The organism is Allobosea caraganae, assembly GCF_003351345.1.
GTDB lineage: Bacteria > Pseudomonadota > Alphaproteobacteria > Rhizobiales > Beijerinckiaceae > Allobosea > Allobosea caraganae.
Genome location: NZ_QQTO01000041.1, coordinates 1 through 48557 on the forward strand (window position 1 = coordinate 1; position 48557 = coordinate 48557).

The 48557-nt window shown below is 65.3% G+C and carries 43 protein-coding genes; 27 read left to right on the forward strand and 16 right to left on the reverse strand.

Annotated elements, in window-relative coordinates; translation table 11 throughout:
- Positions 1–615: 615 nt before the first annotated feature.
- From DWF00_RS28055 to DWF00_RS28070, 4 genes are all read right to left on the reverse strand, one after another.
- Positions 616–1272 carry a DUF1345 domain-containing protein gene (locus tag DWF00_RS28055; RefSeq protein ID WP_114832710.1) on the reverse strand — a complete coding sequence of 219 codons (657 nt, stop codon included), beginning with the start codon at positions 1270–1272 and terminating at the stop codon, positions 616–618.
- Positions 1273–1537: 265 nt separating this feature from the next.
- Positions 1538–3139 carry a putative bifunctional diguanylate cyclase/phosphodiesterase gene (locus tag DWF00_RS28060; RefSeq protein ID WP_147283845.1) on the reverse strand — a complete coding sequence of 534 codons (1602 nt, stop codon included), beginning with the start codon at positions 3137–3139 and terminating at the stop codon, positions 1538–1540.
- A complete protein-coding gene (locus DWF00_RS28065; protein ID WP_114832706.1) occupies positions 3120–4976 on the reverse strand; it encodes a sensor domain-containing phosphodiesterase in 1857 nt (618 codons plus the stop codon). Before DWF00_RS28065 ends, DWF00_RS28060 begins: the two co-directional genes overlap by 20 nt.
- Positions 4977–5336: 360 nt before the next feature.
- Complete coding sequence (locus DWF00_RS28070; protein WP_114832705.1) at positions 5337–6350, reverse strand: LacI family DNA-binding transcriptional regulator; 1014 nt, start codon at positions 6348–6350, stop codon at positions 5337–5339.
- Between the two features lie 243 nt (positions 6351–6593).
- Here DWF00_RS28070 and DWF00_RS28075 point away from each other — a divergent pair, with 243 nt between their 5' ends.
- Genes DWF00_RS28075 through DWF00_RS28095 form a run of 5 tightly spaced genes read left to right on the forward strand, consistent with a single transcriptional unit; the run spans position 6594 to position 11624 of the window.
- Positions 6594–7544 (forward strand): nucleoside hydrolase, encoded by a 951-nt coding sequence (locus DWF00_RS28075; RefSeq protein ID WP_114832703.1) that lies wholly within the window; start codon positions 6594–6596, stop codon positions 7542–7544.
- A 30-nt stretch (positions 7545–7574) separates the two neighbouring features.
- Entirely contained in the window at positions 7575–8840 is a 1266-nt protein-coding gene (locus tag DWF00_RS28080; protein WP_114832701.1) for an ABC transporter substrate-binding protein, read from the forward strand.
- Between the two features lie 22 nt (positions 8841–8862).
- The gene (locus DWF00_RS28085) at positions 8863–9786 is read left to right on the forward strand and encodes a carbohydrate ABC transporter permease (RefSeq protein ID WP_114832700.1); all 924 of its coding nucleotides are present in this window, start codon (positions 8863–8865) and stop codon (positions 9784–9786) included.
- Complete coding sequence (locus tag DWF00_RS28090) at positions 9783–10637, forward strand: carbohydrate ABC transporter permease (RefSeq protein ID WP_114853098.1); 855 nt, start codon at positions 9783–9785, stop codon at positions 10635–10637. Before DWF00_RS28085 ends, DWF00_RS28090 begins: the two co-directional genes overlap by 4 nt.
- A 48-nt stretch (positions 10638–10685) precedes the next feature.
- A complete protein-coding gene (locus DWF00_RS28095) occupies positions 10686–11624 on the forward strand; it encodes a ribokinase (RefSeq protein ID WP_114832698.1) in 939 nt (312 codons plus the stop codon).
- Positions 11625–11856: 232 nt separating this feature from the next.
- Here the strand turns inward: DWF00_RS28095 and DWF00_RS28100 are convergent, their stop codons facing one another.
- The 7 genes from DWF00_RS28100 to DWF00_RS28130 form a co-directional block, all read right to left on the reverse strand.
- Positions 11857–12888 (reverse strand): ArsR/SmtB family transcription factor, encoded by a 1032-nt coding sequence (locus tag DWF00_RS28100; RefSeq protein WP_114832697.1) that lies wholly within the window; start codon positions 12886–12888, stop codon positions 11857–11859.
- Positions 12889–12907: 19 nt separating this feature from the next.
- On the reverse strand, positions 12908–14443 hold the full coding sequence (gene arfA, locus DWF00_RS28105; RefSeq protein ID WP_114832695.1) for an arabinosylfuranosidase ArfA: 1536 nt from the start codon (positions 14441–14443) through the stop codon (positions 12908–12910).
- Complete coding sequence (locus tag DWF00_RS28110) at positions 14440–15285, reverse strand: ABC transporter ATP-binding protein (RefSeq protein ID WP_114832694.1); 846 nt, start codon at positions 15283–15285, stop codon at positions 14440–14442. The genes arfA and DWF00_RS28110 overlap by 4 nt, the downstream gene beginning before the upstream one ends.
- Positions 15282–16292 (reverse strand): ABC transporter ATP-binding protein, encoded by a 1011-nt coding sequence (locus DWF00_RS28115; protein WP_114832692.1) that lies wholly within the window; start codon positions 16290–16292, stop codon positions 15282–15284. The genes DWF00_RS28110 and DWF00_RS28115 overlap by 4 nt, the downstream gene beginning before the upstream one ends.
- Positions 16289–17152, reverse strand: coding sequence for an ABC transporter permease (locus tag DWF00_RS28120; RefSeq protein ID WP_114832690.1), 864 nt, complete (start codon positions 17150–17152; stop codon positions 16289–16291). Before DWF00_RS28120 ends, DWF00_RS28115 begins: the two co-directional genes overlap by 4 nt.
- Entirely contained in the window at positions 17152–18156 is a 1005-nt protein-coding gene (locus DWF00_RS28125; RefSeq protein WP_114832688.1) for an ABC transporter permease, read from the reverse strand. The genes DWF00_RS28120 and DWF00_RS28125 overlap by 1 nt, the downstream gene beginning before the upstream one ends.
- A 115-nt stretch (positions 18157–18271) precedes the next feature.
- Positions 18272–20122 carry an ABC transporter substrate-binding protein gene (locus tag DWF00_RS28130; RefSeq protein WP_210207958.1) on the reverse strand — a complete coding sequence of 617 codons (1851 nt, stop codon included), beginning with the start codon at positions 20120–20122 and terminating at the stop codon, positions 18272–18274.
- Between the two features lie 475 nt (positions 20123–20597).
- Here DWF00_RS28130 and DWF00_RS28135 point away from each other — a divergent pair, with 475 nt between their 5' ends.
- Genes DWF00_RS28135 through DWF00_RS28150 form a run of 4 tightly spaced genes read left to right on the forward strand, consistent with a single transcriptional unit; the run spans position 20598 to position 24434 of the window.
- Positions 20598–21761, forward strand: coding sequence for a thiolase family protein (locus tag DWF00_RS28135; RefSeq protein WP_114832686.1), 1164 nt, complete (start codon positions 20598–20600; stop codon positions 21759–21761).
- Between the two features lie 9 nt (positions 21762–21770).
- Complete coding sequence (locus tag DWF00_RS28140; RefSeq protein WP_114832684.1) at positions 21771–22202, forward strand: Zn-ribbon domain-containing OB-fold protein; 432 nt, start codon at positions 21771–21773, stop codon at positions 22200–22202.
- On the forward strand, positions 22141–23265 hold the full coding sequence (locus tag DWF00_RS28145) for a CoA transferase (protein WP_114832683.1): 1125 nt from the start codon (positions 22141–22143) through the stop codon (positions 23263–23265). Before DWF00_RS28140 ends, DWF00_RS28145 begins: the two co-directional genes overlap by 62 nt.
- Positions 23262–24434, forward strand: coding sequence for a CaiB/BaiF CoA transferase family protein (locus tag DWF00_RS28150; protein WP_114832681.1), 1173 nt, complete (start codon positions 23262–23264; stop codon positions 24432–24434). The genes DWF00_RS28145 and DWF00_RS28150 overlap by 4 nt, the downstream gene beginning before the upstream one ends.
- On the opposite strand, the gene gcvA is transcribed toward DWF00_RS28150, so the two are convergent.
- Positions 24412–25377, reverse strand: a complete 966-nt coding sequence (gene gcvA / locus DWF00_RS28155) for a transcriptional regulator GcvA (protein ID WP_181832913.1) — start codon at positions 25375–25377, stop codon at positions 24412–24414. The two genes, DWF00_RS28150 and gcvA, sit on opposite strands and share 23 nt — an antisense overlap.
- A 261-nt stretch (positions 25378–25638) precedes the next feature.
- Between gcvA and DWF00_RS28160 the strand changes: the two genes are divergently transcribed.
- From DWF00_RS28160 to DWF00_RS30170, 10 genes are all read left to right on the forward strand, one after another.
- On the forward strand, positions 25639–26808 hold the full coding sequence (locus tag DWF00_RS28160) for a thiolase domain-containing protein (RefSeq protein ID WP_114832679.1): 1170 nt from the start codon (positions 25639–25641) through the stop codon (positions 26806–26808).
- Positions 26808–27197, forward strand: coding sequence for a Zn-ribbon domain-containing OB-fold protein (locus DWF00_RS28165; protein ID WP_114832677.1), 390 nt, complete (start codon positions 26808–26810; stop codon positions 27195–27197). Before DWF00_RS28160 ends, DWF00_RS28165 begins: the two co-directional genes overlap by 1 nt.
- A gap of 202 nt (positions 27198–27399) precedes the next feature.
- On the forward strand, positions 27400–28173 hold the full coding sequence (locus tag DWF00_RS28170) for an enoyl-CoA hydratase/isomerase family protein (protein ID WP_114832675.1): 774 nt from the start codon (positions 27400–27402) through the stop codon (positions 28171–28173).
- 55 nt (positions 28174–28228) lie between these two features.
- The gene (locus tag DWF00_RS28175) at positions 28229–28915 is read left to right on the forward strand and encodes a 3-oxoacid CoA-transferase subunit A (RefSeq protein ID WP_210207957.1); all 687 of its coding nucleotides are present in this window, start codon (positions 28229–28231) and stop codon (positions 28913–28915) included.
- Between the two features lie 8 nt (positions 28916–28923).
- Positions 28924–29610 (forward strand): 3-oxoacid CoA-transferase subunit B, encoded by a 687-nt coding sequence (locus DWF00_RS28180; protein WP_425453191.1) that lies wholly within the window; start codon positions 28924–28926, stop codon positions 29608–29610.
- A gap of 58 nt (positions 29611–29668) precedes the next feature.
- Positions 29669–30652, forward strand: coding sequence for a Bug family tripartite tricarboxylate transporter substrate binding protein (locus tag DWF00_RS28185; RefSeq protein ID WP_114832672.1), 984 nt, complete (start codon positions 29669–29671; stop codon positions 30650–30652).
- Between the two features lie 75 nt (positions 30653–30727).
- Positions 30728–31183 (forward strand): tripartite tricarboxylate transporter TctB family protein, encoded by a 456-nt coding sequence (locus DWF00_RS28190; RefSeq protein WP_114832670.1) that lies wholly within the window; start codon positions 30728–30730, stop codon positions 31181–31183.
- 2 nt (positions 31184–31185) lie between these two features.
- Positions 31186–32691, forward strand: a complete 1506-nt coding sequence (locus DWF00_RS28195; RefSeq protein WP_114832668.1) for a tripartite tricarboxylate transporter permease — start codon at positions 31186–31188, stop codon at positions 32689–32691.
- A 363-nt stretch (positions 32692–33054) separates the two neighbouring features.
- Positions 33055–34083 (forward strand): ABC transporter substrate-binding protein, encoded by a 1029-nt coding sequence (locus DWF00_RS28200; protein WP_181832912.1) that lies wholly within the window; start codon positions 33055–33057, stop codon positions 34081–34083.
- A gap of 423 nt (positions 34084–34506) precedes the next feature.
- Complete coding sequence (locus DWF00_RS30170) at positions 34507–34665, forward strand: AraC family transcriptional regulator (RefSeq protein WP_114832664.1); 159 nt, start codon at positions 34507–34509, stop codon at positions 34663–34665.
- Between the two features lie 121 nt (positions 34666–34786).
- Here DWF00_RS30170 and DWF00_RS28210 read toward each other — a convergent pair whose 3' ends face one another.
- On the reverse strand, positions 34787–35497 hold the full coding sequence (locus tag DWF00_RS28210; protein ID WP_114832662.1) for a L,D-transpeptidase: 711 nt from the start codon (positions 35495–35497) through the stop codon (positions 34787–34789).
- Between the two features lie 1032 nt (positions 35498–36529).
- On the opposite strand from DWF00_RS28210, the gene DWF00_RS28215 reads away from it, so the two are divergent.
- The 4 genes from DWF00_RS28215 to DWF00_RS28230 all read left to right on the forward strand — a co-directional run bounded on the left by DWF00_RS28215 (position 36530) and on the right by DWF00_RS28230 (position 41954).
- Positions 36530–38308, forward strand: coding sequence for a tetratricopeptide repeat protein (locus DWF00_RS28215; RefSeq protein WP_114832660.1), 1779 nt, complete (start codon positions 36530–36532; stop codon positions 38306–38308).
- Between the two features lie 783 nt (positions 38309–39091).
- Complete coding sequence (locus DWF00_RS28220) at positions 39092–39997, forward strand: helix-turn-helix transcriptional regulator (RefSeq protein WP_114832658.1); 906 nt, start codon at positions 39092–39094, stop codon at positions 39995–39997.
- 69 nt (positions 39998–40066) lie between these two features.
- Positions 40067–40552, forward strand: a complete 486-nt coding sequence (locus DWF00_RS30025; RefSeq protein WP_114832657.1) for a MerR family transcriptional regulator — start codon at positions 40067–40069, stop codon at positions 40550–40552.
- 385 nt (positions 40553–40937) lie between these two features.
- Complete coding sequence (locus tag DWF00_RS28230) at positions 40938–41954, forward strand: helix-turn-helix transcriptional regulator (protein WP_181832911.1); 1017 nt, start codon at positions 40938–40940, stop codon at positions 41952–41954.
- A gap of 164 nt (positions 41955–42118) precedes the next feature.
- Here the strand turns inward: DWF00_RS28230 and DWF00_RS28235 are convergent, their stop codons facing one another.
- Together DWF00_RS28235 and DWF00_RS28240 are read right to left on the reverse strand one after the other, a co-directional pair.
- On the reverse strand, positions 42119–42964 hold the full coding sequence (locus DWF00_RS28235; RefSeq protein WP_114832653.1) for a helix-turn-helix domain-containing protein: 846 nt from the start codon (positions 42962–42964) through the stop codon (positions 42119–42121).
- Between the two features lie 405 nt (positions 42965–43369).
- Positions 43370–44296: a LysR family transcriptional regulator gene (locus tag DWF00_RS28240; protein WP_114832651.1), complete on the reverse strand. Its 927-nt coding sequence runs from the start codon at positions 44294–44296 to the stop codon at positions 43370–43372.
- Between the two features lie 156 nt (positions 44297–44452).
- Here DWF00_RS28240 and DWF00_RS28245 point away from each other — a divergent pair, with 156 nt between their 5' ends.
- The 4 genes from DWF00_RS28245 (at position 44453) to DWF00_RS28260 (ending at position 48162) form a co-directional block, all read left to right on the forward strand.
- Positions 44453–45226: an SDR family oxidoreductase gene (locus tag DWF00_RS28245; RefSeq protein WP_114832712.1), complete on the forward strand. Its 774-nt coding sequence runs from the start codon at positions 44453–44455 to the stop codon at positions 45224–45226.
- A gap of 65 nt (positions 45227–45291) precedes the next feature.
- Positions 45292–46668, forward strand: a complete 1377-nt coding sequence (locus DWF00_RS28250) for an aldehyde dehydrogenase family protein (protein WP_114832649.1) — start codon at positions 45292–45294, stop codon at positions 46666–46668.
- A 20-nt stretch (positions 46669–46688) separates the two neighbouring features.
- Positions 46689–46949, forward strand: a complete 261-nt coding sequence (locus DWF00_RS28255) for a hypothetical protein (RefSeq protein WP_245974365.1) — start codon at positions 46689–46691, stop codon at positions 46947–46949.
- Positions 46950–46959: 10 nt separating this feature from the next.
- On the forward strand, positions 46960–48162 hold the full coding sequence (locus DWF00_RS28260) for a low temperature requirement protein A (protein WP_114832645.1): 1203 nt from the start codon (positions 46960–46962) through the stop codon (positions 48160–48162).
- 120 nt (positions 48163–48282) lie between these two features.
- Here DWF00_RS28260 and DWF00_RS29620 read toward each other — a convergent pair.
- The coding region (locus DWF00_RS29620; protein WP_181833314.1) for a hypothetical protein at positions 48283–48557 on the reverse strand (275 nt) is incomplete at its 5' end.

Genomic DNA, 48557 nt, shown 5'->3' on the forward strand with positions numbered 1-48557 from the left:
CGGGGTGGAGCAGCCCGGTAGCTCGTCAGGCTCATAACCTGAAGGTCGTAGGTTCAAATCCTGCCCCCGCAACCAAATCAAAAGCCCCGATGGTCAAAACCACGGGGCTTTTCTCCGTTCAGGGCGAAAGCGATTGAAAGCCCCATCTCGTCTCGAGGTGGGGTTTTTGCGTCCTGCGGGCACAGCACCAGAACCCGCGCCAGTTTCCGTGTAGCTCGGGGCTTACGCCGCCGCCGTCGCGAGGCGTGACAACGATACGGTCGATCATCGAGCGAACCGCTTCATTGCCTCATCCCGCAGCTCAGACGCGTCCAGCAGGCTCTCCAGCTCGCTCACGCGTCTCCGATAGACCTCATCGAGGTTCGGATGGACGCACACTGGCGCATCCGCCGGCCTGGCTTTTGCTACGGCTTCCAAGCGTAACCTGTCCGAGGCAATCGACGCGATAAACGACCCAGCGGTCAATCGCCTGCGAACAGGAACCGTCGTAGCGACCACATAGCCGAAGCGCCTGCTCGACGTGCGCTCGCCGCTCCAACCGGACGGTCACGCAGACCGCGGATATTGAGGGCCGGCCCGAAACCGGACCTTGGTGATTGGCTCCTGCCGGTCCGATCAGGATCCGGAGACCAGCGAAGCGCCGACATTGATGCCGAAGGCCAGGATGCTGGTGTTGAAGAAGAACGAGAGAACGGAATGGGCCAGGACGATGATCCTGACTTGGCGCGTGGTGACGCCGATGTCGGACGTCTGCGACGTGCAACCGATCGTGTAGGAGAAATAGAGAAAATCGACATAATTGGGCTCCGCATCGCCTGGAAAATCCAGGCCGCCCCTGCTGTCGTCGCCGCTGTAGAAGTCGTGGGCGTAGTGCAACGTGAAGAAGGCGTGCACGAGCATCCATGAGCAGAGGATGGTGACCCCACCCAATGCGAGGTGCAGCCCTTTTTGATCGGACGGCACGGCATTCAGGCCAGCGAGCTGAATGCCGATGGCGGCGACGCTCGCGGCGGCGGCCAGGCAGGCGATGATCAGAATGGCGAGCGCGCCTTCATCCTGCTCGGCGGCTCGCGCCTTGATCTGCTCGACGTCCTCGCCAAAGATCATCGTCGTCAGCAATCCGAGATAGACGATCGCGCCCGCATCCCACGCAACGAGAAACCGCGTCGTCCAATGCCACTCGCTCGGCAGCAGGATCGCAAGCAAGGCAATCGCGCCCATTGCGATCAGCAGACGGGGGCGAATGAGCAGGGATTGTGGAAGCAACTTCATCGGATCTCACGCCTTAGAGCATGATGCCGAAAACTGGGCACCGGTTTTCGGACGACATCATGCTCTAACCTTTTGATGAGAGACGGATTCAGATTTCCAGCTCCAGGCAACAACCGACCCAGCCCGGTCAGCGCTAGTCTATCTCTCGCATCGCCGAACGCACCCGACCAGACGAATTCCACCGGGGCGTTCACCGCCGGCCACAGGGTCCGCAGCTCTTGAGAATGGTTCGGCCTTCGCCGGCATGGGCGCGTTGCGGGTGGGTTTAACCTACCAGCTGGGCTTCCCCGGAGAACAGTGCCATGGCCGCGTCGGCATCCAGGCCGTCGCCATGGAGTTCACCTTGACCGTTGAAGCATCCCTGAGCGGCAAGCACAGCCCTCTGGGCCGCGTTTTCGACGCCATCGGCAGCCACGACCAGATCCAACCCCTGCCCTATCCCGATCAACGCCTTGACGATGACGGCAGCCTGCCGGTCATGGGTCATCGCCGCAATGAAGCTGCGGTCGATCTTGATGCCATCGAGCTTAAGCCGGTTGAGGTTTTGCAGGTCGGAATAGCCCGTGCCGAAATTGTCGGCCACGATGGAGACCCCGGCACTGCGGAGTGGGCCCAGAAGCGCCTGGGCGGCCTCCGTATCGCGGATCAGGGCCCCCTCATCGATCTCCAGGTCCAGCCGGTGGGGCGTGACCCCGCTTTCGGCCAGGGTAGCCAGAATGCGAAGGCCAAAAGACGCGTCGCCGAGAAGAGCGCGGGGCAGATTGAACGACAGCCGGACGTCTCGAGGCCAGGTGCTGGCTGCCTTGCAGGCATCCCGCAACAGGCCTTCGCTGAGCTCTGCCAGGACGCCCAGTTCCTCCGCCACAGGCAGGAAGCGTTCCGGTTCGATTTCCCCATGCCGAGGATGGCGCCAGCGCGGCAGGGCCTCGAAGCCGACGATGCGATCATCCGCGGCGCGGCTCGGCTGGAATTTGAGGACGAACTCGCCTCGCTCGAGCCCGCTCAGCAGGGCGCGCTCCAACTCGTCGCGCTCATGCAGGCTGATGTCCATGCGCTCTTCGTAGAAGCGGACGGCGGATTTGCGCTCGGCCTTGGCGCGGTAGAGAGCGACATCGGATTTGCGCATCAGCTCCTCGGCGGTGATCCCGTCCTGCGGTGAGATGGCGACGCCGATCGCAGCCCCGACCTGATGGCGGATGCCGTCGACGACGATCGGCGCCGACAGGCTCTCGATGACGCGCAGCGCGATGCTCGTCGCGCCTTCGGCTCCCGCGATGTTGGAGGCCAGGATCGCGAACTCGTCACCTCCAAGCCGTGCAACCAGATCGCTCGCGCGCGCGGCGCGCAGCAGCCTCGCACCGACATGGATCAGGACCTGATCGCCGATCGGGTGTCCGTGAATGTCGTTGACCTTCTTGAAGCCGTTCAGATCGAGCATGAAGATGGCATGAGCCTCGGGAGCCGTCGGCACGGTGCGCAACGCGGCCCTGAGGGCACCGTCAAATTGTCGGCGGTTCGGCAAGCCGGTCAGCGGATCCTGAAGCGCCAGGTTCATCACTTCGGCCTCGGCGGCGAGGCGTTCGATGTTTTCGCGCTTGTGCTGGCGGGCGCGACGCCATGTGTAAAACAGCATCCCGCACATCACGAGCGTCGACAGGACGAAGACTTCATCCAGCTCGATGGTTTTTTCCTGGGGTGAGACCAGATCGGCGGACTGGAAAATATCGATCTCGAAGGCGAGCAGGCTGGCAACTGAAAGCAGGACGAGCAGAAAGCCGGCGTCGAGGATCTTGACACGGTTTCGCACGATATGAGCCCTCGTCGCGGCCAGAAATGTTCGAATGATTTCAGCGCTGCGACTGGCCAACACCTGCGTCCTCCGATCGCCACGCCTTGCCCGCAGGGCTCGTCATACCGCCTGCCTTGCCCGCCTCCTGCTCACCGGATGGCTGAGCAAATCGAACGAGGAGGCCTGTCGCGACCTGGCGGGGTACGGCTTGGGAGAACAGATAGCCCTGGCCGAGCTTGCAGCCGATCTCCGTCAGGAGGCTCGCCTGGATTTCACTCTCGATACCTTCGGCGATGACGCGGATGTCGAGCTTGCGCGCAATGTCGACCAGGCCTTCGACGATCGCCAGGCTTGGGTCGCCCTGCGCAAGGCGATCGATGAAGGATTTGTCGATCTTGATGATGTCTACAGGCACCGTCAGCAGATGCGTGAGCGACGCGAACCCGGTGCCGAAATCATCAAGCGCGACGCGCAGGCCATGGCCGCGCAGCGCCTTGATCTCCCGCGCGACGACCGGATCGCGCTGGCCGAGATAGACTGACTCCGTCACCTCCAGAATGATGTGCTTCAACGGGACGTTCTCGCGGCCGAAGGCGGCCTCGAGGCGGGAGTACAGCGTTCCGCTGTGGAAATCGGCCGAGGCGATGTTGATGCCGACATGCTGAAGCGGAATGCCCTGCTCCAGCCAGGAGCGCACGTCCGACGCGACGACCGCCATCATGCGTTCCGTCAGATGCGAGGCGACGCTCACATCCGAGGTCGCCTGGTGAAATGCGGCTGCGGAAACGATTTCTCCACTCGGCCTCCGCAGGCGGCAGAGAGCCTCCAGTCCGACGATCGCGCGGGTGTCGAGCCGCACGATCGGCTGATAGAACGCGTCGATCCTGCCCTCCTGCAGGGCTGCGTCGACATCCCGGATCGCCTCGATGCGGGTCTTGATCGCGCTGCCGATCCCCGGCCAGTACAGCACGAAGCCGCCGCGGCCGATCTCCTTGGCGTGGTAGAGCGCGAAATCGGCGTGCTGACGCACACTCTCGGCATCGCTGTCATCCGCCGACAGCACGGCTCCACCGATGGTCGCGCGCGGCAGGATCATATGCCCGCTGCATTCGGCGGGCACGGCCAGGGCTTCAAGAACCCGCTGCGCCGCGCGCTCGACGCTGGCGAGTGCTTCGGCTCCCTGGAGGATCACGGCGAACTCGTCGCCGCCCATGCGAAACACCCGGTCGGGCGCCATGCTTGCCGCGACCCGCGCTGCGACCGCCTGCAACAGGGCATCGCCGATCGCATGACCGAAGGTGTCGTTGATGGTCTTGAGGTTGTCGAGATCGACCACCAGCAGCGCCCAGGCGCCGGGCTCCGCACAGGACAGGCGCTCCAGCGCGACGTCGAAACTCGCCCGGTTCGGCAGATCCGTGAGGGCGTCGACATAAGCCCGGCGCTCGTGCTCGATGACGCGCTGATGGCGTTCCAGCGCAATGGCGCACAAGGCGGTGCAGGACGCGACGATTTCCACCTCGCGCGGGGTGGGACCGCGCTTCTCCTTGAAATAGAACGCGAATGTCCCGAGTATAGCGCCCCCCGCGCCGCGGATCGGCGTGGACCAGCATGCCTTGAGCCCCAGCGCCAGGGCCGGTCCCTTGAAGTCGACCCAGCGCGGATCGGTTGCGATATCGGTCGCCGTGATGGCCGCTCCGAGATAGGCAGCGCTGCCGCAGGAACCAACTTGCGGGCCGATCATCAGCCCTTCGAGCAGAGTGGAATATTCGTCAGGGAAACGAGGTCCGGCGAGCGGATGCAGCAATCCGTTGCGCTCCACCCGCAGTACGGAACACCAAACGCCCGGCAAAAGCGCCTCAATTTCACGGCAGAGGCGATCCGTCGTGGCTTCAAGGGTTTCCCCTTTGGCGATCATCTCGAGGATACTGTTTTGAAGATGCAGCACGGTGGACCGAATATCTCAAATAGTAACCCCCGTGTCTGTCATGCAGCCTTCGCGTAAATTTGGAGTGCTGAGGCATGATGAACGCCAAGCTAAGAAGCGATTGAACTTTTGCTGCATCACAACTGCATGGCCATGACTTTGAGAGAGCGTTCCCGATCCGAGTGGATGTTCTTCGCTACGCCGCCCAACGCGAGCCCGCCGCACGACCGCAAGAGCTGAAGGCGAACGCACGAAATCAACCGCGCAATCGGCTTCGAGACTTCAGCCCGCTATTCCTGACCGGGACGACGGACACTGTCTGCTGCCAAGCGGGATCAGCCAGCGCATTTGCTAGAGGGTGGTGGCGCGCCCGACCAGTCGGCAGGGCAGGCGAAGCCGGCCTGGAGGGTGCGAGGCGTCGAGCGCGCCTTCGAGCATGCCCACGGCCTCGCTCGCCATGCGTTCAAGCCCTTGGTCGACAGTGGTGAGGTTATAGGCCGCGAGCGCGCCCGGCGCGGCATTGTCGAAGCCGGCGACGGACAGGCCTTCCGGAACGCTCAGCCCGAATTCGCCGCGCGCCACGTCGAGCACCGCGAGCGCCATCTCGTCATTGGCGCAGAATATGGCGTCCGGCCGCTCGCGCGCTCCAAGCAGCCGCCGCGCGGCCGCCTGGCCACCGGCATAGTTGTACTGGCCGGCATCGCGTCCGGCGAGGCTCAGGCCATGGCGGGCCAGGCCTGCGACGAAGCCCGCGGCCCGGTCGCGGCTCGTCGAGGTGTTCTCGAGCCCCGCGATGAAGGCCGGCCTGCGGCGGCCCGTCGTCGCGAAGAGCTCGGCGACCATCGCGGCGCCGGCGACGTTGTCGGCGCTGATGTCGCCGCTAACATCCTCGCCATCATCCGCCATCCGGTCCAGCAGCACGATCGGCGTGCGGGCGGCCGTGTAAAGCTGCGTTACGCGCAGTGAAAGCGTCGCGCTCGCGACCAGGACGCCATCGACCTGAAAGGACAACAGTTCCGGCAGCAGCGCATCGGTCGCGCCCGCCTCCTTCGCCACGAAGACCAGCGGCGCGCGGCCGCGCGCCTGAATCTCGATCGCCAGCGCCTCGACCAGGCGCGCGTAGAACGGATTGCCGACATCGGCCACGACCACGCCGATCAGGCCGGAGCGGCGCGTGTTCAGGCTGCGTGCGATGGCGTTCGGGCGGTAGCCGAGCTGCTCCGCCGCCTCCAGCACCCGCCAGCGCGTCTCCTCGGCGATGCTCGCTCCCGGCGTGAAGCTGCGCGACACCGCCGAGCGCGACACTCCCGCGAGCTGCGCGACCTCCAGCGACGTGACCCAGCGGCGCTTGCTTGCATCTGTCATCGTCGCGATCAGTGGCTTGACCGGGCCAACTCGTCAAGGCTAACGTTGCACACGTATGCAAGAGGTGGATTTGAACCGCCCTGCCCCAAGGAGGACGCCCAAATGGTCGACAGCGCCATCGTTGTCGCTCGCGCCGATAGGCGCGCCGCCATGCCGGAATTCCTCGAGATCACGCGGCTGTGCCACGCCCAAGGCCGGCACGTCCGTACTGCCCTATGCCGCACGTGAACGAGGAAAGTGCCCATGACCCGCGTATTGATCGACTGCGACCCCGGCCATGACGATGCGATGGCCATCCTCTATGCGGCGAAGCATCTCGACCTGGTCGCGATCACGACGGTCCACGGCAACGCGCCGCTGGAGGACACCACGCGCAACGCGCTCTCGGTCTGCACGCTCGCCAAGCTGAACGTGCCGGTCTCGGCCGGCGCCGACCGGCCGCTGGTCCAGGCCAAGCTGCAGAAGCAGACCCTGCACGGCAAGAGCGGCATCGACGGCGCCGACCTGCCGGTGCCGGACCGCGACGTCACCGGCGAGCATGCCGCGCTGACCATCATCCGCGAGGCCAAGCGCTCGCCGGGCGAGCTCGTGCTGATCGCGGTCGGGCCCATGACCAACCTCGCGCTGGCGCTGCGCCTGGAACCGAAGCTGCCGGAGCTGCTCAAGGGCCTCAGCATCATGGGCGGCAGCACCACGATCGGCAACGTCACCCCGACGGCCGAGTTCAACCTCTGGGCCGATCCGGAGGCTGCCGCCGCCGTCTTCGCCTGCGGCATTCCGGTGATGATGGCCGGGCTGAACATCACGCGCCAGGCGCTGATCCGCGAGCCGCACGTCGCGCGCATGCGCGCCAGCGGCGGGCCTGTGGGCAAGGCGATGGGCGACCTGCAGGAGTTCTACGCCCGCCGCTCGAATGCGGTCTACGGGCTGGGCGGCGCGCCGATGCACGATTCCTGCGCCGTCGTGCCCTTCGTGCACCCGGAGTTGATCAAGCACCGCGAGTGCCATGTCCACATGGAGCTGGCGAGCCCGGAGGTGCGCGGCACCACGGTCTGCGACCTGCGCACCTTCCTGAGCGAGCCGGCCGGCGCCACCCGCCGGCAGCTGCCGGCCAACGCGCTGGTGGCCCTGGAGATCGACGGCGCGGCGGTGGTCGACAAGGTCGTCGATGCGGTGACCAGCTACGACAACTGAACCAAGAAACCACAAAGGGGAGATGAGACCATGCTGACACGGCGCCATGCCATGAGCCTGCTGGCCGCCAGCGCGGGTGCTTTCGCCGCGCGCGGTGGCTCGGCCTTCGCCCAGGCCAAGGGAGAGTTGAACGTGATCTGGCAGGCCTGGCCGGAAGGCCATGTCACGCCGATCTTCAACAAGTTCAAGGAGCTGAACCCGGGCGTCACGCTGCGCGACGAGCGGCTGCCCTTCGGCGAGCTCTTCCAGGCCATCGAGGTGCGCCTGCAATCACGCGGCCCGACGCCCGACATCTACATCGCCGATGGGCCGCTGACCGCCTCCTATGCGGTACGCCGCCATCTCCAGGAGCTGGACGGCATCGTCGGCGACCTGTCGCGCTACACCAAGGCGGCGCGCGACCAGGGCAGCTTCCGCGGCAAGCTCTACACGCTGCCGCTCTTCTCCAGCAGCCAGCTGCTCTACATCAACGCCAAGATCTTCAAGGAGGCCGGCGTCACGCCGCCGCCCGCCGACGTCAACGGCCGCTGGACCTGGGACCAGGTGCTCGAGGCGGCGAAGAAGCTGACCGACCGCAGCAGCAATCGCTGGGGCCTGGTCGTCGAGCAGGCCGAGCGGCCCTACCAGCTCCTGCCCCTCGCGCAATCGAAGGGCGCCACCGTGATCGGGCCGGACGGCCTGACCGCGGCGGGCTTCGTCGACAGCGCGCCATTCGTCGATGCGATGCGCTGGTATGGCGAGCTCTACACCAAGCACCAGGTCTCGCCGCCGAACGTGTTCGAGCCGAACCTGGCGCAGGAGCTGTTCGCGACCGGCCGCGCCGCGATGTTCCTCGGCACCAACTCGAACCTCAGCATCTTCGGCGGGCGCGACGGGCTGGAGTGGACGGTGGCGGCACACCCCTACTTCGCCGACGGCAAGCCGGTGACGCCGACCGGCAGCTGGCATGTCGGCATGAACCCGCGCACCAAGCAGAAGGAGGCGACGGAGGCCTTCATCCGCTTCCTGGCCGAGCCCGCGACGATCGAGATGCAGGCGCGCCTGCGCTCCAACCCGCCGGTGATCCGCAGCGTCTGGGATTCGATGTCCGACGTGCTGAGCACGCCCGGCTGGAAGATCATGCGCTACGAGCTCGACAACACCGCCGTGCCGCGCCCGGCGACGCCCGGCTGGCGCGAATACGAGGACATCCTGCGCATCGCCATCCGCGAGATCACCGGCGGCGCCGAAGCCGGCGCCCGCCTGCAGCGCGCGGCCAAGGACATCGACCGCGAAATGGCCAAGTACCGTTCGTGACGGAGCATCGTTCGTGACGGACATGACTGCATCGGGCGCGGCGGCAGCCGGGAGAAAGGCCCTGCCGCGTCTGCGCCAGCCCGGCTCCGGCCTCGGGCTGGCCGTGCTCTTCCTGGCGCCGGCGCTGCTCGGCCTGCTCGTCTTCCGGCTCGCGCCGATCGCGGTGGCGGGCGTCGGCGCGCTCTATCGCGAGAGCCTGGAGGGCGACCAAACCTTCGTCGGCGTGGCGAACTTCGCCAGCCTGTTCGAGGATGCCGGCTTCTGGCATTCGCTGCGCACCACGATCCTGTTCAACCTGATCATCAACCCGCTGCAGATCGCGATCGCCTTCGCCATGGCGCTGCTGGTGCTGCAGCCGGGACGCGGCATCACCTTCTTCCGCGCGGCCTTCTTCCTGCCGATGACCTTGTCGATCGGCCTCACCGCGGTGCTGTGGTCGATGCTGCTCGACCAGACGCTCGGGCCGATCAACGCTCTGCTGGAGCAATTGGGCTTCGCGCGCCAGGGCTTCTTCCGCGACGAGGGCCAGGCGCTCGGCACCATGATGGCGATCGCGAGCTGGAAGGGCTGCGGCTACTGGATGGTCTTCCTGCTCGCCGGCCTGTTCGGCATCGACGACCAGCTCTACGAGGCGGCGCGCATCGACGGCGCCAATGGCTGGCAGCGCTTCTGGCACATCACGCTGCCGCAGATGCGCCGGCCGCTGACCTTCGTGCTGATCGCCGACACGGCGGTCAACTTCCTGTTCTTCGCGCCGGTCTACATCATCACCAGCGGCGGCCCGAACGACTCGACCTCGCTGATGATGTTCCGCGCCTACGAGGCCGCCTTCACCTTCATGAACTGGGGCCGCTCGCTGGCCTATTCGTCGGTGATCCTGCTGATCGTCATCGCGGTGGCGATCGTGCAATTGCGCCTGCTGCGCCATGGGGAGGACGAGAGTTGAGCGCGGTCCATGGCACCATGAGCCGGCGCGTCGGCATCACCGGCGCGCGCTACGTCCTGCTGGTCGCGCTGGCCTGTGTCCTGCTGCTGCCGCTGGTCTGGCTGGTGGCCTCGTCCTTCCGCCCGGCCGGCGAGATCTTCGCCAACAGCCACCAGTTCAGCTGGCGCACCTTCGTGCCGGGCAGGCTCACCTTCGAGAACTACCTCTCGCTCACCGAGAGCGGCTTTCCGCGCGCCCTGCTGAACTCGCTCTTCGTCGCGCTGTCGACGATGCTGCTCGGCGTGGTCGTCAACTCCGCCGCCGGCTTCGCCTTCGCGGTGTTCGACTTTCCCGGCCGCAAGTTCCTGCTCATCCTGGTGCTGGCCTCCGCGATGATGCCGTTCGAGGCCATCGTCATCCCGCTCTACCAGATCATCCGCTGGTTCGGCTGGGTCGACAGCTACCGCGCGCTGATCCTGCCGGAGGTGGCGAACGGGCTGGTGATCTTCCTGTTCCGGCAGTTCTTCGTCGGCGTGCCCAAGGAGTTCTACGAGGCGGCGCGAGTCGACGGCGCCTCCTGGCTGCACATCTTCCTGCGCATCGCGCTGCCGCTGTCCTGGCCCGTCGTGGTGACGGGCGCGCTGATGCAGTTCATCACGCAGTGGGAGGCCTTCTTCTGGCCGCTCGTCGCGGCGCCCTCGCCGGACCATACGCTGGTGCAGATCGCCATCACCCGGAACATCTCCTTCGAGGAGACGTCCTGGGGTCGGCTGTTCTCGTCGACGACGATCGCCTGCCTCGTCGCGCTGATCCCGTTCCTGGCCTTCCAGAAACTCTACCTGCGCAACATCGCCTCGTCGGGCCTGAAATAGGCTGCGCGCCATGACGCGCGCGGGCCCGCACGACCTTCGGGAGCCGGAATGATTCTCGTCTTCGGATCGATCAACATGGACCTCTTCGCCGAGGTCGCCGCGATCCCGCGCCCCGGCGAAACCGTGCTCTCGCCGAGCTACGCGCATCTCTTCGGCGGCAAGGGCGCGAACCAGGCGGTGGCGGCAGCCCGCGTCGCCGGGCCGGGCGGCGTCGCGATGGTCGGCTGCGTCGGCGACGATCCGTTCGGGCGGATGTGCACGGCCAATCTGGCGGCGAACGGCGTCGATGTCAGCGCAATAGCCCTGACCGAGCAGCCGACGGGGTGCGCGTTCATCACGGTCGACCGCGCCGGCCAGAACGCCATCACCGTCGCCAGCGGAGCGAATGCCCGGCCTGTCGCCAGCGCCGTTCCCGACGAACTCCTTGGCGCGGACACGACCGGCATCTTCCAGATGGAGGTGCCGTTCCCAGCCTCGCTGGAGGTGGCGAGACGGCTGAAGGCGCGCGGCGGCCGGGTGACCTGGAACTTTGCGCCGGTCCCGGCCGACTTCACGCGCGAGGAACTCGACGCTCTCCTGGCAGCGACCGATGTCTTCGTCGTCAACGAGATCGAGGCCCGCTCCGCAGCCGCGCTCCTGGGCGTGAGCGATCTGGGGCTCGATGCCGATGCGCAGGCCCTCGCGGCGTTTGGCGGCACGACCTGCATCGTCACGGCCGGAGAGCACGGGGCGATCGCCTTCACTCCGGACGGCAAGCGCCACCTCGCCCCTGCCCTCGCGATCCGGCCGATCGATACGACGGGCGCCGGGGATACGTTCGTCGGCGTCCTGGCGGCTGGCCTCGATGCTGGGAAAGGCTTTGGGACTGCGCTGCGGGAGGCTTGTATTGGCGGGTCGCTCGCCTGCCGGGCGAAAGGCGCCCAGGCGGCGATGCCCGACCGGGCGGAGCTTCAGATGGCGATTTCGAGCGCGCGGATAGCCCGGTGAAACCTGCCCGGCAGCAACACTCAATCCGTCTCGGCAGGATCAAGCCGGGCATCGGCAATGGTACGCTCGATCGGCGCCCGCAGGACCAGAGCAGACAGTTCCCCGGCGCGGTCGGACTTCGCCGCCGCTTGAGCCTTGGTGATGTCCTCGGCCGAAAGGAGGGTCGTTTCTCCAGATAGCGCGTCTGCGTAATGCCGAGACGTCCGGGAGCGTCTGCTGCTGGAGAGGCCCCTCAGGTCGCGACATGAGGCAGGGCGTTCATGCCGTGCAGGTGCAGCCGCATCTTGATGTCCTGATTGTGGTTGCCGAAGCCGCGGCCGAAGATGTTGACGCCACCCGGCCGGCCCTCCTTCTCATCGATGCCGATGCGCAACCTGATCGAATGATGGCGATCGAGATCCAGGTCCGTCGTGGCGACGTCGCTAAGCTTGCGCTCGCCGAGGAAGGTGCCTTCGGCGGTGATACGCCATGTCGTCAGGATGCCGTATTGGGAGCCCTCGAGCTTCCACCAGGGCGGCGTGTAGGTGCCGCGGCGGTCGCCATAGTCGCCGGGGCAGGTCCAGGTGCCGACCTTGCGCTCGTTGACCCACAGGCTGATGTCGGAGGGCCAGTCGGCGTTCGTCCCCGGCACCTCCGACGACATCTCCATTTCGAATTCCAGCGCCGTGATCGCCTGGTTCAGCACCTTGGCGTTGTTCGGGAACTTGTATTCGATGTAGCCGCGGCCGAACCAGATCAGCGCGGCCTGGACGCGCCGCGGGTCGAGGAACAGCTCGGGCACGTCGAGCACGCCGAGAATGCGCTCGGTCGAGCAGAACCCGCAGGGGGCCGAGACGTTCGAACTCGTATAGAGCCCGAGCGGCATTTCGACCTCGACGATGTTCCGCTCCCGGCTCGGGTCGTCCGGGTCGAGATTGACGACGATCTCGGCATAGCGGGCAGCGCAGACCTTTTGCTGGCCCTTGGCCGCCTTGCTCAGCGACGTCGAGATCAGTTCGGCCTCTTCCAGCACCTGGACATTGGTGGCGATCGTCGATTGCGGCAGGCCGAGCGCCTCGGCGATCTGATTGATGTTCTTCGGTCCCTGCCGGTTGAGCAGTTTCAGGATGCGAAGCCTGACCGGGGAGGCCAGGCCGCGCAGCACTTGATATTGCTTGTCGGCATTGACGACGAGGTAGCCCTTGTCCTGCCGGCGACCGGCATTCGACGTCCCGCCGCCATTGCTGCGGCGTCCGCGATGCGGCGGTGGCGGGCTCTTGTCCATGGTTCCGGGCGCCGTCCTATCAGCCTTCTAGCCGGATCACATTCCACGATGCCGGCTGCAATTCCAGGGTGATCCTGTCCGACTTCGTCGAGACGCCCTTCAATGTCGCCGGCTTGACCTTGAGCGGTTCCTTCTTGCTGTTGACTGCCTTCAGGTCGCTATGGCGCAGCTCCGTTGCTTCCGTGACCTTGAGCTTGCCGAAGCCGCGCGCGTCGACCGCAACGTTGATGGCCCCTTCAAGGTCGCGATTGAGCAGGAAGAGCGAGACGCCCTTGTCGTCGCTGACCACCGACGCCTTCAGATAGGGCGCGTCGATCGGGTAGAAGAGGTCGTGCTTGCCGCGCGGGTCATAGTAGGAGGCCTGGTAGCTCTCGGATTTCACGATCGCCTTGAGGACGCTGCCGCGCCCGAGCCGGCTCATTTGCGCGAAGGGCCAGAAGATCGTCTGCCGCCAGGCCGGGCCGCCGGTCTCGGTCATGATCGGCGCGATGACGTTGACGAGCTGCGCGAGGCAGGCGGCCTTGACGCGGTCGGCATGGTTGAGGAGCGAGATGCAGGCGCCGCCGAAGACCAGCGCGTCCTCCATCGAATAGATCTCCTCGAGGATCGGCGGCGCCACCGGCCAGCCTTCCTTGACACGGTCCGCCCGCACGCGCCGCGTCCGGTACCAGACGTTCCACTCGTCGAAACTCAGCATGATGCGCTTGTCGGAGCGTCGCCGCGCCGCGACCGCGTCGGAGATCGCGACCACCTCCTCGATGAACTGGTCCATGAGGTCCGGGCTGGCCAGGAAAGCCTTGGTGTCGCTGGCATAATTGTTGAAATAGGTGTGCAGCGAGATGAACTCGACCTGGTCGAAGGTGTGCTCCAGCACGTCGTCTTCCCAGCGGCCATAGGTCGGCATGTTGCGCCCCGACGAGCCGCAGGCGGCGAGCTCGATCGAGGGGTCGATCCAGCGCATCATCTTCGCCGCCTCATGCGCGACGCGGCCATATTCGGTCGCCGTCTTGTGCTCCATCTGCCAGGGGCCGTCCATCTCGTTGCCGAGGCACCAGAACTTGACGTCGTGCGGCTTCTTCCAGCCGTGCTTGATGCGCAGATCCGACCAGGCCGTGCCGCTGGGATGGTTGCAGTACTCGACGAGATTGCGCGCCGCGTCGCCGTCGCGCGTGCCGAGGTTGACGGCGAGCATGGGCTCGATCTTCGCCGCCTTGCACCAGTCGATGAACTCGTTGGTGCCGAAGCTGTTGGGCTCGTTGCTGAACCAGGCGAGGTCGAGCCGGGCGGGCCGGTCCTTGACCGGGCCGACGCCATCCTCCCAATTGTAGCCCGAGACGAAATTGCCGCCCGGATAGCGCATGATCGTCGGGCCGAGCTCCTTGACGAGGTCGAGCACGTCCTTGCGGAAGCCGCGCTTGTCCGCGGTGGGATGGCCGGGCTCGTAGAGGCCGCCATAGACGCAGCGGCCGAGATGCTCGACGAAAGCGCCGAATAGCCGCGGATCGGTGTCGCCGATGGCGAAGGCGCGGTCGAAGGTGATGCTGGCTTGTCTCATGGCATGTCTCCGGATGTTGCAACGGCTTTCGGCGAATGATCCGCGCGGAAGGCCCCGGCGCTGTCGGGCGTGAGCACGGCGTCGCGGAGCTGGCGGGAATAGGGATGGGTGGGGGCGGAGAGCACGGCGCGCGCCGGCCCTTGTTCGACCACGACGCCCTTCTGCATGATGATCAGCCGGTCGCTGATGTAGTAGGCGGTGGCGAGGTCGTGGGTGATGTAGACGATCGACAGGCCGAGCTGGTCGCGCAGCCGGCCGAACAGGTTGACGATCGACATGCGCAAGGAGGCGTCGACCATCGAGACCGGCTCGTCGGCGACGATCAGCCGGGGTTTGGCGACGAGTGCGCGGGCGATCGCGACGCGCTGGAGCTGGCCGCCGGACAGTTCATGCGGAAACCGGCCCGCGATTTCGGCCAGCGACAAGCCGACCTGCCGGAGCGCCTCGTCGGCCTGCGCTTGGGCTGCGCCCTTGCCGGATGCGTCACCGAAGCGCTCTGCCGTCATGAACAGATAGCGGTCGAGCTGCTTGAGCGGGTTGAACGCCTCGAACGGGTTCTGGAAGATCGGCTGCACCTCGGCCATGAAGGCGCGGCGCTCGTAGGTCGCGACGTCGCGCCCTGCGAGCCGGACCTGGCCGGAGCTCGGCGCATGGATGCCCAGGATCATCCGCGCCAGGGTCGACTTGCCGGAACCGGACTCGCCGATCACCGTGAAGATCTCGGGCTTGTCCGGCTCGAGGGCGAAGCTCACGTCCTTCACGGCCTCGACGCGCTGCTTCGAGAAGAGTCCGCCCCGCGAAAAACTCTTGCTGACCCGGTCGAGTTCGAGCAGCGCGCTCATGCTGCCACCCCTGGGTTGACCGCATGGCAGGCGACGCGATGGCGCGGCAGCGTCTCGACCATCGCCGGCACCATCGTCGCGCAGACGGGCATTGCGAGCGGGCAGCGCGGGTGGAAGCGGCAGCCCGGCGGCGGCGCGGCGAGGTTGGGCGGCGTGCCCTCCAGCCCCTCGCGCTGCTTGACGTCGCCGATGCGCGGCAGGCTCGCGATCAGGTGCCGGGTATAGGGATGCAGCGGCGTCGCGAAGACATCCGGCGTATCGCCGTCCTCGACCAGGCGCCCCGCATACATGATGCCGAGCCGGTCGGTCAGGGCCGCGTGCACGCCCATGTCGTGGGTGATGAACAGTACGCTCGATTCCATCTCGCGCTGGATGTTTCGGATCATCGCCAGCACGTCCTTCTGCACGACGACGTCGAGCGCCGTCGTCGGCTCGTCGGCGATGACGAAGTCCGGCTTGCAGATCGTCGCGAGCGCGATGGTGACGCGCTGGCGCATGCCGCCGGAAAGCTCGTGCGGATAGGCTGAAAGCACCGAGGGATCGAGCTTGACCCGCTCCAGATGCGCGGCCGCCCTCGCGTCGAACTCGCCCTTGCTGCCGCCCAGGTGACGCCAGGCAAAGTCGCGGAAGCTGTGCTTGATCCGCCTGAGCGGGTTCAGCACGTTCATCGAGCCTTGCATGATGTATGAGAGATGGCGCCAGCGGATGCGGCGCACCACCTCCGGCGGAGCCCGCCCGACCGCGTCCCATTCCGGCAGGAAGGAGAAGCGGGCCGAGCCGCCGACCATCTCGAGCGGCGGCTTCAGCAGCCCCGCGATCGTCTTGACCAGGGTCGTCTTGCCGGAGCTGGACTCGCCCGCGAGCCCGTAGATCTCGTTGCGGCGGACGTCGAAGCTGACGCCGTCCACCGCCCGCACCTCGCGGTTGACGCCGAAGTAGCGGGTGCGGAAATGCGCCTGGAGGTCGCGGACCTCAAGCACCGGCGCCGGATCGGACGCCTCGCTCATCGGCCGCCCCCCATCCGTGCGAGCCGGCTGCGCGGGTCGATGTATTCGTTCATCGAGACGGCGAGCAGGAAGAGGCCGACGAAGGTCATCACCACCAGCCCGATCGGAAAGGCGATCCACCACCAGATGCCGGCCACCAGCGCCGTGTGCTGGTTCGCCCAGTAGATCATCCCGCCGATGGTCGGGGCGTTGATGTCGGTGAAGCCGAGGACGGCGAGCGTGACCTCGATGCCGATCGACCAGTTCATGTTGTTCATCGTGGTCGAGAACACGATCGGCAGCACGTAGGGCAGATGCTCGCGCGCCAGGATCTCGTGCGTCTTCATCCCCGAGAAGATGCTGGTCTGGGTGAATTCGCGCGTCTTCAGGCTGAGCGCGACCGAGCGGATCAGCCGGGCGTCATAGGCCCAGCCGAGGCAAGCCATGATGGTGGCGAGCAGCGTCGTCGACATCGTATCGCGCAACACGAAGTAGAACAGGATCAGGATCGGGAAGAGCGGGATGATGATGAAGGTGTCGTTGATCGACATCAGGACCCGGTCGATCCAGCCGCCGCTGTAGCCGGCGAGCAGCCCGACCACGAGCGCGATGATGCGCGACAGCACGGCGACCATGATGCCGAAGCTCAGCGTGTTGCGGATCGCGAAGGTGAGCTGCCAGAACACGTCCTGCCCGCGCGAGGTCGTCCCTAACCAGTACGTGGAAGACGGCGGCACGTCGGGCGGCACGATGTAGACCTCGCCCGGCGGATAGGGCGAGACGAAGGAGAGGCCCGCCATCACGAGCACGATGGTGACGAGCACGAGTCCGATCCGGAACTCGAGATTGTAGCGGATGAGGTCGCGCAGGATGGTCAGCATCAGCGCAGCTCCACGCGTGGGTCGATCAGCGGGTAGAGCAGGTCGATGACGAGGACGCCGACCGACACGGCGATGATCGAGACGGTGGTGACGCCGAGAACGAGCCCGTAATCGCCGGCATAGACCGCGTCGACGAGCAGCGTGCCGACGCCGGGATAGCCGAAGACCTTCTCGGTGATCACCGCGCCGTTGAAGATGCCGCCGAGCGACATGGCCAACCCGGTCACCTGCGGCGCGAGCGCGTTGCGCATGACGTAGGCGCCGAGCACCCGGCGGCTGTCGAGCCCGGCGATCTCGGCATAAACAACGTAATCCTCGGTCACGATGTTCGACACCAGCGAGCGCATGCCGAGAAACCAGCTGCCGAGCCCGATGAGAATGAGCGAAAGCGCCGGCAGGATCGAATGCAGCACGACGCTCGAGACGAAGGGCCAGTTCCAGCCCTGCTGGAGGTTCATCGCCGAGCCGCCGGTGATCGGCAGCACCGGCCAGAGGAAGCCGAAGACGATGAGCAGCATCAGCGCGACGATGTAGTAGGGGATCGGGTGGACGCCCATGGCGACGACGCCCATCAGCTTGAGCGTGCGATTGCGCTGGTAATAGCCGGCGAGCCCGCCGAGCAGATTGCCGAGCACCCAGGTGATCAGCGTCGAGATGATCAGCAGCCCGGCCGTCCAGGGCAGGGCCCGGCCGATCAAGGCCGAGACGGGCGTCGGGAAGGCGGAGAGGGAGGGACCGAAATCGCCGCGCAGGACCCGGCTCCAGAAGGTGACGTACTGCTCCGCCAGCGTTCCCTTGAGCCCGTAGAGCTCCTGCAGCGAGGTGCGCATCGCCGCGATCGCATCGGGCGAGGTGGTGCCGAAGGACGTCACTGCCGAGATCGACTGCTCGACCGGGTCGATCGGCGAGGCATGGGTGATCACGAAGGCGAGGTTGACGCCGATGAAGACCACCAGGGCGAACTGGACCAGGCGTTTCGCGAGATAGGCGGGGTAAGCGCTCATGCGATCCCGAAAGCTCCACCGGCCCGGGCGGCGACGCCGCCGGCTGGCGATTGCCTCTTGCGAGGAAGACGGGTGGGAAGAAGGCGGGCCGCCCGGCCGGGCGGCCCGGGCTCGCTCAGTTGGCCGGCTTCAGCCGCACGAACATGTAGCGCGAGTTGCCCCAGTTCGTGACCGGGTTGGCGTAGGGATCGTCGGCGGTTGGGTAGCCCTTCCAGTAGGTCTGATCCATCGCCGTGAAGACGTTGTAGGCCATCAAGGGGATGATCGGCATCTCGCGGGTCATCAGCTTGACGTAGTCGCGCCCGAGCTCGACGCCCTTGGGATCGTCGAAGCCGATCTTGCGGATGTCTTCGATGATCTTGTCGAGGTCGGGGTGCGACCAGCGCTGCCAGTTGCGCAGCGGCTGCGGCTGGCCGGCCGGGGCGACGAACTGCGAGTGCCAGCTATCCATGAAATAGGACAGGTCCTGGTGCCCGCCCCAGGTCTCGACGCTCCAGCCGATGAAGGCGTCGAAGTCGCCCGCGGCGCGCCGCGTCAGCAAGGTGCCCTGCGCGACGTCGATGCGCGCGTCGATGCCGGCCTGCTTCCATTGCTGCACGATCATCGTGCCGGCCCGCGTCATCACCGGCCTGAGATCGCCCTCGACCATCAGCCTGACCACGAAGGGCTTGCCGTCAGGCGTCAGCCACTGGTTGCCCTGCTTGCGGAAGCCGGCCCGCGTCAGCAATTCGCCGGCAGCAGTGACATTGGTCTTCCACCAGCCGAGGCCGAAGGAATTGGCGACCACCGCCGGATCGGTGGGGATCTGCTCGCCCATCGAAGGCCGCAGCATGTCGGCGATCTGCTTGCCCACTGTGGGATCGTATGGCTTGAGCTTGCTCGTGCCGGTATCGATCTCGAAATCCTTGAGCCAGGCCTCCATCGGCTTGTGATAGGCTTCCGGGTGGATGCCGGTCGGCGGCACGGCAATCGCCGAGATGGTCGCGGCGCCGCGATAGGCCGCCATCGTGACCGCCTTGACGTCGATCATCAGCGCCAGCGCCCAGCGCACATCGCGGTTCTTGAGGTTCTCGTTCTGGGTGTTGAAGATCACCGCCGGCAGGGTCGGGTCCGGATGGCCGTAGGGGAAGCCCTTGAACCAGGCGCGCGTGCCCTTGTCCTGCTTCGCCAGCGTGAACATCCCTTCGGGCGCGATGTCGTGGATGACGTCGAGCTCGTGGTTCAGCTGGGCGATGACGCGCTTGTCGGGCGGGCCAGGGTCGACATAAGCGAGGTATTTCGGTCCCGGCTTGCCGTAGCGGCCGAGCGAGCTGCGCTGCCAGTCCTCGCGGAGCTGCCAGATGTACCATTTCCCGTCGGGATCGAACGAGTTCAGCGTATAGGCGCCAAGTGAGACCGGCTTGTTGAAGTCGAACTTCGACGGGTCATCGACCTTCTCGAAGACATGCTTCGGCAGGATCCAGATCGCGCCCCAGCGCACGGTGAAATTAGTGTGGAAGCGGGAGTTCGGCTTCTTCAGCTTGAAGATGACGGTTTCCGCATCGGGCGCCTCGACCGAGGCGACGTTGTTGGCCAGGACCGCCGAGAAGCGCATGTTCGGGTTCTTGATCTGGACATCGACCGTCGCCTTGACGTCGGCCGAGCTGAACTCGACGCCATCGCTCCAGAACAGGCCGCGCCGCAGCTTGACGCGCATCTCGGTGAAGTCGGCGTTGTAGACCGGCTTGTCGGCGGCGAGCGAATTGTCCCAGGCGCCGTCGAGGCCCTTTTCCGGATCGATGTACCAGAGCGTGTCGAGCGCGGCCTGCTGCAACCCGTTCGACTGGCTGCCGGCGTTGATCGCCCAGATGTTGAACCAGCCGGCGTTCTTGATCGTCCCTTCCGGGTTCTCGAGGATCAGGAGCTCCTTGCGCGGAATGTTCTGTGGAATGCCCTGCGCCGCTGCGGGCGTTGGCGAGAGCTGCATTGCCGGAGCCAAGAGCGAAGCGGCAAGCAGCCAGGCGCGTAAACGCGTCATCGTGACCTCCCTGAAGACGGGGCGTTTATCGCCCTTCATGGCCGGGAGCTTAGGCGCCGCCCAAAAATGGGGCAACGACAGACATGATCTATATCAGAAGGTTAGATATAAATCCCGTAAGATATTGATTCATAAAGATTTATGGCATTATTTTCGCCTGAGGACCTGCGCGAGCGCAGGCCGGCATCGCTGCGAGGCACCAGGCGGCGAACGCCTTCTTCTCGGTCGTTCCCCTTCGCTTTGCATTCGACCGTCAGCCGCCTCGTCCTGTGAGCGAAACTCAAGCTGCCTTTCTGATTAGTCGTTTGACGCAAGCAGCCTGCCGCACCTTCTTAAGGGCCTCATCAAGGGCCGTTGCGAAGCAGGATCATGCCGGAATTTCAGATCGGAAACAGGCACAGCCAGATGTGCCGGGACGCTCGGCATGGCTGAGCGTGATCTTGCCAAGGTCGCCGCCGTCGTCGGCGTCGGACATAGCGACTGGATCGGCGACCACGCCCGGGTCCGGGCCGGGGGAAAGCCGCACGACTCGAACGGCTATGGCGCGGTCGCGTTCCGCGAGGCGCTCGCCGATGCCGGGATCGACCGCAGCGAGATCGACGGGCTGATCGTCGGCCCGACGACATCCTATGAGCGCATCGGCGAACTGCTCGGCCTCAATGTCCGCTGGGGCGGGCAGGCCGACGCGATGCTCGGCATCATCGAGGCCTGCATGGCGATCCGCAGCGGCCTCGCCGAGGTCGTCGCGCTGGTCTACGGCAACGACCAGCGCTCGGCGGCGATCAGCTATGGCGGCGCGGAAGCCATGGGCGGGAACATGTTCCTGTCCTATGTCTATCACGCGCCCTGGGGCTTCACCTCGCAGGGCGCGCTCTACGCCATGATGTTCCGGCGCTACATGGAGCTGGAAGGGCTGACCGAGGCCGAGCTCGGCGAGGTCGCGGTGGCGCAGCGCCTGGCCGCGAGCAAGAATCCCAACGCCTTGATGCGCAAGCCGATCACGGTCGAGGACTACCTGAACTCGGCCTATATCTGCGAGCCCCTGCATCTCTTCGACTATTGCCTGATCAACGATGGCGGCGTCGCGCTGATCGTCGCCGAGGCGGGGCGGGCCAAACGCATGAGCGCGCGCTCCGTGCCGATCCACGGCGTCGGCCGCTCCGACCTCAATGCCGGCGCGACCAGCCTGGAGCCGCGGCTCTTCGACTATTACCGTCCGGCGCAGCAGCAGGCCGCCGAGCAGGTCTTCGCCATGGCTGGCGCCGGCCCGTCCGAGATGAGCGCGCTGCAGGTCTATGACAGCTTCTCCTGCCATATCCCGCTGGCGCTGGAAGGCTACGGCTATTGCCGCACCGGCGAGGCCGGCCGCTTCATGCGCGAGCACGGCATCTCTCTGGCCAAGGGCCTGCCGGTGAACACCAGCGGCGGCCATCTCTCCGAGAGCTACATGCAGGGCTGGAACCATCAGGTCGAGGCCGTTAGGCAGATGCGCGGCGAGTGCGGCGCGCGTCAGGTGCCCGATTGCCGCTTCGTGCATTACAGCTCCGACGTGGCCGGCAAGGCCGTCTCGATCATCTACGGCAAATAGGAGCGCATCATGGGCCTCTCCCAGCGTGTGCTCACGCTCTACGACCAGCCGATGTGGGACAGCATCGAGCAGCAGCGCTTCGCTCTGCAGCATTGCGACGATTGCGCGACGGTGCGCTATCCGCCCGGGCCGATCTGCCCGCATTGCCTGTCGCTGGCCGCGAGCTGGAAGCCGCTCTCCGGCCGCGCCACCATCCTGTCCTGGGTGGTCTTCCACCGCCAGTATTTCGACGATTTCCCGCCGCCCTACAATTCGGTCGCGGTGCAGATCGCGGAGGGGCCGATCGTCGTCTCCAACCTGATCGGCGACGAGCCGGACGGCTCCTGGATCGGCGCCGAGGTCGAGTTCGTCTATCGCCGCCAGGGCGAGCGGATGCAGCATGCCGTCCGGCTCCTGCGCAGCGGGCCAGTCGCGGGAGGCAGCGATCAGACCGCTCCATGACGTCGCGATCGTCGAAGCCTATGCGCTGGATGCGCCGCTGGGCCTGCGCCTGGCCGGCGGCCTGGCGGGACGGATCGCGGCCGATCTCGGCGCCCGCGTGGTCAAGCTCGTACCCCAAGGCGGCGACCCTCTGGACCGCGTCGCCCCGTTCATCGGCGGAACCAGCACGGTCGCGGCCTTTCTGAACGCCGGCAAGCAGATCGTACTCGAAGACGACGAGGCGCTGGCCCGGCAGCTTGCGGAGGCCGACGCCACCATTCTCGACTGCGGCCTGCATGCCGGCCTCGCCGACCTCGCCGACCTGCCTGCGGTCGTCGCGGTGCTGTCGCTATTCAAGCCGGGGGCGGTACACGGGCCGGCCAGCGCCTTCACCGTGGCGGCGCTCGGCGGCCTGCTCGACATGGTCGGCGATCCCGAGCGCGAGCCGTTGCGGCTCGGCGGGCACCAGATGGCCTATTCCACCGGGCTCGCCGCCTATGCCGGGCTCGCCGCCGCCCTGTGCAAGCCGAAGGTCGCCGGCAGGCCCGCGCCGGAGACCGTGCAGGTCTCGATGCTCGACACCGTGGTCTGGCTGAACTGGAAGAGCGCGCCCTTCGTCGCCTCCGCGCCAGCGCTGACGCGTGCGGGCGCCGCCGCCGAATGGCAGGTGGTCCGCTGCGCCGACGGCTGGATCGCGCTGGTCTATCAGGACGCGGACTGGCGGGCGCTCTGCGACATGGTCGACGACCCGCGCCTGCGGGCGCCCTGCTTCCTCGACCGGGCCGAGCGCCTGCGCCGGGCAGGCGAGGTGACGCAGATCATCGCGGAGCGCTTCCTGTCGCGGAACCGCAAGGAGCTGCATGCCGCGGCACTGGCGCGACGCTTGCCGCTCGGCCCGGTCTGGAGCCCGGAGGACCTCGTCGCCGATGCCCAGAACGTCTCACGCGGTCTCTTCGCGACGGTCGATCTCGGCGAAGGCGTGGAGGCGGCCATGCCGCGCCTGCCGGTCATCTGGGGCGGTCGGATCTTTACGCCCGATGCGCCTGCGCCGGTCCGACGCGAAGCCATGGCTGACAGCCCATGAACTCCGCGCCCCTGCATGGCTGCCGGGTGCTCGATCTCGGCATCATCACCGCCGGAGCCGCGACCTCGGCCCTTCTCGCCGATATGGGCGCGGAGGTGATCAAGGTGGAATCGCCGAGCTACCGGGATCCGTTCCGGCTCTGGACGGCGGGCGATCCGGCCGCGCAGGCAGGCGGGGTTCCGCCCTTCTTCCGCGCCACCAACCGCAACAAGACCAGCATCAGCCTCGACCTCAAGCACGAGGCCGGGCGGGCCGCCTTCCTGCGCCTGGTGGCGGAGAGCGATCTCGTCGTCGAGAATTTCCGCCGCGGCGTGCTCGACAGGCTCGGGCTCGGCTACGAGGCGCTGCGCACCGCCAATCCCGAGATCATCCTCGCCTCGATCTCGAGCCAGGGCGAAACCGGACCCGATGCGGCCTATGTCTCCTATGGCTCGACGCTGGAGGCGGTCGCCGGGCTTGCCTGGATGACCGGCTATCCCGAGGGGCCGCCGACGATCAGCGGCCGCGACGTCAACTATCCCGACCAGGTGGTGGCGCTCTTCGCCGCCGGCATGATCGCGACGGCCTGGCGCGCGCGCCGGGATGGCGCGGGCGGCACCCATCTCGACATGTCGCAGCGCGAGCTCACCAGCTTCCTGTGCGGCGAAGCCTTCCTCTCGGCAGGCAGCGAGACGGCCTCCGCGCGCACCGGCAACGAGCAGGCGCCGCACCGCCTGCAGGATTGCTTCTGCGACCGCGACGGCGACTGGGTCGCGGTGACGATCGACGATGCGGAGGTCGACGGGCTGTGCCGGCTTCTCGGCGTGCAGGCCATGCTGTCCGATGCCGAGATCAAGACCGAACTCCGCGTCTGGATCGCCGAGCGGCCGGCGAGCGAGGCGGTCCCGGCGCTGGCTGCGGCGGGGATCGCCGCCGCCATGGTCCATAACGGCAAGTCGCTGCTGGGGCAGCAGCACCGCCTTTGGGACAGCGCGCTGGCGCGGGCGGAGGATGGCGGGCTGTTGAAGGGCTTCCCCTTCCAGCTCGCGGAGGCGCCGCTCCGGATCGAGTGCGATGCGCCGGGCGTCGGCAGCCACACGGCCGAGATCCTGATGCGGATTGCCGGCTATTCCCGAGACGAGGTTGCCGCGCTCGCCCGCGACGGCATCATCGAGGTGGCGGGGGAATGAGGTCGAACGTGGCGCCGCGTTCGATCGGGAACTTGTATTTCCGGGCGTAGCGCCCGGCCTCGCCCAGGATCCAGTCGCGGAAGGCCATCAGCCGCGGGTTCTTCTCGGCGCGTTCGAGATAGGTCAGGTAATAGGCGTTGCCGTTCTGGAAGACGAAGTCGAAGGCCGGGACCAGCCGGCCGAGCTCGATATCCTCGACGACGAGCGCCATCTGGCCGATCGCGATGCCGATCCCGTCGATCGCCGCCTGGTAGGCCAGGCTCGAACTCTCGAAACGCAGGCTGTGGCCGGCATCGACGGCATCCGCGCCGGCGGCGGCGAGCCAGTCGCGCCAGTCGTCGGGGCGCGCCAGCGAATGCAGCAGCGTGTGCCGGCTCAGATCGTTCGCATGCCGAAGGGCCGGGCTGGTGGCCAGCAATTGCGGGCTGCAAACCGGGACGAGCTCGCCGCCGGCAATGCGATGGGCGATGAGGCCGCTCCAGTCGCCACGGCCGAGCTGGATCGAGATATCGACGTCGCCGGCGCCGAGGATCGAGGCCGGCATCGGCGTGAAGGACGTCGTCAGCTGAATCTCGCGGGTCGGATCGAGCTTGTGGAACAAAGGCAGGCGCGGCATCAGCCAGCGCAATGCGAACGTCATGGCGCAATGGACGTGCAGCGGCTGCTCCTTATGGGCGTTGAGCAGCCGTTTCGTCGCGCCGTCGGTGCGGTCGAACACATCGGTCAGCGCCGCGACATAGGCGCGGCTTGCCTCGGATATGCGCAGGTCGCGGTTGGTCCGGTCGAACAGCTCGACCCCGAGGAAGTCCTCGAGAAGCTTGATTTGCCGGCTTACGGCACCGGGTGTGACGTGGAGTTCCTCGGCTGCGCGGGTGAAGCTGACATGCCGTCCGGCAGCCTCGAAGGCGCGCAATGCGTTGAGCGGCGGCAATCGCCAGGCCATGCCATCGTCCTGTGAGGAAAACTCAAGCAGGCTTATCGTTATGTCGTTTGACGCACAAGGTTTTTTGGCCGATGCGAGAGGCCGCCGGCTGCGGAACGGGAAACACGCTCCGGCCGGAAACGAGCCTAGATCGCCGTGCGTCCCATCGGACGCAAAGTGGCGATCTAGGCCTTTGTTATTGCATCGGATTCTTCCGAAAACCGGATTCCACTTTTCGGGCCGATGCTCTAGGGAGAGCAGCGTGCGAGGCTGGGGCAGGCGATGAGCATCAAGGGCAAGGCCTATATCGCGGGAGCCTTCGAGCACCCGACGCGCAAGGCGCCGGACAAGTCGGTGGCGCAGCTGCATGCCGAGGTCGCGCTCGGCGCGCTCGCCGATGCCGGCCTGAGCAAGGACGATGTCGACGGCTATTTCTGCGCCGGCGATGCGCCCGGCACCGGGCCGCTCTCGATGCTCGAATACATGAACCTCAAGGTCCGGCACGTCGATTCGACCAATATCGGCGGCTCGTCCTACATCGCCCATGTCGCCCACGCCGCCCAGGCGATCGCGCTCGGCAAGTGCAACGTCGCGCTGATCACGCTGGCCGGGCGGCCGCGCAGCGACGGCTCCTCGACCGGCGCCGCGCCGCGCCGCGACAATCCCGAACAGCCGGATTTCCTCTGGGAGAGCCTGTTCGGCATGGAGACGCTCAACGCTTACGCGATGTGCGCCATGCGGCACATGTACGAGTTCGGCACCACGAGCGAGCAGCTCGCCTGGATCAAGGTCGCTGCCTCGCACCATGCCCAGCACAATCCCAACGCCATGCTGCGCAACCTCGTCACGGTCGACGAGGTCCTGGCCTCGCCGGTGATCGCCGATCCGCTGCACCGGCTCGACAGCTGCGTCGTCAGCGACGGCGGCGGCGCGTTGATCGTGACCAAGCCGGAGATCGCGCGCAGCCTGAAGCGCCCGCTGGTCAAGGTCATGGGCGCCGGCGAGGCGGTGAAGCACCAGTCCGGCGGGCAGGTCGACCTGACCTATTCCGCCGCCGTCAGGTCCGGGGCGATCGCGTTCGAAGAGGCCGGGGTGCGGCCGGCCGACATCAAGTACGTCTCGCTCTATGACAGCTTCACCATCACGGTGCTGGTTCAACTCGAAGACCTCGGCTTCTGCCGGAAGGGCGAGGGCGGCCGCTTCGTCGCCGACGGCAACCTGATCTCGGGCCAGGGCAGGCTGCCCTTCAACACCGATGGCGGCGGGCTGTGCAACAACCACCCGGTCCATCGCGGCGGCATGACCAAGGTCATCGAGGCTGTCCGGCAATTGCGCGGCGAGGCGCATCCGGCGGTGCAGGTCCCGAACTGCGACGTGGCGCTGGCCCATGGCACGGGCGGCCTCATCAGCATGAGGCATGGCGGCGCAACCCTGATCATGGAGCGCGAGTGATGAGCACGGATGCGGTGACGGCGCTGGCCCTGCACAATCCGGAAACCAACGCCTTCTGGGCGGGGCTGATCGAGGGACGCTTCCTCGTCAGGCGCTGCGAGGATTGCGGCGAGGCGCATTGGTATCCGCGCGCGATCTGCCCGTTCTGCTCCAGCAGCAGGACCGGCTGGCAGGAAGCCTCGGGACGGGGGGTGATCTACTCCTACAGCATCATGCGGCGCGCAAAGGTGCCTTACGCCATCGCCTTCGTCAGCCTCGCTGAGGGGCCGACTATGATGACCAACATCGTCGATTGCGATTTCGAGGCGCTCGCCATCGGCCAGCCGGTCAAGCTGGCGATCAGGCGGCGCGAGGACGGCCTGGCCTTGCCGATGTTCACCCCTGCCTGAGCCTGACCGTGGGCGTGCCCGGCTCTTGTGAGGAAACCTCAAGGGAAGCCGCCATTAACTCGTTTGACCCGGCGCGGGCGCCGGCGGAAAGCTCAAGCGGGAACCTACCCGTGCGACGCCGCAAGACGCCGCGCTGTGGCTGTCCAAGAAGGTATGACCCCGCCCGGCGCCCGCCGGCTCGCGTCTGGAGGATCACCCAGGAATGTCGGTCGATTTTTCGATCCGGGACCATGTCGCAACGGTCGTCCTGAACCGGCCCGAAGCGATGAATGCGATAGACCCGGAAACGCAAGCTGCCCTGCTCGATTGCTGGGCCCGGATCCGGCAGGATGACGACGTGCGCGTCGTCATCCTGACCGGTGCGGGCGAACGCGCCTTCTGCACCGGCGCCGATCTCAAGAAGACGATGCCGCCGGCCGAGAGCTATGCCGCGCTCGCCTTCGGCGCGGGCGACGAGGCCTTCTCGAACCAGCTCGAACTCGACAAGCCGATCATCTGCGCCATCAACGGCTATGCGCTCGGCGGCGGGCTGGAGCTGGCACTGGCCTGCGATATCCGCATCGCCGCCGACACGGCGCGCTTCGGGCTCCCCGAGGTCAAGGTCGGCAGCATTCCCGGCGATGGCGGCACCCAGCGCCTGCCCCGCACGATGGGCGCAAGCGACACGATGCTGCTGCTCCTGACCGGCGACCATATCGACGCGCAGGAGGCGAAGCGGCTCGGCCTGATCAGCCGCATCGTGCCCCCGGCGGATCTGCTGGCGGAGGCGCAGGCGATCGCCGGGCGCATCGCCGCCAATGCGCCGCTCTCGGTCCGGGCGGTGAAGCGTCTCGTCAAGCAGGGCGCCGGCCTGCCGCTCGATGTCGCCATCGCGACCGAGCGGCTGGTCTGGGGCGTGCTGCGCGATACCAGGGACCGGATCGAGGGACGGCGCGCCTTCCAGGAAAAGCGCAAGCCGGTCTTCACGGGATGCTGATGCCGATGCCCCTTCACCGTCACCAGGGCCCGACCGGGCCAAGTGCAACGCCATGATCGACAAGCGTGTCGCCAGCATCGCCGAAGCCATGGCCGGCGTGCCCGATGGCGCGACCGTCCTGGTCGGCGGCTTCGGGGCGGTCGGCCATCCCTATGCGCTGATCGAGGGCTTGATCGAACATGGCGCCCGCGAGCTGACGATCGTCACCAACAATGCCGGCTGGGCCGCCGATTCAGGCCTGCCCAAGCTGATGGGTCTGGGGCGGGTGCGCAAGATCATCTGCAGCTTCCCGCGCGGTTCGAGCGTCTTCGACGAGCTCTACCGGGCCGGCAAGATCGAGCTCGAGATCACGCCGCAAGGCACGCTTGCCGAACGCATCAGGGCGGCGGGCGCCGGCATCCCGGCCTTCTTCACCGCCACTGCAGCCGGCACCAGGCTCGCGGCCGGCAAGGAGGTGCGCGAGATCAACGGGCGCTCCTACGTCCTGGAACAGGCGCTGCATGGCGACGTCGCGCTGGTCGAGGCCTGGCGCGCCGATCGCTGGGGCAACCTGATCTATCGCGGCACCGGCCGGAACTTCAATCCGATCATGGCGATGGCGGCGGAGCTCACCATCGTCCAGACCCAGGAGATGGTCGCGCTCGGCGATCTCGACCCCGAGGCCATCGTTACGCCGGGCATCTTCGTGAACCGCGTCGTGCCGGTGCCTTATGGCGATCCACCGCCGGCCAGGGCGGCTTAAGGCCGGACATGGTGATGACGATCTCGACAGCACCCCAGTTTGCTCCCCTGAGCCGCGCCGCGATGGCCGCCCGCGTGGCCGCCGATATTCCCGAGGGCTGGTACGTCAACCTCGGCATCGGCATGCCGACGCTGGTCGCCGATTGCGTCCCGGCCGATCGGGAGGTGGTCTTCCATTCCGAGAACGGGCTGCTCGGCATGGGCCCGGTCGCGACGCCGGAAAACCTCGATCCCTGGATCGTCAATGCCGGCAAGCAGAACGTCACGCTGCGCAGCGGTGCCTCGCTGTTCCACCATGCCGACAGCTTCGCGATCATCCGCGGCGGCCATCTCGACCTCTGCCTGCTCGGCGCCTACGAGGTCGCCGAGACTGGCGACGTCGCCAATTGGGCGACCTCCGAGACCGAGGCCGCGCCCGCCGTCGGCGGCGCCATGGACCTCGCCGTCGGCGCCAGGCGGCTCTGGGTGATGATGGAGCATACGACCCGCGACGGCAGCCCGAAGCTGGTCGAGCGCTGCTCCTATCCGCTGACCGCGCAGCGCGCGGTGAAGCGCATCTACACCAATCTGGCTGTTATCGAGGTCACGGACCAGGGCTTCGTCGTGAGCGAAATCACCGCCGGCCTCTCATTCGACGATCTGCAGGCGCGCACCGGGGCCAAGCTCCATCGCGGCGCGGGTCTGAAGCAAGACTGAACACCCGGGGAGCGGGTGAAGCAAAAACCAGAAACTGAACTCACAGGGAGGATCGATCATGCTGCAAGGACTGAGGCTATCGGCTGCCATCGCCGCGCTATCATGCGCCTTGGGTCTCGCACCCGCCGCCGCGCAGGAGAAAACCTATCCGGCGAAGCCGATCACCCTCGTGATCCCCTTCGCGCCCGGCGGCTCGGTCGATGCGGTGGTCAGGACGCTGAAGCCGCATCTCGATGAACGGCTGAAGCAGCCGATCGTCGTCGACTATCGCGGCGGGGCCGCGACCACGATCGGCACCGGCGTCGTCGCCCGCGCGCCCGCCGACGGCTATACGATCGGCGTCGTCGTCGACGCGCACACGGTCAATCCGAGCCTCTACAAGGACCTGACCTACAACACCTTCACCGATTTCGCGCCGGTGACGCTGATGGGCACGATGCCGCTGGTCGTGGCGGTGAACGCCTCGTCCGAGTTCGACACGCTGGCCAAGCTGGTCGCCGTCGCCAAGGCCAAGCCGAAAGCGCTGGCCTATGGCACCGTCGGGACCGGCAGCATCAACCATCTCGCCGTCGAGCTGTTCAGCCGCGCCGCCGGCATCGAGCTGACGCATGCGCCCTATCGCGGCGGCGGACCGGCCGTCACCGACCTGCTCGGCGGCCATATCCACCTGATGCTGATGTCGGCGACCCTGGCCAAGCCCCAGATCGATGCCGGCAAGTTCCGCGCGCTCGCCGTCACCTCGAAGGAGCGCCTGCCGACCCTGCCCAACGTGCCGACGGTCGCGGAAAGCGGCTATCCCGGCTTCGAGGCCTTCGCCTGGCAGGGCATCGTGGCGCCGGCCAAGACGCCGCCGGCGATCGTCGACCGGCTCCAGAAGGAGACCAAGGCGGTGCTCGACCTGCCGGAGGTGCGCAAGCAGCTCGGCGAGCTCGGCTTCGTCGTCGCGGCCTCGACCCCGGCCGAGTTCGCCGCCTTCATCAAGTCGGACGCCGAGCATTGGGCCAAGGTGATCGAGACCGCGAACGTCAAGCCCGAGAATTGATCCCGCCTCGCATGCCGGGCGCTCCATGGCGGAGCCCCGGCATCTCCCGTCACGCCAGGAATATCGAGGTGACGCGTGCGTCGTATCGATAACGTCACCGATCTGGTCTCCGGCCTGCTGCTGGTCGGCCTCGCGCTGCTGGCGCTGACCCTGACCTGGCCGCTGCGGCTCGGCTCGGCGACCCAGATGGGGCCGGGCTACGTGCCGCGGCTGCTGTGCTATCTGCAGATCGGGCTCGGCCTGATGATCATCGCCCAGAGCCTCGTGACCCAGGGCGGCCCGCTGGAAAAATGGGCGCCCCGGCCGATCGTCTGGGTGCTTGCCGGCCTGGCCTTCTTCACCTTCGCGATCGAGCGCCTCGGGCTGGTCGCCGCCGTGATCGGCCTCGTGCTGCTCTCCTGCCTGGCCCATCGCGGCACGCGCCCGCTCGAGGCCGCCTTGCTCGGCATCGGGCTCGCCGTCTTTTCCGTGCTCCTCTTCGTCGAAGCGCTCGGGTTGCCGATCCTCGTCTGGCCGGGCTTTGGAGACTGACGATGGAGACTTTGCTCGGCCTCTATCACGGCCTGACCATCGCGCTGCTGCCGACCAACCTGCTGTACTGCCTGGTCGGCGCGCTGATTGGCACGCTGATCGGCGTGCTGCCCGGGTTAGGGCCCGTCGCGACGGTGGCGATGCTGCTGCCGGTGACGCTCTATCTGCCGCCGGTCACGGCGCTCATCATGCTCTCGGGCATCTATTACGGCGCGCAATATGGCGGCTCGACTACCGCCATCCTGGTCAACCTGCCCGGCGAGAACTCCTCGGTCGTCACCTGCCTCGACGGCTACCAGATGGCGAGGCAAGGCCGCGCCGGCCCGGCGCTGGCCGTGGCGGCGCTCGGCTCGCTCTTCGCCGGCTGCGTCGCGACGCTGTTCATCGCCTTCTTCGCGCCGCCGCTGGCCGTGCTCGCGCTGCTCTTCGGCCCGTCCGAATATTTCGCGCTGATGGTGCTTGGCCTGATCGCGGCGATCGTGCTGGCGCAGGGCTCGCTGCTCAAGGCGCTCGGCATGATCGTGCTCGGCCTGCTGCTCGCCTCGGTCGGCACCGACCTCAATTCCAGCCTGGGCCGCATGACCTTCGGCATTCCCGAGCTTGCCGATGGCATCGGCTTCGTGCCGCTGGCCATGGGCGTCTTCGCCGTCGGCGAGATCATCAAGAACCTGGAGAAGCCGGAAGAGCGCAGCCTCGTCACCGGGGATATCAGCAACCTCTGGCCGACGAAGGACGATTTCAGGCGGTCATGGCCGGCGGTGCTGCGCGGAACCGCACTCGGCTCGGTGCTCGGGCTGCTGCCGGGCGGCGGCGCGATGCTGAGCTCCTTCGCCGCCTATGCGCTCGAAAAGCGGCTCTCACGCGAGCCGGAGCGCTTCGGCCGGGGCGCGATCGAGGGCGTGGCTGCGCCTGAATCGGCCAATAATGCCGGCGCTCAAACCTCATTCATCCCGCTGCTGACTCTCGGCATCCCGGCCAATGCCGTGATCGCATTGATGGCCGGCGCCATGATGATCCACGGCATCCAGCCGGGACCGCAGGTGCTGACCAAGAATCCGGAGCTGTTCTGGGGCGTGGTCGCCTCGATGCTGATCGGCAACGTGATGCTCGTCATCATCAACCTGCCGCTGATCCGGATCTGGGTGGCGCTGCTCAAGATCCCCTATCACCTGCTTTACCCGGCGATCCTCGTGTTCTGCTGCATCGGCGTCTACAGCATCAACAAGAGCGTCTTCGAGGTCTCGCTGCTGCTGGTCTTCGGCCTCATGGGCTACCTGTTCCTGAAGCTGCGCCTGGAGCCGGCGCCGCTGCTGCTGGCCTTCGTGCTCGGGCCGCTGATGGAGGAGAACCTGCGCCGTGCGATGGTGCTCTCGCATGGCGACCCGACGGTCTTCGCCACCCGCCCGATCAGCGCTGGATTGCTGCTGCTCGCGCTGGCGCTGCTCGCCCTGGTGACGCTGCCGATATTCCGCCGCACGCGCGACGTCGCCTTCAAGGAAGAGGGCTAGCGTTGTTTTGCCCGGCACTTTGGTCCGTGTGAGAACTGACCGCGCGCCCGGGAGCAGACATCGGGAGACTACCCGGAACCGGACACTCCTCGCTGGCCCAAGCAACGTCGGCTCGCGACCCGATGGAGGCTTTCGGCGCCCGCGAGGATGATGCCTGCCGTTGGCCCTTCCCGACCTTGACGACGGCTGCCTTAGGCGGCGGCATGCCCGGGAGTACGCAGATGGATTTCACATTGCGAGCCGGTATCGCGCTGGTTTTGACCTCTCTTGGCGAGAAGATTTAGAAGCATTCTCCCCCACCCCGATGCCATGATGCCGGCCAGCCGCGTCGACCGTTCGTCGTGCGGCGGGGCGGAGCTTGATATGATCGACCGTAGAACTTTGCTTGCGCTGGCGGCCGGCACCATGGCCGGGATAGGTCCCGGCTTCGCCCAGGGCACGACGCTGCGCATCGGCTATGTGCCGGTCATCGGAGCGAGCGCCCTGTTCGTCCTTGCCGGCGACGGATCGACACGGGATGCCGGCTTCGATCTGAAGCTCACCAAGTTCGATTCCGGCCCGAACGCCATTCAAGCCTTCGCCTCCGGCACGATCGACATCCTGGTCATCGGGATCGCCCCGGTCGCCGTCGCCCGCGCCCGCGGGCTCGACGCCTCGGTCATCGCCGCTGCCGCCGTCGGCGGCGCAGCCTTCGTGGCGGGGCCCGCGCTCGCCAAGGCCTTCGCTGAGAACGGCAATGACCCTGCCAAAGCCTTCGCTGCCTTCAGGGCCGCGACCGGCCGCAAGGCCAAGCTGGGCACCTTGCCACCCGGCGGCGTGCCGACGGTCGCCCTGCACCACTGGCTCTGGAAAGTGGGCAAGGTCGAGCGATCCGATGTCGAGATCGCCAACATGGGCATCGAGGTGGTGCAGCAGGCCATGCTGAGCGGCGCCATCGATGGCGGCACGCTACTCGAACCCTCGGCCACCCTGGTGACCGAGCGCGACCCGCGCACCAAGCGCATCGTCAATTCGCCGGACATGTTCCCGAACATTCCAGGCGTCGTCGTCGCAGCCTCGGGAAGCCTGCTGAAAAGCCGGCCCGACCTGGCCGAGCGCTTCGTCGGCCTGTTCCATCGAGCGACGGAGTTGGTCCGCACGGACCCCGCCAAGGCGGCGCCGCTCGTACTCGCCGCCCTCGGCGGCGGCCTGGTCGCCGAGGACACGATCACGCGAGCCTTGACCTCGCCGGCGGTGAGCTTCGTCAACGACCCCGCCAGGATCCGCAAGGCGACCGAGGACCTGCTCGCCTATCAGGTCGAACTCGGCGACTTTCCCACCGCACCGGCGCTCGATGGCCTGTTCGATCAAGCTCTCTACGAGCGCGGGCTGCGGACAGCGGCGACACGCTGAGCATCGCACCTCCGGTCATTCTTATCGCCGGACGGCGACCGGCCGATATCTGCGTCCCGAGTTCCGCTACAGGCGCGAAACAGTCGGGCGAGATAAGGACGAAATTGGCGCTGGCCGGAACTCGTGGTTCGCACGTCACAGCCGGCCTGGGCAAAAAGCCTAGGTTCGAGGCCACCCGGTTCTCAGCAGAGAACCGAAATGGCTCTCTCCCAGAGTTGAATTGAACCCAGCCGGTTGTTCCCTGCACGCAAGCGCGCGGACGGCATCTCGGTCTACGTGATCCCAAGCGTGAACGAGGCCGCCTGACAGTCGTCCGCTCCGGCAAGACGGCGACGGCAGGGGTCGCTCCCGGCGAGCACTGCTGGAGTTCCGCTACCGACAAGAAAGGGCGCCCGCGCGGGGCGCCCTTTCAGTTCGAGCCGGATGGGGAGCGCCGCTCAGACGAAGCGGAAGTCGTCCGGCGACAGGGCGGAGAGCTGCTGGTTGCAAGTCGGCTTCGCCCAGCCTTCGACGTTCTATCGGCAGTTCCGGATGCGCTACGGCCGGACGCCGTCCGAGATCCGGCAGACCTTGCTCAGCTAGAGCACGACATCATGCTCTAACTCTTGGATGAATCTGAATCCGTCTCCAGGCCTCTGAGAACGGCCCCGTTCCTTGCGCTGCCCGCACGGGCGGCGCCTGGACCGGGCGCTGACGCCGTTGCCTATGCCGGCAGGACGACCACCTTCGTCTTGACCGGCGTCCGTGAGTACAGGTGCATCATGTCCTGGCTGAGGAGGCCGACACAGCCGCTTGTGATGCCCGAGCCGATCGTTTCGGGATCGCTGGAGGCGTAGATCGTGTAGAGCGTGTAAGCGCCGTTCTGATAGAGATAAAGCGTGCGGGCGCCGAGCGGGTTGTCGAGGCCGCCCGGCATGCCGCCGGCGTATTTGGCGGCCTCGGGCTGGCGCTTGATCATCTCCTTGGGCGGCGTCCAGGTCGCCCATTCGGCCTTGCGCCCGATATAAGCGTCACCGCTCCACAGGAACCCGTCGCGGCCGACATTGGCACCATAGCGGGTGGCGGATCCTTCGTCCTCAACCCGGTAAACGTAGTAATTGCTGGGATCGACGATGATCGTGCCCGGCGCTTCCTTGGTCTCGTAGCGAACCGTCCGGCGGAAATATTTCGGATCGACCTTGGTGACATCGACCGCCGGGATCGGGAATTTCTCCTCGGGCACCGGCCCGTAGACCTTCTCCGCCTCGGCAAGGCTCATGCCGTCGGACGTCACGCAACCGCCTAGCCCCAGCGCGCCGAGACCGACGGCGGAGCCGACCAGAAACGACCGGCGATTGAGAAGCCCCGACCGACGCTCGAGCTGAGCGATCTCGCCCATCTTGCCGGCATCGGCATTCGCACCGTCCATGATCATGATGTGGCAGTTTCCCATGTCTTGTTGCCCGACGAGAGTATACCGACATACACCCGCTCAATGTCTTACTGAGCTGAGATTGCCGTCGCACGGCTCGGCTGGCAAGCTCGGACCTTCGCTGCGCGAGGCTTGCCATACACCAAAGCCGGTAACGTCCACGCGGTCTCGCAGTCCCACTCGCGCTGGCTTCGACCAGGACATGCAGGTCGCGGCATCGCTCGGTCAGCGGTGTCTCGGCTCATTCGCCCGGCAGAATCGGGCTCACGCCTTCCCCGAAAACTCCGGAGAATCAGGCTCGACGCGCTGCATGGGAGGGATCGCTAGATCGCCGTGCGTCCTATCGGACGCACAGTGGCGATCTAGACTTTTGTTATTGCATCGGATTTTTTCGAAAACCGGATTCCACTTTTCGGTCCGATGCTCTAAAACTGGCTGGCGGCGGCGGAAGATCGTCCCGAGTCGCTCTCTCCCCGGCGGTCAGCAACTCCCGTCCTCAGACGCGCGTCGACAAAGGTGGCCGACAGCGCGACGAGGGTCTTGCCATCTTTGGCCAGGCTGTGTGGAGAGTGCCGATCGCGAGGGCGAGGCGGCTTCGGCCAGTGCAGCCTCGCGACCGTGACGGCATTGCTGCTCGCTAGATCGCCGTGCGTCCTATCGGACGCAAAGTGGCGATCTAGGCTTTTGTTATTGCATCGGATTGTTCCGAAAACCGGATTCCACTTTTCGGTCCGATGCTCTACGGCGAGCGTCGCGCTCGGGTCGACATCGCTGAAGTTAACTGGAAGCGCCCGCGGCACCATTGTCGGAAAACGCGCCAGGATATCAAAATCGCACCATAAAACTCGCCGACCTAAATCGAAACATTGCCTTTCCTTGAAGTTCATATCAGAAATACGCACCATGACCTTTGAACAACCTATAGTAAATTACACAGTAATCCTTTGCCTGAATAAATTTATACGGCAACGCTGAGACGCTCATCGATGGATCGATCGCATCGATAAAACGGAAAGCTTAAAGACAAAAATACACATGCCAATCGACGACAAGACGAAGCGAGAGGTCCTAGAGTGGCTTCTATCCCAACCGACATTGCGGCTATCGAAACGCAACAAGCAATTTCTTCGCTTCGTTGCAGAGGAATCCATCGCCGGAAGGGGGAATAGGATAAAGGCCTATACGATCGCGGTTGAAGTTTTCGGGCGATCCCCCGACTTCGACGGCGGTCTCGACCCTGTCGTACGAATAGAAGCGGGGAGGCTGCGTCTCGGCTTGGCGCAGTACTATGCGAACGAGGGACGATTGGACCCCATTCGCATCGCGGTCCCTCCCGGTGGCTACGAGCCCATGTTCGAGGTCATGAGTGGCTCAGTGCTGGAGGCGATGGCCGGAGATCGCGTCAGCCCGCCTGCCGGCCAGCCGAGCCGTAACACTCAACTCAGCGGCGCGCATGTCGTTGCTTCTCAGGCCCCGGCCTCCAGAGACAAGACTGTGTTCGTACGAGCCACGCTCGGATTCATCCATTTGCGAACGCTATGGAAGATCGTGCCAATTGGTGCGCTGGCTCTGGCCGCCGCCGCCTACTTTTGGGCGCCATGGCAACGCGACGGCGCGACGGAAACGCCGACAGCTGTGGTGCTCCGCGCTGTTCCCGTGACATCGGACGTTCCCACGTTGGCGCTGGCGAGAACGTTGTCGGAGGCCTTGCCCGCGTCTCTTGCCCGTTTTGGCGGGCTATCCGTCGTCGCGCCCATGGGCGACCAGAGCAGCGAAGATGTCGTCGCCAAGGTTACCGGGCAGGCCTCCCCGTCCCGGAAGATCTATGTCGTTACCATGCTCGTCACGATCGACGACTTGGTAACTCGCGCGAGCTGGCAGGTTTTCAATGGGCGCGACCAGGCCCTTCTATGGTCCGGCGCATCGGAGACAAGGGCGGGCCATGGGAGATCGGCAGCGCCGGAGGACGCGATAGCGGAAAAGATCGCCGCGGCCATAGCCTCCCGGGGAGCTCTGATACCATCGCACGAGCGCAAGACCATCGTGGGGAATCCGACTCCTGGCTACGCGTGCATAGCGCGAGCAAGAGACCTGTTCGTCCTCGATGACGCCATTCGGAAAGTTCTGATCGATTGCCTGGAGCGGACGGTTGCGCAGAATCCCGAGCATGGCGAGGCATGGGGTTGGCTGGCCTATGCCTATGTCGATGAGAGCCGCGTCCAAATCGCAGACTCCAATGCCTCGGCAGAAGCGTTGCGGCGCGCGGCTGCCGCCGTTGAGCGCGCCGAGCGCTATGCTCCATATCTGGCCACGACCTACCAATTTGCGTCCACCGTCGCGTTTCAGCAGGGCGACATCGAGAAATTCGAGCGCACGGCCAAAAGGGCCATCGAGCTCAACCCCAGCGATCCCAGCCTTCGGATTACCTATGGCAACAGACTGGAAGCCATAGGCCGCTATGATGAGGGTGTCGCGATCCTGAAGGAGGCCGTTGCATCGCGCCCGACACCGGTGGCGACGGATTATTTTGTGCTCGTCCTGGATCTCTATCGGCGGCAGCAATACCGCGAAGCCGTTGCCATGCTGGAGCGGCATCCGGCCCCCAATTTATATCATTATTGGCTTATGATGGCGGCCGCGCAGAGCCATCTCGGCAACACGGCCGCTGCCTCGAATGCAGTGAAGCGCCTCCTGGAGATCCGCCCGAATTACGGCAGCCTCATGCGCAAGGATTTCCAGTATCGCCGCTTTGAACAGGCGCGCATCGACGATTTCGCCGCCGCCCTGAAAAAAGCCGGGCTGGCCGTCGACTAAGCGTCTTGGCCGAGCGCCGCACTCAGATGGCATCGGCCGATACAGCACGCATCCGCAGCGTCTGCACACAATGTCGCTAGAGCGGGATGCCGTCCGAAAACCGGTGCCCACTTTTCGGCATCATCCTCTAGCGCCAATAGTACCCCTGCCCTAGCGACCGGGAGCTGCCTATTGGCCGCTCCGCAAAGAGTGTGACCGCGAGGCAGCGCGGGCCGTTCAGAGCGACTGGAAGCCGCGCCTTCGCGACAACGGTCACGGGGGTCGCCAGCATCGCCGCCAACCGAGCAGCAACGCCATACCGCAAGAACGGCTCAGGAAGACAGAGCGCTTCGAGGCGCACCAACGTGACCGGACGTGGAATTCATCTGCTCGTCTGACTCCCCGATTGCGCGAGCAACGCCTGTTACATGGCCGCGTGCGGCCGGTGCCATCCGCATCGGAAGAGCTTTTCGCACCAGAACGCCTCTGACCCATGCCTGATCAGCTCGTTCGACGCGCCGTATTACGTATCAACGCAACGGCCCTTCGAAGACGAAACCGTATCTAACGGTAAAATACATACCGTTGCGTTCTGTCGAACGACCGTACGGCAGCGTACCTGATTTTCGTCAACGAAGAGAATTGATGTATCCAAATCACAGATTCATTTTGAATACGTCTCAATTATTGTCGATAAATAGCGGATCTACTTTCCAGTATCGAGCAGAGACGATCAATTATCTACATCAAATACCTAGATTTTACTGTATTTCACACGTCGAATCGAAGAGGTGATGCGCAACGATGTCGCACGGTCAGGAATTCGCGAGAACTTCGGAAGGCGGCATGGCCGCCAGGAGAAAGGCGCACGCCGCTATCGCGCCCGAACCAGTCGTGCCTTTGGCCACTGACAAAGCACTGATTCAGGCTCAGCTGGAGCTTTACCAGCATGATGATTGCCACGCGTTGTTCGGGATATGCGAAGGGTCCCTGCTTCATCGCGTGAATGGAAAAATCTTCAAATACGCAGCAGGGACCTGGTTCGCTCTGCAGCCTGGCCAAAGCTTCGATATCGATCCCATATTTGCGTGGAGCGGTTGGCTGATCGTATTTCGCAGCGACGCGCTGGCCGCCAATCGGGACAGTCGCGTCATCGACGAGATCAAGGCCAGCATCGCGCTGGTCGATATCAGCGGCAACGTGCGTCTGGAATCTGACGACCATCGCGCATGCTCGGCCAGCGTAAATCAGATGGTTCTCGACGCCGATTCCGTGAACGATAGGTTTCATCGGGCGGCTTTGTTGAAAAGCCAGCTGCAGACCGTCCTGTTTCGGTTTGCAAAGGCCAGCCGCGCGTGCCTTCCGTCGATCGGCCAGCCCGAGCATATTGTTCGGCTTGATCGCTTCAAGCGCGTTGTAGAGCAGGATTTTCGGCGCCTACATACGGTCGGCGCTTATGCAAAGCTTCTCGGCTACTCGGAGAAGACTTTAGCGCGCTCCACGCTGGAGGCCTGCGGATTATCGCCAAAGACAATCCTAAGGAAGCGCATTGCGACAGAAGCCAGACGTCTTCTTCTTCATAGCGCGCAGAGCGTATCAGCAATAGGCCATGATCTCGGCTTCGCCGAGCCGAGCGGGTTCGTTAAATTCTTCAAACGAGAGACGGCCTTAACACCGGCCGAATTCAGAAGAAGCTATAGATCGTGGTAGCACACTGGCAAACGTAGCGGCATTTGGCTCATATACGACTAAACTTGTCGTTCGAATTAGGAATACGTCATGAACGAACGATCCCTGAAGGCGATATTATCCGATTCAGCTGCATACCTCGAATCGGCGGAGGCTTCGGAATACGGCGCCGAAGGTCATGCAGGAAAAAATCAAGCACCGAAAAGCACTATTTCGGATCTCGCGCGCGATTTCGGCGTCACATTCCGTGCGCTACGCTTCTATGAATCCCGTGGTCTTCTGTCACCGACCCGAGATGGAGTGCAGCGAATTTACTCGCCTGCCGATCGGGCTCGACTTGCACTGATCTTGAAGGGCAAACAGCTCGGCTTCACCCTCAATGAGATTTACGCCATGGTGGCAGAAGAGAAACTCGCCGACACGAGAGCCGATCGGAATGCGGCAACCTTGGCCGGACTTCACTTGACGCACAGGCAGATCGCCGAACAGCTTGAACTGCTGCGCAACCAGCAAAGGGACGTTGCCGTCGCGATTGCCGAGCTCGAGGTCGCTTTTCAGCGCGTTCGCGCGGGTTGAACCCCAAGTGCCGCCCAACGCGGGGGCGCAACCTGATCGCGGCGCCGCTCTATCGCTGGCTGAGCGACGAGCCAACGGGGTCTTCATGGCGGGACAGTTGACGGCGCAGTATCTTGACGAAGATGACGCGGCGGCTAAAGCTAAGCTTGGATATTCGAGCGTAAACGCGCGCTCGTCCCGCTACGGCACCCCCGATGAATCTCATCCGTTCGTGCCAGCCATGCCGGCACGCCTTTGATCCGCCCAGCCCCCGCCTGGATCTGCGCTGGTCGTCGGAATCGAACATGGGCCGCATATCTTCTGCTCTGATCGGATCGCGAGAGCTCAAAAAGGTATCGCAACTGCATCTTGCGTTGAGGGAGGACGAAGCACGATGAGCTCCAGCTTGGATCTCGATGTCGATGATCTCATGAGCGCGCTCAGATCGAAGCCAATTCTGTCCGGAACGGAGGTATGGGACCCACTTGAGAAGGTAATCCTCTCTCCTCCTTCATATCGACTGATCGATATCGGCTTCGTCCTATGCCTGCAGAATTACCGCATGCTCCAGCCGTCGCGCAGCCGGCTGATGCGGCGTAACTGCGTGACCCTGCAATTTACCCAGTCCGGTGCGTACCGCCTTTACGGCAGCGGCCAGGTCAGGCAGGTCCGCTCCGGGTCCGTCCGGCTGAATGCGATGCCCGCTTCCGTTTCGGAATTCGCGGGGAACATGCACATGCGGGGGGCCAGCATCTTCATCGAGCGCGAACTCTTGATCGACAGCTTCGGCCTGCGCCCCGATCTCTGGCCCGCGGAATATCGCGCCACCTTCGCCACGAAGGCGCCATCCCCGGTCTCGATAGAAATGCCGCTCACGCCGGAGATGTGGCTGATCCTCGATGCGATGATCGACTGCACCTTCAACGAGCCCATCCGAAACGTGTACCTGACGGCCAAGGCCATGGAGCTGCTATCCTTGACCGTCATGCTGTTCAACGGCTTGGCCCGTCCCAATGCGGTTGCCGGCCTGAGCCCGGCAGCCCGAGAGCAGCGACTGATCGAGGCCGCCGCCTTGATCTACCGTAGCGAACTCGGCCGACCTCCCTCGATCGAGGCGCTGAGCCGCCGCCTTGGGCTGAACCGGAACAAGTTGACGGATGGCTTCCGATCCGCGTTCGGAACGACACCCGCCGAATACTCGCGGCAGATTCGCCTGGAATGGGCGGCGCGGCGTCTCTCCGAAGGACTGGATGTCGGCCAGGCGGCGGCTGAGGTGGGCTATGACAGCACCGCCGCATTTGGCCGCGCCTTCCAGCAGCGTTACAGCCGCACCCCATCGAGTCAAGCGCCGGCGGAACCCGTCGTTGCCGCAGGCTATCCAAGCCCGGGAGATGAGGCAGCCAGCTCGCATCTGGCAGGCTAGATCGCCGTGCGTCCTATCGGACGCAAAGTGGCGATCCAGGCTTTTGTTATTGCACCGGATTGTTCCGAAAACCGGATTCCACTTTTCGGTCCGATGCGCTAGATCGCCAAAAGTGAGAGCCCGGCCTACGCGAAAAGCCGATTTCCACCTTTTCGCGCCATGCTCTAGCCCCCTCTGCGAAACTCGGTCGGCGTCGCCCCCCAGACCTGCCGCATCATAGCGGTCATGTGGCTGTTGCTGGAGAAACCGGTGGACATTGCGATCTGGCTCAGGGGTGTGTCGCTGCTGGCGATCAAACTCCGGGCGTGAGCGAGGCGGGACGAGATCACGTACTGATGCGGCGACTGCCCCGTGGTCTGCTTGAACGCCCGGGCGAAATGGCTGGGCGACAAATGCGCGATAGCCGCCAGCCGCTCCAGGGAGAGATGCTCGGACAAATGGCCCTGGATGAAGTCGTTCACACGCCTCCAGACGCCTGGAGGAAGCCCGCCATTGAACACGCGCGGCTGGTGGCCTTTCAGCGACGAGTAGTTTCGCAGCAGATATGTCGAGAAAACCGTGACCAGAGCGTCGAGACTCTCTTCGCTACCGAGATCCGCATTCTCCACTTCCTGCCGCATCCGGCGGGCCAGGGCGTAGGCTTCATCGTCGACGAAGCCGAGCTTGGGCGGATGAAGCTCGAACGTGTCCCGATCGAACTCCAACCCGGCCAGGCGTTCGAACCGCGTCCCATCCACGGCGACGAGCAGGTTCTGCTTCTCGACCACCCAGCGCGCGAACAGCTCGCTGTGCTGCGGAATGATCTCGAGCGATCCGACCGGGGCGAGGCCGATGGCCTTCTTGTCGCTGTTGAGCGCGACCTGGCGTTGCGGCTGGGCCGTGAACATGACCAGCACCATATGCGCCGGCGCGGTGAAATGAATTGCGTTCGGGCCTGTTCGCGTCCGGGCGACGGCACCGCCATCGCGCTCGAATTTCGGCCCCCACTCGTCCGGGATACCCCTCAGCATCTCCCAAGCACCCTCGATTCTTGGAGGAAGCCGAAACCCGACCCTCCGCCACCGCAATGGTGGCGCAGAGTCAGCGCACCGTGATCGGGGCGCGTGTCGCGGCTTGCTCAACTCTGTCCCTTACGAAATGCCTCCGCCGGAGCGGGAGGCCCCGCTACGCCAGGAGTCGCAGGTACTCAGGCACCAAGGCGCAACCGCCCGGCACGATGAAGCCGCGATCTGGAGGCAGGCTGAGGAAAGCACCAGTGTCGGGCCCTCTGCAGCCCCCGAAATCTACGCGCTGGGGGTACCGCACTTCAAGTTACATTGAGCTGTTCGGGTAGACAGCCTTTCACGGAAACGCGCTGTTTTGTCAGATTCGTGCGGTGCTCGCGAAAATGGTCCGCGACATGGCGGCGGATGGCGTCATCCAGCCTTTTCCGGGGGAGGCTCCGACAGCAATTCGCGCTTCAACAGCCCGTCCAGCCAATCCGCGAAGACCTGCAGGCGGCGCGAGAGATGGCGGCGATGTGAATAGAGCAGCGTTACCGCCATCGACTCGGCGCGATGCTGGGGCAGCACCTCGACGAGCTCGCCGGCGAGGATGTGCTGTCGAACGTCGTAGGCCGGGACCTGGATGAGCCCGAGGCCGGCGAGGCAGCAGGCGATGTAAGCCTCAGCGCTGTTGACCGTGACGCGGCTGCGCAGCGCTTTCGTGCACGCGCTGTCCTGCTCCAGCCATTCCCAGTCCTCGATGCGGCCAGTGGCGGGCGACGCATAGTTGACCGCCCAATGCTCGGAGAGGTCGTCCGGCTTCAACGGAACGCCGTAGCGGGCGAGGTAGGCGGGGCTGGCGACGTTGATCAGGATCAGCTTGCCGATCGACCGTGCAACCAAGCCCGAATCACTTAAGGGCCCGACGCGCAGGACGCAGTCGACGCTGTCCTCCACCAGATTCACCGCACGATCCGTCACGCCAAGGTCGATATCGATCCCGGGATAGGCTGCAAGGAAATCCGGCAGCGCGGGGGCGATGACGAGCCTACCGATCCGGCCGGGAACGTCGATGCGGAGCTTGCCCGATGGCATTGCCCCGCTCTGCCGGAAGAGGCCTTCGGTCTCCTCGACATCGGAAATGACGCGCAGGCAGCGCTCGTAGAAGGCCGCGCCGTCCTGGGTGGGAGAAACGCGACGGGTGGTGCGGTGGAGCAGCAGCGCCCCGACGCGGGCCTCAAGCTCAGAGACCGCCGCCGACACCGAGGAGCGCGGCAGGCCGAGCGTATCGGCCGCCCGCGTGAAGCTGGAGCATTCGACCACCCGGGCGAATACGCGGAACAAGTCGATCCGGTCCAATGTCGCAAACGCTCAGATTGTGAGGACATCCTGTTATTGTGCGGATATTCTGACAGGTGATATCAGAATGGCCAGCTTTATTGTAAAATCCTAGACGATAATGTGCGGCGGCGAAAGCGGCTGCGTGGCGCGGCCGTCTGCAAGGAGACCGACGCCGTGACCGATCACAGCATCAAGGGCAAGACCGCCATCATCGCCGGCGGCGCGAAGAACCTGGGTGGGCTGATCGCCCGCGATCTCGCGGCCCAGGGGGCGAAGGCGATTGCGATCCACTACAACAGCGCCGCGAGCAAGGCGGATGCCGATGCGACGGTCGCCGCCGTGAAGGCGCTCGGGACTGAGGCCGTCGCCTTGCAGGCGAACCTGACCACGGCGGGCGCGAACGAGACGCTGTTCGCTGAAACCGTCGCCGCGATCGGCCGCCCGGACATCGCGATCAACACCGTCGGCAAGGTCCTGAAGAAGCCGATGGCCGAGATCTCCGAGGCCGAATACGACGAGATGACCGCGGTCAACTCCAAGGCGGCCTTCTTCTTCATCAAGGAAGCGGGCAAGCACCTCAACGACAACGGCAAGATCTGCACGATCGTCACCTCGCTGCTCGGCGCCTACACGCCGTTCTATTCGAGCTATGCCGGCACCAAGGCTCCGGTCGAGCACTTTACGCGCGCGGCCTCGAAGGAGCTCGGCGAGCGCGGCATCTCGGTGACCGCCATCGGCCCGGGCCCGATGGACACGCCATTCTTCTACCCAGCCGAGGGCACCGAGGCCGTCGCCTACCACAAGACGGCCGCCGCGCTCTCGAACTTCTCCAAGACCGGCCTGACGGACATCGAGGACATCGTCCCCTTCATCCGCCTGCTGGTCTCGGACGGCTGGTGGATGACCGGCCAGACCATCCTCGTCAACGGCGGCTACACCACCAAGTGAGCCGATGGGCGGCCGGGGCAACCCCGGCCGCCTCCCCTATTCGCGGCGCTTCCGGAGTTTGGGTCATGAGCAACAGGTTTCAGCCGCTCCTCGACGCGCAGCGGGAGCATTTCCTGACGGACGCGACGAAGAGCTACGACTGGCGGATGGACCAGCTCGGCCGCATGGAGCGGATGCTCCTCGAGAACAAGGACGCCTTCTGCGCCGCGCTCTATCAGGATTTCGGCAAGCCGCCCTTCGAGCAGCTCTTCGAGATCACCGTGCCGAGCGGGGTGATCAGGTACTACCGGGAGAATCTCCGCGAGCTGATGGCGCCGCAGCAGGTCGCGATACCTGCCGGGCTGGAGGCGACCGGCAACAAGGGCGTGATCTACAAGGAGCCCTATGGCGTCACGCTGGTGATCGGCCCGTTCAATGCCCCGATCCTGCTGCTGCTCGACCCGGCGATCGCTGCGCTCGCGGCCGGCAACACCGTCATCCTGAAGCCGGCCAACACGACGCCGGCGACCGCCGCGCTGTTCCAGGAACTGGTGCCGCAGTATTTCGCACCGGAGAACGTCACCGTCGTCACCGGCGGGCGCGAGGAGATCGGCGAGCTGCTGCTGCTCCCCTTCGACTTCATCTTCTTCACCGGCTCCTCGGCCGTGGGCAAGGTGGTGATGCGCGCCGCCGCCGAGCATCTGACGCCCGTCATCCTCGAACTCGGCGGGCAGAATCCGACCATCGTCGACGAAACAGCCAATCTCGACATCGCCGCCGACCGCATCGCCTGGGGCCATAACGCGATCTCCGGCCAATGGTGCATCGCGCCGGGCTATGTCTGCGTGCATGAGAGCGTCGCCGACGTTCTCGTCGGCAAGCTCAAGGCGTCGATCGTCAAGATGTACGGCGAGGACCCGAGCAAGAGCCCGGACTTCGCGCGCATGATCAGCACGCATGATGCAGAGCGGGTCGCCTCCTACATCATCCCCGGAAAGGTCGTGCACGGCGGGCGCTTCGACATCGCCGCGCGCTATGTCGAGCCGACCATCCTCTATCCCTCGGGCTGGGATGATCCGGCTCTGCAGCAGGAGGTCTTCGGACCGGTGCTGCCGGTGATGGCCTATCGCGACCTCAGGGAGATCGTCGGCATCATCAAGCGCAAGCCGAAGCCGCTGGCCGCCTACATCTTCAGCAAGGACAAGGCGGCGATCGACCATGTGCTTGCGAGCCTCTCCTTCGGCGGCGGCTGCGTCAACCAGACCAACCTGCATTGCTGGATCGACAGCCTGCCGTTCGGCGGCGTCGGCAATAGCGGCATGGGCAAGTATTACGGCAAGGCCGGCTTCGACGCGCTGAGCAACGCCAAGGCGATGCTGATCGGCAATCCGGACGTCGATCTCGATGTCTTCCCGCCCTATGCGGGCAAGGACATCGCCAGGAATCTCAGCGTGTTTTCTTAAGGAGAGTGTCGGACATGCACATGGCAATGGTGATCGGCGGCGGCATCGTCCTGCTCGGCCTCTTCCTCCTGTTCGGAAAGCTCTGGGGCGGCACCGACGCGGATCTTGCGCTTGCGGCCAAGCTGTTCGTCCCCGTCTGGCTCGCCATGTCGCTCACCAACATGTGGATCGGGGTGACGAAGGCCGGCTATTCGGTGCGGGACGAGTTGCCGATCCTCTTCCTCGTCTTTGCCCTGCCCGCCGCGGCCGCTGCCGCCGCGATCTGGCGAATGGCACGGTGAAGCGACGGATATGACCGACCAGTCTCCAGACCAGCATCCGCTCCTGCGCCGTCGCGACGGCCATCATGCCCGCGTCACCTTCGAAGAGCTGTTCTTCGATCTCGTCTACGTCTTCGCGGTCACCCAGCTCAGCCACGAATTGCTGCACAACCTGACCCTGACCGGCGTCGTCCAGACTTTGATCCTCTGGTTCGCCGTCTGGCTCGGCTGGCAATATACCTGCTGGGTCACCAATTGGTTCGATCCCGAGACCCCGCGCATCCGCTCCATGCTCTTCGCGCTGATGCTGGCCGGCCTCGTCATGGCTTCGGCCCTTCCCGAGGCCTTCGGCGAGCGGGCCCTGATCTTCGCCCTCGCCTATGTGGCGATTCAGGTCGGCCGCACCGCCTATATCGCCTGGGAGCTGGGTGCGGATCACCCGCTCTCGGCCAACTACCGGAGGATGCTCGGCTGGCTGATGATCTCGGCCATGTTCTGGATTGCCGGCGCCTTCGCGGAGAGCTGGATGCGCGGCGTGCTATGGGGGGTCGCCGTCGCCTGCGAATACGTCTCGCCGATGTTCGGCTTTCCACTGCCCCGCCTCGGACGCTCCAAGACGAGCGACTGGACGATCGAGGGCGGGCATCTCGCCGAGCGCTGCCAGCTCTTCGTCATCGTCGCGCTCGGCGAGACGCTGCTCGCCACCGGCGCGACCATGGCCGGGGCGAAGACGTGGGACATGTCGATCCTCTCGGCGTTGCTCGCGACCTTCCTCGGCACGCTCGCCATGTGGTGGCTCTATTTCGGGACGTCGAGCAAGGATGCGACGGAGACGATCGTCCGCTCCGCCGACCCGGGTCGTATCGGCGCGTACTTCCACTATATTCACGCCATCCTGGTCGCCGGCATCATCGCGACGGCCGTTGGCAACGATCTCGTGCTCGCGCATCCGCATGACCCGTTGAAAACGGCCTACGCGCTCATTCTTTCCGCCGGCCCGGTGGTCTATCTGCTTGGGAGCGCCGTCTACAAAAGGATCGTCTATGGCGTCGTGCCCGCGTCCCACGTCGCGGGCGTGGTCGCGCTCCTGCTTCTGATCCCTGTCGCGTTCACCGTCGATCTGCTGACCATGGGCTGGCTGACGACGATCGTCATGCTCGCAGTCGGCTCGTGGGAAGCGCGGCTGCTGCGCAGGCGCCTTCTTAGCGACGCCCCCGCCCCGACGGTCCATTGAAGCAAGAGCGAAGCGCGAACGATATCAAGCGAGGTAGAGCTTCACATCTCGGCCACGCCCTTCGCTTTATCCGGGCATAAGCACAGTCGCTTCAATCAAAGTTTATTTCTCAAGTCTGTTTCATTTCAGCGAGGCTTCGACGGCTTGTTTAAAGCCTTCTGCGCGGAAGGCCGCCTGTAGCGTTACGGTACGTAACTGGTAGCGGTATGGGTACGGGAAGACGCCTGGCGGGGGTGCGGCGGTGTAGCTGAAGTGGATGTCCTTGCCCTCGCGCAGGGCGAGGATGTCGTTTCCGCTGAGCGGCCAGAACATCTGGCAGCCGGTCTCGTTGCACAGGCGCGGCGCCAGCCTAGTCGTCTCGACCGTCTCGGGCGCCTGGCGCGGCTTGCCGCCCT

Coding starts and splice junctions, on each gene's coding strand:
- DWF00_RS28110 (WP_114832694.1), bottom strand. CDS start 15,285: ATGAGCGCGCTGCTCGAACTCGACCGGGTCAGCAAGAGTTTTTCGCGG.
- DWF00_RS28135 (WP_114832686.1), top strand. CDS start 20,598: ATGGCTGAGCGTGATCTTGCCAAGGTCGCCGCCGTCGTCGGCGTCGGA.
- DWF00_RS28220 (WP_114832658.1), top strand. CDS start 39,092: ATGTCGCACGGTCAGGAATTCGCGAGAACTTCGGAAGGCGGCATGGCC.
- DWF00_RS28215 (WP_114832660.1), top strand. CDS start 36,530: ATGCCAATCGACGACAAGACGAAGCGAGAGGTCCTAGAGTGGCTTCTA.
- DWF00_RS28235 (WP_114832653.1), bottom strand. CDS start 42,964: ATGCTGAGGGGTATCCCGGACGAGTGGGGGCCGAAATTCGAGCGCGAT.
- DWF00_RS30025 (WP_114832657.1), top strand. CDS start 40,067: ATGAACGAACGATCCCTGAAGGCGATATTATCCGATTCAGCTGCATAC.
- DWF00_RS28070 (WP_114832705.1), bottom strand. CDS start 6,350: ATGACAGATGCAAGCAAGCGCCGCTGGGTCACGTCGCTGGAGGTCGCG.
- DWF00_RS28120 (WP_114832690.1), bottom strand. CDS start 17,152: ATGCTGACCATCCTGCGCGACCTCATCCGCTACAATCTCGAGTTCCGG.
- DWF00_RS28085 (WP_114832700.1), top strand. CDS start 8,863: ATGACTGCATCGGGCGCGGCGGCAGCCGGGAGAAAGGCCCTGCCGCGT.
- DWF00_RS28160 (WP_114832679.1), top strand. CDS start 25,639: ATGAGCATCAAGGGCAAGGCCTATATCGCGGGAGCCTTCGAGCACCCG.
- DWF00_RS28080 (WP_114832701.1), top strand. CDS start 7,575: ATGCTGACACGGCGCCATGCCATGAGCCTGCTGGCCGCCAGCGCGGGT.
- DWF00_RS28130 (WP_210207958.1), bottom strand. CDS start 20,122: ATGCAGCTCTCGCCAACGCCCGCAGCGGCGCAGGGCATTCCACAGAAC.
- DWF00_RS28185 (WP_114832672.1), top strand. CDS start 29,669: ATGCTGCAAGGACTGAGGCTATCGGCTGCCATCGCCGCGCTATCATGC.
- DWF00_RS28100 (WP_114832697.1), bottom strand. CDS start 12,888: ATGGACAAGAGCCCGCCACCGCCGCATCGCGGACGCCGCAGCAATGGC.
- DWF00_RS28115 (WP_114832692.1), bottom strand. CDS start 16,292: ATGAGCGAGGCGTCCGATCCGGCGCCGGTGCTTGAGGTCCGCGACCTC.
- DWF00_RS28140 (WP_114832684.1), top strand. CDS start 21,771: ATGGGCCTCTCCCAGCGTGTGCTCACGCTCTACGACCAGCCGATGTGG.
- DWF00_RS28065 (WP_114832706.1), bottom strand. CDS start 4,976: ATGATCGCCAAAGGGGAAACCCTTGAAGCCACGACGGATCGCCTCTGC.
- DWF00_RS28180 (WP_425453191.1), top strand. CDS start 28,924: ATGGTGATGACGATCTCGACAGCACCCCAGTTTGCTCCCCTGAGCCGC.
- DWF00_RS28255 (WP_245974365.1), top strand. CDS start 46,689: ATGGCAATGGTGATCGGCGGCGGCATCGTCCTGCTCGGCCTCTTCCTC.
- arfA (WP_114832695.1), bottom strand. CDS start 14,443: ATGAGACAAGCCAGCATCACCTTCGACCGCGCCTTCGCCATCGGCGAC.
- DWF00_RS28095 (WP_114832698.1), top strand. CDS start 10,686: ATGATTCTCGTCTTCGGATCGATCAACATGGACCTCTTCGCCGAGGTC.
- DWF00_RS30170 (WP_114832664.1), top strand. CDS start 34,507: ATGGGGAGCGCCGCTCAGACGAAGCGGAAGTCGTCCGGCGACAGGGCG.
- DWF00_RS28260 (WP_114832645.1), top strand. CDS start 46,960: ATGACCGACCAGTCTCCAGACCAGCATCCGCTCCTGCGCCGTCGCGAC.
- DWF00_RS28125 (WP_114832688.1), bottom strand. CDS start 18,156: ATGAGCGCTTACCCCGCCTATCTCGCGAAACGCCTGGTCCAGTTCGCC.
- DWF00_RS28055 (WP_114832710.1), bottom strand. CDS start 1,272: ATGAAGTTGCTTCCACAATCCCTGCTCATTCGCCCCCGTCTGCTGATC.
- DWF00_RS28075 (WP_114832703.1), top strand. CDS start 6,594: ATGACCCGCGTATTGATCGACTGCGACCCCGGCCATGACGATGCGATG.
- DWF00_RS28145 (WP_114832683.1), top strand. CDS start 22,141: ATGCCGTCCGGCTCCTGCGCAGCGGGCCAGTCGCGGGAGGCAGCGATC.
- gcvA (WP_181832913.1), bottom strand. CDS start 25,377: ATGGCCTGGCGATTGCCGCCGCTCAACGCATTGCGCGCCTTCGAGGCT.
- DWF00_RS28210 (WP_114832662.1), bottom strand. CDS start 35,497: ATGATCATGGACGGTGCGAATGCCGATGCCGGCAAGATGGGCGAGATC.
- DWF00_RS28170 (WP_114832675.1), top strand. CDS start 27,400: ATGTCGGTCGATTTTTCGATCCGGGACCATGTCGCAACGGTCGTCCTG.
- DWF00_RS28165 (WP_114832677.1), top strand. CDS start 26,808: ATGAGCACGGATGCGGTGACGGCGCTGGCCCTGCACAATCCGGAAACC.
- DWF00_RS28250 (WP_114832649.1), top strand. CDS start 45,292: ATGAGCAACAGGTTTCAGCCGCTCCTCGACGCGCAGCGGGAGCATTTC.
- DWF00_RS28150 (WP_114832681.1), top strand. CDS start 23,262: ATGAACTCCGCGCCCCTGCATGGCTGCCGGGTGCTCGATCTCGGCATC.
- DWF00_RS28195 (WP_114832668.1), top strand. CDS start 31,186: ATGGAGACTTTGCTCGGCCTCTATCACGGCCTGACCATCGCGCTGCTG.
- DWF00_RS28200 (WP_181832912.1), top strand. CDS start 33,055: ATGATCGACCGTAGAACTTTGCTTGCGCTGGCGGCCGGCACCATGGCC.